The sequence below is a fragment of the Vibrio sp. 2CM40D genome, assembly GCF_023161825.1.
In the GTDB taxonomy this organism is placed as follows: Bacteria; Pseudomonadota; Gammaproteobacteria; order Enterobacterales; family Vibrionaceae; genus Vibrio; species Vibrio alginolyticus.
In genome coordinates, this window is record NZ_JALNTL010000012.1 from 1 (window position 1) to 57,671 (window position 57,671).

Consider the following 57,671-nt stretch of genomic DNA (forward strand, 5'->3'; position numbering starts at 1 on the left):
ACTCAGAAGTGAAACGAAATAGCGCCGATGGTAGTGTGGGGCTTCCCCATGTGAGAGTAGGACATCGCCAGGCTTTAGTTTTATTTTCACTTTTTCGAAAAGTGAAGACAAAAGCGGACGCTTGCTTATTAAAGCGAGTGATACCACTGCGGAGTGGTAGTTCAGTTGGTTAGAATACCGGCCTGTCACGCCGGGGGTCGCGGGTTCGAGTCCCGTCCACTCCGCCACTTATATTAAGCCTCAGTCGAAAGACTGAGGCTTTTTTCGTTTTGGTTACCTGACTTACCTTAAACCCACTTTCATATTGAAACCTTGCATCGAGAGGCAGGCTTCCCTCTGGCGATGCTTTCTAAGCCCTGTCATGAGTGAAGTGGAACGCAGTTTTGTGTGGTTTCTGCAGTCTCGAGCGCTAGTTTTGAGCCTCTTCATTCACCAAAGCTCCTTTTATTCGATATTAGAAAATCTAGTTATGTGACAGAGTTTAATTGTTTGAAGTGTCGCTTGTTTCTAATTTGAAAATAGGATGACTTTGAATACAAGTTTAGTCTCACTGAGATCAAGAGGGAGGGGGCTAAATTTCTGTTAAGGCTTTGATCTACTGAATGCTAGCTCAGTTTTATCTTGGTGAGGTTGCTAACCTGTTTGGGTTCTGAACGCAATCACCCTAAATGTCTCTTTCTCATAAAAATACAAACTCGCTCATTGCTAAGTATTGTGGAAGTTTAGCTTTGATGTTTGCGAGGAGCCTATATTGCCAAGGGAAGAGAAGTGATACAGATGAAAATGGGTAAATTAAAAGGCTCGTCTATGAATACTATCTATCGGCAATAGTTAGTATCTATGAAAATGTAGCGTAGCGATTCTTAGTATATTTGAGGGTATATCAAAGAATAAGGAGCATTCGTCCTTGAAGGGGAGTCTGAAAATTAGTTATGAAAAAAGCAGCTAGGTAGCTGCTTTTTATTTATTAAGTTACGTGTCTTTAAGAGTCCAATGGCTCCGTATGTTCCGGAGTGGTTATTGCTTGGTTATTCTCTTCCATCTTCTTCTCTTCTGCTTTTGCTTTTTCAATCATTGGAGTGATTGTTGAGCCTTGAATGAGGATAGAGAAAACAACGACGGAGTAGGTCATTACAAGAATAATCTCTTTTACATCGATTAACTTATCTTGAATCACCCAAATACCAGATGGAATGGAAAGTGCCATTGCCAATGCAAGGCCCCCGCGTAAGCCGCCCCACGTCAAAATACGCACTGACCATGGATTATATTTTCTGTAACGTTTAAAGCCTATGTAAGAAAGAAATACACTTAGATAGCGAGCTGCTAGTACAAGAGGGACCGAAATAGCCATCATGATCCAGTCTTCTTTGTGGAATTCAAATAGCAGCATCGACATACCGATCAGTAGGAATAACACACCATTCAAGAACTCATCAACAAGCTCCCAAAAATGGTCAAGGTGATCTTCACTCTCTTTTGAAAAGCCAATAAAGCGTGTCCAGTTGCCAATCATAATACCGGATACAACCATCGCGAGTGGGCCTGATACATGGATGTATTCAGCAAATGCGTAACCTGCTGTTGGGACACCAATGGTAAGTAACAATTCCATTGAGTGATCATCGGTGGCACTGATCAAGTAGTGGAATAGCAAACCGAGGACGAAACCATATGTGATACCACCGATAGCTTCTTGGATGAAGAGCAAGGTGACACTACCTACAGTTGGTGCCTCAGTGCCAAATGCAATCGTAAATAGAGTGACGAAGATAACCAAACCGAAGCCATCATTGAAGAGCGATTCTCCTTCAATCTGAGTGGAGATACGTTTAGGAGCATCTAGTTTTTTCACAATAGCCAATACAGCGATTGGGTCAGTTGGCGATATTAGAGCACCAAATAGTAAGCAGTAGACCAAATCAAATTGGATGCCAATTAACTGACAAAACCCATACAGTGCAAATCCAATAAAGAACGTGGAAAACAGTGTGGCTCCAAGGGCTAAAACAGTGATCTCCCACTTTTGATCTTTAAGGTTCGGGAGTTTGATGCCTAGTCCACCAGCAAATAGTAAGAAGCCAAGAATGCCTTTGAGCAAGAAATCTTCGAAGTTAATCCTTGTGACCGTCTCCGTCGCAATTTCGGTGAGATGGAACCAGTTGTTTTGACCCGCAATTAAGATTAGAAGTGAAAGCACCATTGAACCTGCAGTAATCGCAATGGTGGTTTGCATCTTTCCTATCTTGCTGTTTACAAAAGCAATTAGCATCGCAGCTGCGGATAGAAAACATAAAGTATGATAGACCGACATAGAGCTCTCTATTTGTAACATTTTATGAATGGAATTCTCGGCTGATGCTGCTTAAATAGCAAACATTTTTTCGTGATTATTTTGTAAGTTAAGAAGGATATAAAATAATCATTAATTCTACGTTTAGACGTCTAGACTCCTGAAGTTTGTGTGATAGGATGGAAAGATAACTAAAGGAATGAGGCTGTACTGTGGGAAGTAACGTAAGACAACAGATTGAAGCTCAATTGAAGCAACGTATTCTTTTGATTGATGGTGGTATGGGAACCATGATTCAAGGGTACAAACTTGAAGAGCAAGACTATCGAGGAACGCGCTTTGCGGATTGGCATTGTGATCTAAAAGGTAACAACGACCTGTTGGTTCTAAGTCAGCCTCAACTTATCAAGGAAATTCACGCTGCATATTTAGAAGCGGGTGCAGATATTCTTGAGACCAATACTTTTAACGCAACAACCATTGCGATGGCTGACTACGAGATGGAAAGCCTAAGTGAAGAAATTAACTTTGCAGCTGCCAAGCTTGCACGTGAAGTTGCAGACGAATGGACCGCAAAAACACCCGATAAACCACGTTATGTCGCAGGGGTTTTAGGGCCGACAAACCGAACTTGTTCTATTTCTCCTGATGTAAATGACCCCGGATATCGAAATGTTTCTTTCGACGAGTTAGTTGAGGCTTACTCTGAATCGACTCGAGCGCTTATTAAAGGTGGTTCAGACCTTATTCTTATCGAGACCATCTTCGATACGCTTAACGCTAAGGCTTGTTCATTTGCTGTTGAAAGTGTGTTTGAAGAGATGGGGATTGAGTTACCTGTGATGATCTCGGGGACTATTACTGATGCTTCCGGTCGGACATTATCCGGTCAAACCACAGAAGCGTTTTACAACTCATTACGTCATGTTAAACCTATTTCGTTTGGTTTGAACTGTGCACTTGGTCCAGATGAGCTGCGTCCTTATGTTGAAGAGCTCTCTCGTATATCAGAATCTTTTGTTTCCGCTCACCCAAATGCTGGGCTTCCGAATGCATTCGGCGAATACGATTTGTCGCCAGAAGATATGGCTAAGCATGTTAAAGAGTGGGCTCAAAGTGGCTTTTTAAACTTGATTGGTGGGTGTTGTGGTACAACTCCTGAGCACATTCGCCAAATGGCACTCGCGGTTGAAAATATCGCCCCTCGTCAATTACCTGAACTTCCCGTTGCTTGTCGCTTGTCTGGCCTAGAGCCACTCGCTATTGATAAAGACTCTTTATTTATCAATGTCGGTGAGCGTACGAATGTAACCGGTTCTGCGCGTTTTAAGCGCTTAATTAAAGAAGAGCTGTACGATGAAGCGCTCGATGTGGCTCGTCAACAAGTTGAAAATGGCGCTCAAATTATCGATATCAACATGGATGAAGGCATGTTGGATGCACAAGCTTGTATGGTTCGCTTTTTAAACCTTTGTGCGTCAGAACCTGAAATCTCAAAAGTACCAATCATGGTTGACTCTTCCAAGTGGGAGGTTATTGAAGCCGGTCTTAAGTGCATCCAAGGCAAAGGCATTGTTAACTCGATCTCTCTCAAAGAAGGCAAAGAGAAATTCGTTGAACAAGCTAAGTTGATCCGCCGTTACGGTGCGGCTGTGATTGTGATGGCGTTTGATGAGATTGGGCAAGCAGATACACGTGAGCGCAAAGTAGAAATTTGTACCAACGCTTACCGAATTCTTGTTGATGAAGTGGGCTTTCCACCAGAAGACATCATTTTTGACCCAAACATTTTTGCCATTGCTACGGGGATCGAGGAGCATAATAACTACGCGGTGGATTTCATTGAAGCCGTTGGCGATATCAAACGTGATTTACCACATGCGATGATCTCGGGTGGTGTTTCTAACGTCTCATTCTCTTTCCGTGGCAATAACTATGTACGTGAAGCGATTCACGCGGTGTTCCTCTACCACTGTTTTAAAAATGGTATGGATATGGGGATTGTGAATGCGGGTCAGTTAGAAATCTACGATAACGTGCCTGAAAAATTGCGTGAGGCTGTGGAAGATGTCGTTCTTAACCGTCGTGATGACGCCACTGAGAGATTGTTAGATATCGCGGCGGAATATGCAGGCAAAGGGGTAGGTAAAGAGGAGGATGCCTCTGCACTTGAGTGGAGAACTTGGCCTGTTGAAAAGCGCTTAGAGCACGCGTTAGTGAAAGGAATAACTGAGTTCATCGTTGATGATACCGAAGAGGCTCGTGTCAACGCTTCAAAGCCATTAGAGGTGATTGAAGGCCCATTAATGGATGGGATGAACGTCGTCGGAGACTTGTTTGGTGAAGGTAAAATGTTCCTTCCTCAGGTCGTAAAATCTGCACGAGTGATGAAGCAAGCAGTCGCGCATCTGGAGCCCTACATCAATGCAGAAAAGCAGGTGGGACAAACAAACGGTAAGATTTTGCTAGCGACGGTCAAAGGTGATGTACATGATATCGGGAAAAATATCGTTGGCGTTGTATTGCAGTGCAATAACTACGAAATTATCGATCTTGGTGTCATGGTTCCTTGCGAAAAGATCTTAAAAGTAGCGCAAGAAGAGAACGTCGATATTATTGGTTTATCAGGGTTGATCACACCTTCATTAGACGAAATGGTGCATGTTGCAAAAGAGATGGAGCGTCTCGACTTTAACTTACCTCTTCTCATCGGTGGCGCAACAACGTCAAAAGCCCATACAGCAGTTAAGATTGAGCAAAATTACAAGCATCCAGTGGTTTACGTGAACAACGCCTCACGTGCAGTGGGCGTATGTACTTCTCTTCTGTCAGATGAACGTCGCCCTGAATTTGTTGAAAAACTTGAAGCTGATTACGAACGAGTACGTGATCAACATAATCGAAAGAAACCGAGAACCAAACCAGTGACATTAGAAGCTGCTCGAGCGAATAAAGTTGCTATCGATTGGGAAGCTTACACCCCTCCAGTGCCTGTTAAGCCTGGCATTCATATCTTCGATGATTTTGATGTGGCTATATTACGTCAATACATCGATTGGACACCATTCTTTATGACTTGGTCACTTGTGGGTAAGTATCCAACAATTTTCCAACATGAAGAAGTTGGTGAAGAAGCAAAACGTTTATTCGAAGATGCCAACGAGTTACTTGATCGAGTTGAGCGAGAAGGCCTGTTAAAAGCGCGTGGAATGTGTGGCTTATTCCCTGCTGCGAGCGTGGGGGACGACATTGAAGTTTATGCTGATGAAACTCGTACCGACGTTGTGAAAGTATTACGTAACTTGCGACAACAGACCGAGAAACCAAAAGGATTCAACTATTGTTTATCCGACTACATCGCATCTAAAGAGTCGGGTAAACATGATTGGATAGGGGCATTTGCTGTCACTGGTGGTATTGGTGAACGAGAGCTTGCTGATGAATACAAAGCACAGGGAGATGATTACAACGCAATTATGATTCAAGCGGTGGCGGATCGCCTAGCCGAAGCGTTTGCTGAGTATTTGCATGAGCGTGTCCGTAAAGAAATTTGGGGTTATGCTGCGGATGAAGATTTATCTAACGATGATCTCATTCGTGAAAAATACCAAGGTATTCGCCCTGCACCAGGTTATCCAGCGTGCCCTGAGCATACTGAAAAAGGACCGCTTTGGGAGCTACTTAATGTGGAAGAGAATATTGGCATGACTCTAACCTCCAGCTATGCAATGTATCCGGGCGCGTCAGTCTCTGGTTGGTATTTCTCTCACCCTGACTCACGTTACTTTGCGATCGCACAGATCCAAGAAGATCAGCTAGAGAGTTACGCCGATCGTAAGGGGTGGGATAGGATCGAGGCTGAAAAATGGTTAGGGCCAAACATTAACGGTTAAATTGATGTTTACCTCGTCCAAATGTAACAACTAATGAAACAACAAAGGGCTGCAGATACGCAGCCCTTTGTTTTATTGAGTTGAACTTACTTCTCAAACAACTCGGTGTGGAGTTTTTGTATGGCTTGTTTCGATACCGATTCATGGAGCAAGAAGCATAAGTTGTGAGGGCTAGCGCCATAACAAATCATGCGTAGGTTAAAGTCTTCTAGCGTGCCAAAAACCTGTTTCGCGTAGCCTTTACTCTCACTCATGTTGTTACCAATGAGAGCAACGAGGCATAGGTCATGTTCAACTTCTACCTTACATAGCTCTTCTAACTCTTCTCGTACAGCTTGCGGCAGCTGCGGCGCGCCGCCGGATGTATCGGTTTGATCAAGTGTTAACGATACACTGATTTCAGATGTTGTGATCAAATCGACAGATATCTTATGCTTTGCAAGGATCTCAAAAACCTTCGCTAAGAATCCGTATGCGTGGAACATATTGGCGCTGCGTAGCGTTACCATGGTTTGGTTACAACGCAAAGCTAGCGCACGGAATAACGGTGAGCTTTCGACTTGGTGGCGAATCCAAGTTCCCCCTTTTTCAGGCTCTTTCGATGACCCTACAAATACCGGAATGTCGTGGCGTAATGCGGGTACTAGCGTAGAAGGGTGAAGGATTTTAGCGCCAAAGTTAGCCATTTCTGAAGCTTCACTAAAGCTGATCTCGGGAATTGGTGAGGCTTTTGGTGCAATTCGCGGGTCTGTTGTGTAGATACCCGGAACATCAGTCCAGATTTCTAGCCCTGCCGCTTTAACGCTCTCAGCAATTAAGGCGGCGCTGTAATCGCTGCCCCCTCGACCTAATGTTGTTGTATTACCGGCTTCGTCAGATCCTATGAAGCCTTGAGTAACAACAACGGATTGTTGGCAAAGTGGTACGAGTTTATCTTGCGCAAGCGTCGAAATTGCTTCAATGTTTGGCTCCGCGCGACCAAAGTTGTCATCAGTACGCAGCACATCGCGGATATCAAAGCGCACAGCTTGAATGCCTCGCTCACACATTAACTGAGTTAGAATATGCGTCGACATGAGTTCGCCACATGCGACTAAATGATCGGTTAACTTCGCACTAGCTTGGATAGATGCAGCCTCGGCCAGGCTGGTTACGGTATCTAATATGCCATACACCTCGGCAGCAGTTTTCGTGCTGTCTTCGAGCTGAGTTAAAATGGCGTCATGAATGTTGGCCAGATTTTGCAGCAGCTCAGTACGGTGCGTTTGATCCTGAACACCGTTGGCGAGTTCTACCAATAGGTTGGTGACGCCAGAGCAAGCGCTGCTCACGACCAGGCGAGTATTTGGATTGTTTTCGATAATGGTGGCGCAACGACTCATTGCCTCAAAGTTGGCAACACTGGTTCCACCGAATTTAGCTACGTTAAATGCGCTCACTGCGTTCTCCCACGACTTCCTAAAAAATTGTACATCCAATGTTTAGTGAGAAAAGGAACAGAGCAAAAAGAGAGGTATTTAGAATGCTATTTGAAAAATTTACCCTCAGAAGCCCTTCATCAGACTGCGCTGATGACAGTTGATGGGATTCAGCCCAATTCAACCGACAAGTCAAATCCTGCAACTTTGACTTACCTCGGCACTACTCCCCCTCAATGATTGGTGTTGGAATTGCGGTTCCACAAATCATCTACCTGGGTAGCGCTCCTCTTCTACATAAAGCTCAAACATTGAACGGTTTTGAGGCCTTAATGTCAATCAATATTTCAACCTTTATGGTGTTTTTTATTAACGATTTTGTGACACTGGTTTGACCTCTATACTTACGGCTAATTGCTGATAGAGGAAAAATCTATTAGGGTGAAGAACCCTACACCTGAGCCATGTTATTGAATAGAACTTTTAGAATGCTCAGGATAAAAGATAATCAAGGAGCTGACATGTCGATCCAAAGCTTTATTCCACCTCACCGTATTTTAATGGGACCTGGTCCTTCTGATATTTATCCTCAAGTGTTACAAGCACTAAGCCGTCCTACTGTAGGTCACCTTGATCCTCTGTTTATCGGTATGATGGATGAGCTCAAGCAGCTATTGAAGTATGTCTTTCAAACTGACAATGAGTTCACTATTGCGGTTTCAGCGCCAGGTAGTGCAGGGATGGAAACCTGCTTTGTAAACTTGATCGAGAAAGGCGATAAAGTGATCGTCTGCCGTAATGGTGTATTTGGTGAACGCATGCGCGAAAATGTCGTCCGTGCTGGTGGTGAAGTTGTTATCGTCGATGATGAATGGGGGACGCCTGTTTCCATTGATAAAGTCGAGCAAGCATTCGAACAGCACCCAGATACAAAAGTTCTTGCTTTTGTGCATGCGGAAACCTCAACTGGTGCAGTCAGTGATGCTCAAGCATTGGGTAAGCTGGCGAAACAGCATAATGCATTATCTATTGTTGATGCGGTGACATCGCTTGGTGGTGTGCCGTTAAAAGTGGATGAATGGCAACTGGATGCGGTTTACTCTGGTAGTCAAAAATGTTTGTCATGTGTACCTGGGCTCTCACCAGTGACGTTTTCTCCTGCCGCGATTGAAAAGATTCAAGCAAGAACAACACCAGTACAGAGTTGGTTCCTCGATCAGAGTTTAGTTTTGGGGTATTGGAGTGGAGAAGGCAAGCGTAGTTATCATCATACGGCGCCAGTTAATAGCTTGTATGCGCTTCATGAAGCTTTATTGATACTGAAAAATGAAGGATTAGAAAACGCTTGGGCTCGTCACCAACTGATGCATGAAAAACTCAAAAATGGCTTACAAAAGTTAGGCTTTGAATTTGTTGTGGACGAAGCCCATCGGTTGCCACAATTAAATGCGATTTACGTGCCTGAAGGAATTGATGAAGCAAAAGTTCGTGCTCACTTGCTAGAAACCTATAACCTAGAAATTGGTGCAGGCCTTGGGGCATTAGCTGGTAAAGCGTGGCGTATTGGCTTAATGGGTTACGGCGCTCGATCTGAAAACGTTGCGCTGTGCTTAAAAGCGTTAGAAGAGTCACTCACTGAATAAAATCATACAGCAATGAGATGAAGAAAAGCGAAGGTCATCCCTTCGCTTTTTTGTACTTATTACTCTTCACCTGAAGTGGGGGCTGGTGAGGCAGAGATTGCTTGAGAAGGTGGTTGGTAATTGACGTCACTGAAATCAATCTTCGGGAACAAAAACTGCGCTTCAGCTCTAATTTGCTCCGCTTTACTTGAGTCATCTAAGCCTTGGTAGGCCAAAATCAAATTATTATAAAATGCAGGGCGAGGCTTATCTTTGATGATTTTTAGCGACCAATCGATATAAGGCTGAATCAAGGTTGCGTCTTGTTGGTACAGCCCAATGTTTAAAAACGTGCTATAAACATCCCAATCAAATCTGTCTTTCCAAACCACAGGGTTACTGACTTGATTCAGAATATCAGGATTAGTTGGCCTAGTGGTCTCAAACTTCGTCAATACATAGTTCGTATGCAATGCGCTTACCATGTAAAACGTAAACGCAACGGGAAGTACCAAACTAAAAACACGCAGCAAGCTTTTGGTTACATTACTAAAGCCGACTTGTCGATAACGAGAGACGCGCTGATCGACCCAGTACAGCAGGATAACGAAGATCAACCAATGCACGAGAGAGTGGTAGAAAGGGTATTCCAGTTGCGAGTGCAATACGATAGGTATAAACAAGGCCAGCAACGCAAGACGAGTTCCGCGTTTGGCTTGATAGATTCGATACAGTACCAGTGCCATCGCTAAGAAGATGCCGAGTATTGGCAGCAAGCCACCTTCGACTCCCCAGTAAAGTAGCTCATTATGCGGATGATCCATGGCTGGCAAACCAGCTGGGTAATTCTCATTTAGGGCATGTTGACGAGCCGTATACAGCATGTACTCAGATTCAAACTTGCCATATCCATAACCAGTAAAAGGCTTTTCAATCACCATGTCTAATGTTTGCGGAAAAGTATACGCTCGAGGAGACTCCATATTTACTTTTTCTGCGGCTAACCCACCTCCATCAGGAAAGGCAAGATGCATGACAACGACTGAGAGTAAGAGCCCACTTACAAGTGACACAACCCAGCGGATAAAGCGCCCTTTGGTTGCAAAGCGGTACATGTATGGAATGACCAACAACACGGCGATGACCGAGGCTAACCAACCAGTGCGTGAAGCCAACGCCACAATTAGTGGTAAAGTTAAAACTGGTACGGCATAGAGAAGGTAAACATCGCTTAACTTACGATCGTATTTGTAGGGCTGACGTGCAAGTAAATAGCTGGCAATCACCAACCCTGTCGCAAGAAAACTGGCCATTACATTGGGCTGTTGGAAAATACCATAAGGACGATTGGCCACCGTGTCGTAACCAAACGGATTGCCTGGTTTGAGATACAGATATTGTGTCAGACCAAAAATGGCTTCGATAACAACCGCAAGGACAATGAACCATAATAGGCGTTGGCGATGTTTATTACTGAAATGAAATTGTTGTAAAACAATAAAGAACAGGACACCACACCACAGGCCAATGAGCTTATTGGCTGCCAAACTGCTATTCGCATTTGGGTACAGAATGGGCACCGTCATTATAAGAGCACTAATGAACAAGCCGATGGTTAGTTTTGAGTAACGTAGTACTCGATTATTCGCAAGTTGGTAACACCCAATGCCTAATGCAAAGCTAAAAGCAATCCAAGTTGTCGCATTGAACGAAAGTGAAAGCCCCGAACCGCCGGGGTTGGGCATGAAAAAGTGCATTGCCAACACAAATAGTGTTGCCAAGGCAATGAGAAACTTGCGATTGAGGGGAACCTGTACTTTTTCGGGAGAAAGCTTTGTTCCACTTACATGTATAGTAGCCATAGTTATTGCGTTGTTTTGAATGAAAAAAGACCAACACTTGCTGGTCTCGGTACTTTACCTGTTTTTTCTACTTCAACATAGGCTTAAGGAAGTGAGCTGTGTGCGATCCCTCGATTTGCGACACATCTTCCGGTGTGCCTTGAGCGATTATCTCGCCGCCACCCTGACCCCCTTCAGGACCAAGATCGATAATCCAGTCCGCAGTCTTAATGACGTCCAGGTTATGCTCGATCACCACGACAGTATTTCCGTGGTCGCGAAGTCTGTGCAGTACAGTGAGCAACTGCTGGATATCATGGAAGTGCAAGCCGGTTGTTGGTTCATCCAAAATGTACAAGGTTTTTCCTGTATCACGTTTGGATAGCTCTCGCGCCAGTTTCACACGCTGTGCTTCACCACCGGAGAGTGTTGTTGCCGCTTGACCCAATCGTATGTACGACAAACCGACATCCATCAGTGTTTGTAGTTTGCGAGCGATGGCAGGAACTGGATCGAAGAAGGTGCGTGCATCTTCGACCGTCATTTCTAGCACTTCATCAATAGTTTTACCTTTGTAACGTACTTCGAGCGTTTCACGGTTGTAGCGTTTACCTTTACACACATCACATGGCACATAAACATCTGGTAGGAAGTGCATTTCTACTTTGATAACACCGTCACCCTGACAGGCCTCACAACGACCACCGCGTACGTTAAAACTAAAACGGCCCGGCTTGTAACCGCGAGAACGCGACTCCTGTGTGCCTGCAAACAGTTCACGGATTGGTGTAAAGATCCCCGTATAGGTTGCAGGGTTAGAGCGAGGTGTACGGCCAATTGGGCTTTGATCGATATCGATGACTTTATCGAAGTGCTCTAGACCTTTAATCGATTTATAAGGTGAAGGCTGAGCCGTTGTCGCTCCGTTAAGTTGGGTATGCGCAATTTTAAAGAAAGTATCATTAATCAGCGTTGATTTACCTGAGCCAGATACCCCTGTAATACAGCTGAATAACCCAACAGGAATTGAAAGGTTAACGTTTTTAAGGTTATTACCTGTTGCGCCTAATAGCTCAACCGTTTTTTTCGGATCTCGCGGCGTGCGATCTTTCGGTACTGCGATTTCTTTAACACCACTTAAGTACTGACCTGTCAGAGAATTCGGATTTGCGATTATCTCTTCCATGGTGCCTTCCGCAACAACATTACCACCATGTACGCCAGCACCAGGACCAATATCTATGACATGATCTGCACAGCGAATCGCATCTTCATCGTGTTCTACCACAAGTACGGTATTACCTAAATCGCGCAAATGAGTGAGTGTTTTTAATAAGCGTTCATTATCACGCTGGTGGAGGCCAATCGACGGTTCATCCAGAACATACATCACACCAACAAGACCTGCACCAATTTGGCTTGCTAAACGAATACGTTGAGCTTCACCGCCTGATAAGGTTTCTGCACTGCGTGATAAGTTTAGGTAGTTCAAACCGACGTTAACTAAGAATTGCAGGCGGTCGTTGATTTCCTTCATCACTTTTTCAGCGATTTGGGCGCGTTGACCTTCCAGTTTCAAGGAATGGAAGAATTCCAATGCATCAGCAATGCTGAGTTCAACAATCTCAGGTAGTGTCGTATCAGCAATAAACACGTTACGTGCTTCAAGGCGTAGACGAGTACCGCCACAGCTTGAACAAGATTTAGTGGAGATGTATTTTGCAAGCTCTTCACGGACAGAGTTGGATTCTGTATCACGATAGCGACGTTCTAGGGTATTCAGAATACCTTCGAATGGATGGCGTTTAACGCGAATATCGCCACGATCGTTGATGTATTTAAACTCAATCTCAGTACGACCTGAGCCCTTTAGAATGACATCTTGCGTTTTCTTTGGCAGAGAATTAAAAGGGGCATGGAGGTCAAAACCATAATGATCGGCCAATGAGGTGAGCATTTGGAAGTAGTAGTAGTTCTTTTGATCCCAACCGCGAATCGCACCTTGTGCCAAGCTTAATGAATCATCTTGAATGACTCGGCTTGGATCGAAGTATTGTTGAACGCCCAAGCCATCACAAGTGCCACATGCACCAGCAGGATTGTTGAATGAGAAAAGTCGCGGCTCTAACTCTTGCATGCTGTAACCACATTGTGGACAAGCGAAGTTGGCGGAGAAAATAATCTCTTCACCGTCGCCATCCATTGGCGCGACAACCGCAATTCCGCCTGATAATTCGAGCGTGGTCTCGAAAGATTCGGCCAAGCGCTGTTGTAAGTCTGGACGAACTTTAAAGCGGTCTACCACGACTTCAATGGTGTGCTTTTTATGTAGCTCAAGGGTTGGAGGATCGGAAAGATCGCAAGTTTCTCCATCAATACGCGCACGAATAAAGCCTTGAGCCGCTAAGTTCTCAAGCGTTTTAACATGCTCACCTTTACGTTCTTTGACAATAGGCGCCAATAGCATCATTTTGCTGCCTTCCGGCATCTCTAGGACTTTGTCCACCATTTGGCTGATGGTTTGCGCAGCAAGAGGGGCATGGTGCGTTGGACAGCGGGGTTCGCCCACACGAGCATACAATAGACGTAAGTAGTCGTAGACTTCGGTAATTGTACCGACGGTTGAACGCGGGTTATGAGAAGTAGATTTCTGTTCAATAGAAATCGCAGGTGATAACCCTTCAATGTGGTCGACATCGGGTTTTTCCATCAGAGACAAAAACTGACGAGCGTAGGCAGAGAGAGACTCTACGTAGCGTCGTTGGCCTTCTGCATACAATGTATCGAAAGCTAGAGAGGATTTACCGGAGCCACTTAGTCCAGTAATGACAATCAGTTTATCGCGAGGGATTGTAAGATTAATGTCTTTAAGGTTATGGGTTCGGGCACCGCGAACTTCTATTTTATCCATCGTTTTTGCTCTATGTATAACCAAGTGGGGCAAGTATTACATAGTGTGAGAAATGTGCAAAGAAAATTACTGGATAAAAAAACAGTAAAGTAAAAAGCCCAGCGTTGTGCAGGGCTTTCGATACAGTAATTTCGTACTACGACGATGCTTTATACAGCTTTTTGTGTTGCGTGCTTACCTAGCTCAGAGGTTTTTTCATCTTTTAGATACAGGTTTTCAAAACAATAGTTAGTTGCTTCGATGTAACCTTCAACGCTACCACAGTCAAAGCGTTTGCCCTTGAATTTGTAAGCCAATACACAGCCCGCTTTTGCTTGTTTTAGCAGCGCGTCAGTGATTTGAATTTCACCACCTTTACCAGGTTCAGTGTTTTCAATCAGTTCAAAAATATCGGGAGTCAGGATGTAGCGGCCAATGATAGCAAGGTTGCTAGGCGCCGTGCCTTTCTCTGGTTTTTCTACCATGTCGTCTACGCGATAGATGTCGTCTTTGATCATTTCACCAGAGATAACGCCGTATTTGTGTGTTTCTTCGGCTGGTACTTCTTGCACTGCAACGATAGAACAGCGGAACTGCTTAAATAGTGCCACCATCTGAGCCAGTACGCCCTCTTGCTCGTTCACACAAAGGTCATCAGCAAGAACAACAGCAAATGGCTCATCACCTACCAATTCTCGTCCAGTTAGAATCGCGTGGCCCAAGCCTTTCATTTCGCGTTGACGTATATAAGTGAAGTTTGCAGATTCAATGATTTCACGGATATCTACCAACAGCTCTTCTTTGTTGGTACCGCTAATCTGATGTTCCAGTTCGTAGTTCTTATCAAAGTGGTCCATGATCGAGTGCTTGCCACGACCTGTCACAATACACATGCCGTTCATACCAGCTTGGATTGCTTCTTCGACACCGTATTCAATAAGCGGTTTGTTCACGACTGGCATCATCTCTTTTGGCATAGATTTCGTTGCCGGTAGGAAGCGTGTGCCATAGCCTGCAGCAGGGAACAGACATTTTTTTATCATTGGGGGAATATCCTATCTCGTTTTTATCAAGAATCTGCGCATAACTTTAACACGAGAGGTATCAATGAATCATGAATAAAGTAGGAAAAAATGTGAGACTCGGTGCGGAAAAAAGATGAGCGACTCGTCATTTCAGTTATCAGAGCCGCTCACATTGCATCATGACATTAAGTTTTGGTCTGCCCAGGCGATTGCCTGTACTCGGTTCTTTACGGATAGCTTTTTGAATATCTGATACAAGTGCGATTTGATGGTGAATTCACTGACGAATAACTCCTCGGCCATCTGACTGTTCGAGGCGCCAGCTTGTAGGCAACGCAGTACTTGTAGCTCACGAATGGTTAGGTCTACCGTAGCTGGTGCAGTATGAGTATTAATGACATTGCGGTAATAGTGTAAAAGTTGACTGGTTACATTACGCGGCAGCCAGTTTTGACCGTTAACAATGCCTTTTAACCCTTCTCCAATTTGCTCTAGCGTATCTTCAGAATAAAACACACCTTTTAATTGACCAAATGAAAGAAGTTCATCTGTGGTTAGTCTTTTAGGCACGTTGAAGACAACGGTTTCAAAGTTTTTCCATACAAGAGGCAAGTTTTTGATCGATTGAACAAGTGATTTATGTTCACTGAAGTCGATCAGTAGAATTTTATTACGGTGTTGTGGCTTGGCTTCCATGAGTGCTGCGGTTGAAATCACCGGGATGCTCATATCAACGTACTTTTCGAGTGCCGCCACTTTTTTTTGCGCATTATCTTCCATACTGATCAGAAATAGCTTTCTTGCGTAAGCCGACTTTCTCACGTGTTCCAATCTCCCTGGGTTCAATAGAAGCCATAAACTGGCATTAAAGAGAGGCCATAACCATCGCTTTACTGAATAAATGCGTTCGAATTCAAAGCTTCACGAAACGATGTCTGCAACGCGAATCAAAAATGCTACACACGTAAGTTGAAATACGATTTGGGTTCTAGAGGATGACTCAATAGATCACAATGGTATTAGACTTTAATCAAAACATTAAAGCGTGCTATTCTAATGCGCTAAAATTTTATATATCCAGAGTGAAACGGAGCACATCATGGCCAGCCGTGGAATTAACAAAGTTATTTTGGTGGGGAATCTAGGTAACGACCCTGAAATTCGTTACATGCCGAATGGCGGTGCAGTAGCAAACATTACTATTGCGACTTCTGATTCATGGCGTGATAAAGCGACTGGCGAACAGCGCGAAAAAACGGAATGGCACCGTGTTGTGTTGTTCGGCAAACTTGCGGAAGTAGCAGGTGAGTATTTGCGTAAAGGCTCTCAAGTTTACATTGAAGGGCAACTGCAAACTCGCAAATGGCAAGATCAAAGTGGTCAAGATCGCTACTCAACTGAAGTCGTTGTTCAAGGCTTCAATGGTGTGATGCAAATGCTTGGCGGTCGTGCTCAAGGTGGCGGCGCACCTATGGGCGGTCAACAGCAGCAGCAAGGTGGATGGGGTCAGCCTCAACAGCCAGCTCAGCAGCAGTACAATGCGCCTCAGCAACAGCAACCACAACAACAGGCTCCGCAGCAATCACAGCAGCAGTACAATGAGCCACCAATGGATTTTGACGACGATATCCCGTTCTAAATTCTGCTTATGCTTGAATCGAAAAGGCCGCGAATATCGCGGCCTTTTTTATTGTCGCAATCTAATGATCTCACAGGCTTATCTTGGCAAGGTTAGGCGTAACAATAAAACTTATCAATGAGTGTGATTTTCTTTATGCTCCAGCCTCTCACTATCAGACTAATCCGATTGTTTGATGAACTCTTATCAAGTATAAATATTTCAATAAGGTATATGATGAATAAAAAAGGAATTTGGTATTCATGAGGTATACCCCAACTCTTAAGTTAAGCACACGGCTGGTGGCCTTTGTCACCATGATCGTTATCTGCGCCATGTTTATCTTGTTTGTCGGTGGCACCCTCTCTTTTAAACGTCTTGGGCAGGAATATCTCACCCATTATTTAGAAGGGATCGTAGAGGTGGTCGACAAGGAGATGGAAGATCCTGACGCTGCTTATTCTATGCAGCGCTGGATGCCGAAGATGCTGCAGGCTTCCAATATTGTCGAAATGACGTTGTCGACCAACAACGCCGTTGTTTATCGCTTCAAAGATACTTCTCATCAAATGGAAGCGTCAGTCTTGTTTGAGGCTGAGTACCAGTTGACTCACAATCAAGATTACACGATTCACTTTAAAGCAATTCCCCCTTACTTAGGTTACAGCTACTCAATGCAGGCGCTTTGGTCGATCACGCTTGCCGTTATATTGATCATCTTCTGCTTAATGCGCGGCGTAGCATGGCTTAAGGAACAATTAGAAGGCTCCGAAATGCTCGAAGAGCGAGGCAGAATGATCCTGGCTGGTAGGGTGGAGCAGTATGCCAAAGGTGACAAAAAAGAATGGCCTTACACCGCCAGTGAAGCGCTCGATGTATTAATCGAAGAGTTACAAGATGCGCGTCAAGAGCGAAGCCGATTTGATACCTTTATTCGAACTCAAACCTTCCTTGATAAGCTAACCGGTACCGCTAACCGAGTGTTATTTGATAGCAAGTTGGAATCGGCGTTACTAGAAAGTGGGGCTCGCGGCGCCGTGTTGCTAGTGCGTATTCAAGACTGGAAACTGGTTGAAGAAGAGCAAGATAAGCAAATTACGGATGAGTTTATTGTTGAAGTTGGGAGTTTATTGTCCAATTTAGTTCAACGATACCCAGATGTTGTATTTTCCCGTTATTACGATGCTGATTTTGCGCTTTTTCTACCGCACCAAAGTGCGAAAGATGTGGCTAACCTTGCCTCGCAATGCATTCGCCAGTTAGAAAAGTTAATGCCGCCAGAGCCACTTGATCCAGACAACTGGTGCCATATTGGCATCACCACTTATAAAGAAGGTGAGCGACACAGCCAAATCATTGATGAAGCCGAGACTGCTTTGCGTAGTGCGCAACTACAAAATAACAATAATTGGAGTCGCTTCAAAAAATGGAACCACGATGAAGAAGCTCGCGGAAGTGTGAGATGGAGAACGTTATTTGACACAGCACTTACACCAGAAAGTGTGATACTCTACGCACAATCTGTGCATCCAATAAGTGACGCGACGCATAAAAAATCATTATATGAAGAGTTAACATGTCGGATTCGCGATCCTGAGAATGGGATTGTTAAAGCGTCTCGGTTCATTTCTGCGATCAGACAGGTTGGTTATGAAGCGCAAATGGATAAGTCAGTTATTAATAAATTCTTAAGAGAGTTTAAGGATAATTTTGATAACTCAAGATCGTATGCGCTCAATTTGAATGTAACGCCATTTTCTAACCGAGAGTACTTTAAATGGTTTCGTGATGAACTCTTACAGTTGTCACGTGAGCAGAGAAAGTGTCTCAGTTTTGAGTTTGTTGAAGCACAATTTGTAAGACACTTAGACTTTATGCGACCAGTCGCTAAAATGCTGGCCGGTTTAGGGTGCCACTTAATGGTTGGGCAGGCTGGGCGTACCATCGTCAGCACTCACTATTTAAAAGAAGTGGACATTCGTTACCTTAAACTTCATCGCAGTTTAGTAGCAAAAATCGACCAACGACATGAAAACCAGCTATTTGTCCGCAGTATGCTAGGTGCGGCGGCAAACAGTAAAACTAAAATTATAGCAGTGGGAATTGAGAATCAGAACGAGCTCAACACATTAATTGAGCTCGGGGTTTATGGTGGGCAAGGGCGTTACTTTTCTGCGGAGCAGCAGTTTCTTCCTCGTCCCCAAGCGTTGCCGAATTCTCAATCAGAATCCCAAGTTAAATTGGGAAGACGAAATCGCTGGCGGAAAAAATAAAGATAATAATCATGGATTTCAAAGCACTATTCGACAAGCTTAAGCGATCATCTAGTGGTGATCGCTCCTGCTTTTTGGTTATTCAGCCAGACGCCGTTTATTTATCATCTTCAATCAAAAGTAGTCGTCCATACCAATTTGATATTTCTGAGTCCAATTGGGAAAAAGCCGTTGAGCAAGCATTGAGCGTTGCAGCGAGTGCGTATGATTCATTAACGGTTGTTCTTTCTCATAACTATTACCAGATGTACCAAATCGACAAACCGGTCATGCCGCGTCAAGAATGGCCAGCCGCATTACCGTTTTTGTTGAAAGAACTGATCTCTGAGCGTGCCATCGACATTATTGCCGATGCGGTCGAGTTACCGAATTCAACCAAAGTGCAAGCATACGTCTTATCGCGAAAAATATTGGATAAGATTGTGTTACTGGCCAGTCGAGCCCAGTTACCATTAGAAGCCATTCTTCCTGAAGACGATATTTGGGGAGAGACTGCGGGTGAACTAGGAAACTTCCTATTATTACAACGCAGTGTGCGTGGTCATTTCCGTATAAGCGCTTTTGTCGAAAATACTATTGCGTTCCACCGCTCTATTCGCAGTGTGACGCCACCGTTAACGGGGGTTCCGTCTAGCGATTTACAGATGGACAGTCTGTCGTTAGAACTGCAACGTTCGATTGACTATCTTTCATCTCAGTTACGCCACGTGCAATTACATCAATTGAAAGTGTGCTGTGATGAAGAGGATGAGAGCGAGCTTGTTCAGGCTCTGAACTACCGTTTAAGTACTAAGGTTTCACCGTTATTACCACCAGAACATGAGCTATCAGGACATGTTTTGGCTGACACTGCGGCTACTTCAAATACTCGACGCGTCAACTTATATCCCGATTACTTAAAGCCGAAAAAAGAGCTCCTGACGCTAAAAAATATCGCGTTATCTTGGGGCGTTGCGGCGGCTGCAATTCTATTTTCTTACGGTTATGTCACTTGGCAGAGCAGCGGTTTGGAAGATGAGATTGCTATTGTAAAAAGTAAAGGCGATATCATGAAGTCAGAGCTTGAACGTTATCAAGTCAAGCTACGTAAACATCAACCTGACAATAATAAGCTGGCAGCTAAAGCCCGCTTAGAGCGTGAAGTCAAGGCGAAGCGAGACTCGCTTAAAGCTGTCGGGAAATACGATGACTCGCAACGCACGGGTTACTCTGGCGTGATGCAATCATTAGCGAAGCTAGGAAACCAAGAAATTTCTTTGTCCGAAATTCGAATCAATACCCATACCTTAGACCTGAAGGGACTAGCGAAAAAACCGAGCTCAGTGCCAAATTGGGTCAGCCAATTTAAAAATGAAATTAGCTTGGTTGGCCGAACGTTTGACGACGTCAAAATAGGTCGAAATGATAAGGATATTGTGACGTTTGAACTAAAAACGCGCGAGGATAAAGAGAAATGAACGAATTCTGGCTCTCATTAGAAGGGCGCTTTGGCGAAATGAGTACGCGTGAAAAAGTGCTCACTGCATTGTGCGGTTTAGTTGTCGTGATCATGTTGCTCTTTACGCTGGTATTGGAACCAAAGCTTAACGAGATCATCAGTAATGAGAGGCAACTAAGTAATTTAAAGCAAGCAAATCAAAAGATTGAAATCGATACGCTACGTATTCAGGCGCAACTTAAGAAAGATCCAAATGCTGAGATTGATCGCGCGATATCTAATCTGTTAGCTGAGAGTCAGCATCTTTCGATGCAATTAGCGGAGATCATCGAGCATCTTATTACACCTTCGCAAATGGCTGAGCTGCTTGAAAATGTGTTGGAGCAGCAAAGTGGCATTCACCTTTTATCTCTGCAAACCTTGCCATCTGAGCCAATAACGGAAGATAAAGAAGCATCGCAATACTCTGGTTACTACGTGCATCCTGTTCGTATGGAACTGACTGGTGACTATTTTTCTATTGCTAATTATCTGAATAAATTGGAGAGCCTTCCTGCGAGTTATTACTGGCGCAGCTTTAGTTATAAAGTCGAAGAGTACCCGAAAGCGAAGCTTGTGTTAGAAGTCTACACACTAGGATCTAGAGAGGAGTTTATTGGTGGTTAACAAACTCATCATCTCATTGCTTGTTATGGCAGCGGCAGGAACCGCTTGGGCAAACCAAGACCCAACGGCCCCACTTGGTTGGGAAAAACCAGCGGTTGAAACGTCAGCGAAACCAAAAGTTAAACGGTATCGACTGCCTAAGCTCAACAGTATTGTGTGTAAGCCAAGTACTGATTGTATCGCGATTATGGATAACAAACTTGTCGAAAAAGGCGAGCTATTTAAGGGTTATCGCGTCGCGAGCATTAATAGTGAATTTGTAACTTTAAAGCGTGGTAACCGTCAGTGGGACCTAGAGCTTTTTGATTTAAACGTAAAACAATAAACAATAATAACCAGAGCCCGATCAGATATGCGCAAATTAGTTGTAGGAATAGCGATTGCTTCTTTAATGGGATGTTCAATGGGTCATCGGAATCCAGTGGAAGTTAAAGAAGCGCTCAATGAATCGATCAATCAAGCGAACAGCCGCACATTGGAAGAAATCCCTTCTTCTGTTGAGGCAGACTTGATGCCAAATTTAGACTCGAACGTTGCATCAGAGCAAGGCACCTCGAAGCGTTTTCGTATTCAAGCGAATGCGGTCGATGCAAGAAGTTTTTTCGCCTCATTAGTGAAAGGCACAGAGTACAGTGTGGCGATTCACCCATCGGTACAAGGTAATATCACCGTCAACTTGTCAGATGTGACATTGGATGAAGTTCTGAATGTCGTACAGAATATGTATGGCTATGACGTGGTGAAGTCTGGCAAAGTTATTCAAATCTACCCAGCAGGTATGCGTACGGTGACCATTCCAGTCGATTACCTGCAGTTCAAGCGTTCTGGTCGCTCATTAACCAGCATTGTTACGGGCTCTGTAACCTCGGCTGGTACGTCTAATTCTGGTAGTAGCTCAGACAGTTCTGACTCGTCAGACTCTAACAATGGAAACAACAACGATAGCTCGACCACATCTACGGGCGGTACACGCATCGAAACCATCACTGAAAGTGACTTCTGGCCGATGCTGCAGCAAGCCGTTGCGAATCTAATTGGTTCAGGCAAAGGGCAAAGTGTGGTTGTAACGCCACAAGCGGGAGTTATTACGGTTCGAGCATTTCCAGATGATATTCGCGAAGTACGCGAGTTCTTAGGTGTATCGCAGGAGCGCATGCAGCGCCAGGTCATTCTTGAAGCTAAAATCCTAGAAGTGACGTTGAATGATGGCTACCAACAAGGCATCAACTGGTCAAACTTATCGGCGTCAATTGGTAACTCGGGTAGTATCGTAGTCAACCGCCCTGCGTCGACATTACCACCATTGGATGCGATTGGCACGCTATTGGGCGGTCAAACTAACGTGACTATTTCGGATGGTAACTTCAATGCTGTATTGAGCTTCATGTCTACGCAAGGTGACTTGAACGTCCTTTCGAGCCCTCGTATTACCGCTGCCAACAACCAAAAATCTGTCATCAAAGTGGGTACCGATGAGTACTTTGTTACCGAGCTATCGAGCAATGCAGGCAACGGTGAAAACTCAAATGCAGTTCCTGAAGTGGAACTGACGCCATTCTTCTCGGGTATTTCCCTCGATGTGACTCCGCAAATTGATAACAAAGGCAATGTGTTCCTGCATGTTCACCCCGCAGTTATTGAAGTCACGGAAGAAGTGAAGCAATTGAACTTGGGCGGAGATTTCCAAAACATCCAACTGCCATTAGCGAAAAGCTCTATTCGTGAATCAGACTCGGTTATTCGTGCTAAAGATGGCGATGTTGTGGTTATCGGCGGGTTGATGAAACAGCAAAATCGTGAGCTTGTTTCTAAAGTCCCATTTTTGGGCGATGTACCAGCACTGGGGCATTTGTTCCGCAACGTGAATAACGTAACTGAGAAAACAGAATTGGTCATCTTGCTAAAACCGACCGTAGTTGGCGTGAACTCTTGGCAGAAAGAGCTAGAGCGCTCTCGTGATCTGCTGCAAGAGTGGTTCCCAGATGCGCAATAAGCGCTGGGAAAGGTTCTGTTTTTCAATAGGTTTGTGATTCGAGTATGTACTTGTCACACTTTGGGTTCCGAGTTCCGCCTTTTTCGTTAACCCCAAATACAGAAATGTTCTTGGGGTTAGTCCCTCACTATGAGGCGATCCAAACCATCCTAGCTGCCGTGCAAATGGGAGAAGGGGTGATTAAGGTGACGGGAGAAGTCGGCACTGGAAAAACCATGGTATGCCGTAAGCTGATCGAGCAGATTGAATCTGAAGTTGAGCTTATTTACTTACCCAATCCAGTGTTGAATGGGGAACAGTTGCAGTTTGCTGTCGCCAGAGAGTTGGGTATCGAGAACGATGATCCGCTGCGTATCGTTTCCCTCATTCAAGAGCACTTGATTCAAGTACATGCCTTGGGAAAGAAAACCGTCTTGATCGTTGATGAAGCGCAAGCTCTTTCCCCACAAGCTTTAGAAACATTACGTCTATTTGGCAACTTAGAAACGGAACAAGATAAGCTCATTCAATTGGTGTTATTCGGACAACCTGAGTTGGATGAAAGATTGGCTAACCATGAGCTAAGGCAATTTCGTCAACGCATTACGTTTAGTTGCCAGTTACGTCCTCTCTCTATCGATGAAGGCGTGGCTTACATCAATAATCGTTTAGATAAAGCAGGCAATGGGGCGCACATTTTTTCTATTGAACAGAAAAAAGCGATTTGGCGTTCATCCATGGGGATTCCGCGCTTGATAAACCAAATTAGTCACAAGTCGTTGCTTGCTGCATTTAATGATCGTTGCACACTATTGAAAAATCATCACGTTTACGCCGCTATGCACGATACGTTTGATGCCCGTAAACCTAAGTTTAAAACACCCGTATTTTGGGGATGGAGTCAACCTTGAGTGCCATCAATAAAGCATTATCAGAACTTGCTGAAAAAACATCGCCGTCAGAGCTTACTCGTGCGGAGATTCCAAGTGTCTCACGCAGTAAACCTTGGCTTTGGCTTGTCGCCGGTTTTTCGTTAAGCCTTGCGGTTGGTAGCTGGGCGGTCTCTCGCGGTCCTGTCCCTTCAGGCGAGCTATCACAATTTCAAACCGACGCTATGCCATTGTCGTCTGTGAATGTCTCACCAATTGTTTCATCGGAGCGCACTCACTCGCCAACGAGTAAAATGACGCCCGATACAACTCAAGTGGTTTACACTAAACCAGCCACACAGCAGGTAGCGCAACAGCCTCACATACAAGAGACTGATAGGTTCACGCCAAGATCTGAGATAAATATCGCCTCTGAAGATGCAGTTTTACTCGCACAGTTAGCAACGATGCCGAGCGAGGAGCAATACGATCACGTAACCCACACGACATCAGAAAACAGCTCAATGCGTATTGAGCAGGTTGAGCTTACTCACCGCCAATTATCTCTTAAAGCGGTTAGCCGAGCGGAAAAGGCACTCGATGCTAACGATATGCAAACGGCGTTATCGGCTTATGCCGAGGCGTTGCGTTATGAGCCAATGAATGCAGACACGCGTCAAAAGTTATCAGCGTTGTACTTTGGTAAAGGTGACACGCGTAAAGCATATGAGATTATTCAAGAAGGCATCAACCTAGATACGAACAACCAAGTACTTCGCTTGGCCTTGTCTAAGTTGTTAGTGAAAGCTAATCAACCTGAAGCGGCGCTGAGCCCGCTTGTTCATTTGCCTCCAGTACCAAGTCGAGATTACTTGGCGATGCGTGCGGCATTGGCACAAAAACACAAGCAAAATGACATTGCGCTTGAGAGCTATCAACTCCTCACTCAGCGTGAACCGGAAAACGCGCGCTGGTGGTTAGGTTTGGCTATTCAACAAGAGCGCGCCCTGGCTTTTACTACCGCGATCAATTCTTACAACCAAGCTCTGGGTAAAGTTGGCATTTCGAATCAATCGCAAGCATTTATCCGTGACCGTTTGAGCATCTTGAAAGAGTTGGAGAGCGCACAATGAAAATTCAGTTGAGAAAACGCTTGGGCGATCTTCTGGTTGAGGAAGGTATCGTCTCTGAAGAACAAATCCAGCAAGCACTAAACGCACAACGCAGTACCGGGCAGAAGCTAGGGGATGCGTTAATTGACCTTGGCTTTATTACCGAAAAGCAAATGTTGGACTTCTTGTCTCAGCAGCTTGGTTTGCCACTGATCGATCTTGGTCGTGCACCTGTGGATGCCGAAGCCGTGCAGATTCTACCTGAGGTACACGCACGTCGCTTACGTGCGATGGTCGTTGCTCGAAATGGGGACACACTGCGCGTTGCTATGAGCGACCCAGCGGATTTGTTCATCCAAGAATCATTGATGAACTTGTTGGGCCAATACAACCTTGAGTTCATTGTGGCTTCAGAGCGTCAGCTCATTTCAAGCTTTGACCGCTATTACCGCCGTACTAAAGAGATCGCCTCCTTTGCTGAGCAGCTGCATGAAGAGCATAAAGATGTACAAAGCTTTGATTACGGTATTGATGAAGCCGATAGTGAAGAGGTTACCGTTGTAAAGCTGGTTAATTCCATGTTTGAAGATGCGGTACAGGTTGGAGCTTCGGATATTCATATTGAGCCAGACGATCAAGTATTGCGTTTGCGCCAGCGTATTGATGGCGTATTGCATGAAACGCTCTTAAATGAAGTGAACATTGCATCGGCTTTGGTTCTTCGACTGAAGTTGATGGCACACCTAGATATTTCTGAAAAGCGCTTGCCACAAGATGGCCGATTCAATATCAAAGTTCGTGGCCAATCAATTGATATTCGTATGTCGACGTTACCAACGCAGTACGGAGAATCTGTGGTAATGCGTCTGCTTAACCAGTCCGCTGGTTTGCGTCCGTTAGAAGAGTCGGGCTTGCCGCCAGACTTGCTTGCTCGCTTACGTCGACAGTTGGCGCGTCCGCACGGCATGATTTTGGTTACCGGGCCGACAGGTTCAGGTAAAACCACCACGCTTTACGGCGCATTGAGTGAGCTCAACGAACCTGGGAAAAAGATCATTACAGCAGAGGACCCGGTTGAATATCGTCTGCCTCGCATCACTCAGGTACAGGTTAACAGTAAGATCGATCTAACTTTCTCGCGTGTTCTTAGAACCTTTTTACGTCAAGACCCAGACATAATTCTTGTTGGTGAGATGCGTGATCAAGAGACGGTAGAAATTGGTCTGCGAGCTGCACTAACGGGGCATTTAGTATTGAGCACTCTCCACACCAACGATGCTGTCGACAGTGCGTTACGCATGATCGATATGGGGGCGCCGGGTTACTTGGTTGCTAGTGCGGTCAGAGCCGTGGTGGCGCAGCGTCTTGTGCGCCGAGTTTGCCCAGATTGTAAAACAGAAGACCACTTAGATGAGTCTCGCCAGCAGTGGTTAGCTGGGCGTTTCCCAAATCAAGTTAGCACCATTTTTTATAAAGGCGCAGGTTGCCAAAACTGTAACTTGACTGGTTATCGAGGCCGAATCGGTGTGTTTGAAATGCTCGAACTTGAGCAAGAGATGATGGATAAATTGCGCGCTAATGATGCGGTTGGCTTTGCGCAAGCCGCGCGCCGCTCAGAAAACTATAAGCCACTGCTTGCTTCTGCAATGGAACTGGCGCTACAAGGCACCGTCAGTTTGGACGAAGTGATGACCCTAGGTGAGGGTGATGCTTCTGGTAAGACTGATCCCATTTTCATATAGGTAAGTGAATGCCAACTTTTCGTTATCAAGGCCGCACGCTAGACGGCTCACCCACTAACGGCAAAATCGAAGCAGTGAACTCAGAAGCTGCGGCGGAAGCATTGATGAACAAAGGGGTCATCCCGCTCAATGTACGGTTAGAGAAAGAGTCGGCAAAAAGCCAAGTGAGCTTGTCTAAGCTGTTTGTGCCTGCTATTCCGTTGGAAGTAATTATTCTTTTCTCTCGTCAGTTGTTTAGTTTGACTAAAGCTGGCGTACCTTTGCTGCGCTCTATGCGTGGCTTGTTGCAAAATTGCGAAAACAAACAGCTCAAAGAGGCGCTAGAAGATGTCGTTTCTGAACTGAGTAATGGCCGAGGTTTGTCTTCTGCGATGCAGCAACACAGTAAAGTATTCAGCCCACTGTTCGTTTCTATGATCAACGTCGGTGAGAATACGGGTCGGCTTGACCAAGCGCTATTGCAACTGGCGAATTACTACGAACAGGAACTTGAGACTCGCAAACGCATTAAAGCGGCGATGCGTTATCCAACGTTTGTCATTATCTTTATCACCATCGCCATGTTTGTATTGAATATCTTGGTGATCCCTGAGTTTGCATCGATGTTCACGCGCTTTGGGGTTGAGCTACCATTGCCGACGCGTATTTTGATCGCGACTTCTAATTTCTTTGTTAATTATTGGGTGTTGCTGGTTGTAGCAATGATTGGCGCGTTTACGGTGTTCAGAGCGTGGGTGGCGACGGCTGATGGTCGGGAGAAGTTCGATAAGTTTCGGCTTCGGCTGCCAATTGTAGGCGATATCGTTAATCGTGCGCAGCTTTCTCGTTTTGCTAGAACCTTCTCGTTGATGCTGAAATCAGGCGTTCCACTTAACCAGTCTTTAGCTTTAGCCGGGGAAGCCCTGGGGAACCGCTTTTTAGAAAATCGAATTCTTGAGATGAAATCCGCGATTGAAGCGGGTAGCACCATCTCAGTGACTGCTATCAACAGTAAAATCTTTACCCCTTTGGTGATTCAGATGATTGCAGTAGGGGAAGAAACCGGTCGTATTGATGAGCTGCTGCTAGAAGTGTCGGATTTTTACGATCGAGAAGTCGATTACGATCTAAAAACACTAACCGCAAGAATAGAACCGCTACTTTTGGTGATTGTCGCCGGCATGGTCATGGTGCTAGCACTGGGTATCTTCCTGCCAATGTGGGGAATGCTAGACATCATCAAAGGCGGCTAATAGGTGGTTGAAAATCAAAGTCGGGCGACGCTAATCGTTTTTGGGGTAATTGCTACCATCATTGCTGTTGGCTTGGCGGTCAAATTACGTCCTGTTACCGAGCAGGCGCAAGTGACCGGAGCGAAGTTGGCGAGAGTTTGGATGCAAGATAGTGTTCAGCGTTATCGTCAAGCTTGGTTAGTACAAGGCGAGCCAAAACATATGCTGATGGATGGTTTTAACCTTACCATGACTGAGGGCGGGCTAGTGTCTCCCTTTACTCAACAAGGTGTTTTAGATTGTGGTTATTGGCTAGCGGTGCATTACCCCCAACGTAAAATAATGACCAACAAGTTAATAGATATCAGTGGAGCCATCAAAACTGATCGTTATGTCTGTCAATACACTTATGAAAATGGTCGGTCGATTGTAGTTATCTCAACTGCTAATCAACTGAAAATAGACGTCGAAATGTCGGCAGAGTGAATTTTTTGACACCTAATCACTATAATTGGTAATGAAAGTCGGTATAATGCAATCATTACCATAAGTAACAGGCTGTAATAGTGGGTAAACAATAATGTGTTTTTCTCATTGCAGCATGAACTGAATAATGGCGAATCGTCATTCTGCTCAAGCGGTAGATACAGTATCCACTTCACGGTCAGTTTTAGTGAACGTTGCTGCCCCAAACCGTTTTGACAATATCCAAAATGGTCGCGTGACCTAAACAAAACTTTGCAGTTGTACTGCATGCTTACATAGAGAGAGTAAACAATGAAAAGACAAGGTGGTTTCACCCTTATCGAATTGGTAGTGGTAATTGTAATCCTAGGTATTCTAGCGGTAACTGCAGCACCACGTTTCCTTAACCTACAAGATGATGCTCGTAACTCTGCGCTTGAAGGTCTAAAAGGCGCGATGGCTGGGGCTGCTGGCATTACTTACGGTAAAGCTGCAATTGATGGTAAAGAAGCTCTATCTTCTGCTGCTCTTACAATTAAGTCGACTGACGATCTAGCAATCGCATACGGCTACCCTAAAGCAACTTCTTCAGCTCTATCTCTAGTTGTAGAAGGCTTGGCTGATGATTGGAAAGTGATTAGTGGTGGTACAGGCTCATCAATCACATACGGTTACGAAGGCTACACCAAGTGTTACGTAACTTACACCCAAGCAGATGCTGACGATGCAGCTAAAGCTGAAGTTGTTGGCTCATGTAAAAACTGATAGTTCGACAACAAAGGCCAGCTAGTCTGGCCTTTATCTCTTTATTTTGATTAATTTCGGAATAGTTCATATGCGTAAATCATCAGGTCTTAGTGCAATTGAGTTTGTGGTTGTACTGATTATCTTAGGTGTGATCGGTTATGTGGTATTACCAAGATTTATCAGCTTTGAACCAGAAACTTACGAAGCGAAGTGGGAGCAAACCAAGCAGACCGCTGAGCACGTTTCTGAGACGCTAAGCAACAAAGAAACTTACGATCGAATTGAAGAAGAGATTAGTCGTTCAAAAAGGCAAAATAACTAGATATTGGTTATTTGTTCGTCTGTTCACACTTCGAATCGAAAAATTATAAACCTATCATTAATCTCATAATTTCATCGTATACTTATCTCGCTTGTTCTAAGCCTAAGGTTGGGGTATGAAAATTCGCAGCTCTGCATTAGGGGTCACGTTAATGGAGTTAATCCTAGTGATTGTTCTCCTCTCCATCCTTTCACTTTTTGCAGCCAGCCGTTTTATGGGCTCTGGCAGTTTTTCTGCATATGCATTACAAGAACGTGTGATTTCTGTGATTCGCCAAGTGCAGGTGAATCGTATGCAGTCGAATGTTGAGAAAACTGATGATAACTTTCGTTTGCAAGTTTCTAGCTCATGTGTTGGTTCAGTTGCTGCCTGCGCATTAATAGGTAGTGCACAAGATGCCCGTAGTGACGTGGTTATCGATAAGTCCGCAAAGTTTTCCGTTATCAGCGGTGCCGCAAATACAATTAATTTTAACCTTCTCGGCAATCCTGTAAGTGGTGCTGTAAACATCTTAATTGAAGATAAACATGGTCGAAGCCGCTGCCAAGTTGAAATTAATACTCAAGGCTATGTTTCTAAAGGTACATGCTCATGAAGAAATCTAGTGGCATGACGTTAATAGAAATGATCATCGCGATTGTTTTAATGGGCATTGCGATGGTGGCGTTTACTTCTTTTCTTGTCCCTCAAATTCGAGATTCCGCCATCCCTCATTATCAAACCCGCGCTGCCGCATTAGGCCAAGGTTTTATGTCTCAGATATTGGCGCGAGGCTTCGATGAAAACAGCGACTTTGATGGTGGCACCGTTCGGTGTGGTGAGAATGGAGTGAGCTGCACTGACGTAAATAAATTAGGTGCGGATAAAAAACTAGACGGTTCCTTGGAAACAACGCCTAGTGATTTCAATGATGTCGATGACTATATCGGGTGTTGGAGCACATCTACAACGGCTTCTCAGTGTGATGGTATCCCTAGAGGGAATATTAGTGATGTACTTGGTGCGGACAGTACTGAGCAGTACAAAAACTTTAGATTAGAAATTAGCGTTGCCTATGATGATCTGACGGATAAAGCTCCCGATGAAATAACCGAATACAAAAAAGTAACATTAAGGATTTTTGCGGGGAACACGCAGCCCCTTACTTTAACAGCTATTAAGGGGAACTACTGATGAAAGATCGTGGTTTCACCTTAATGGAAATGATAGTTACGATTGTGGTCGGCAGCTTCATCATGTTGGGGATAGCTGGGTATGTCCAGTTAGGAATGAAAGGTTACGCTGATACTATCGATCGCCAACGAATACAAACGCAGGCTCAGTTTGTTTTAGAAAAGATGACGCGTGAAATCCGCCATGCTGTACCTAATAGTTTCCATATACCAAAGGATGCTTCCCATTGCTTAGAATTTGTTCCGATTGAGTATTCTGGTTTTTACACTTTTAAGAATAATGATTTAGAGTTTTTGCTAGGTAATGACTCAACGCTTAATCCTATTCCTACGAATCGCAGGATGGTGATAAATCCGAGCCGATATGAAGATTTACAATCAACTTCTTCGCGAAATATAGCCATTGGTGGTTTAGCTAAAACAGGTAAGGTTTTTGTTGTTAGTGGGGGGGCAAGTACGATTACGGGATCCTCTGTTTCTAGCCGTCTTTATATTTATCAAGAGAAGTCGGAGGTTCGCTACTGTTTTGATACCAAGCGAGTTACGCGAAATGGTATTACAGTTGCGGATAGTGTCGATACGTCCGTAAGTGGTATGCGTTATCTAGAGTCTACTCTGCAACGAGGTGGTTTAGTTCATATTAATCTAGAGTTTGAGCAGGATGGTGAACGTAGTGTGTATCAACAAGATGTGCAGGTGCTCAATGTCCCGTAAAAGAAACTCCAGCGGAAATGTACTAATCATCGTGTTATTCGTCATTATTGTAATGGGATATTTGGCTTCCTCTTTAATGAAAGTTACATGGTCGAATCAAAGCGGATTAACAAGAGAGTTTTTGGGAACAAAAGCTTGGTTTGTTGCTCAGTCCGCCAATGAGTGGGCACTGACCAAGATGTATCCGTTAGATACAAGTACAACAGATATCGAGACCGTATGCAGTGGGGAGGTTAGCGGTGCCGTTCCGCCGGTAGCTGTGGGAAGTGGGTGCAAGGTTAATGCGATGGCATGTACAAATATAGGTACTTTCAATGAGGGTACCCCTGACGCTGAATCTCTTTTTAAGGTGCAGGCCACGGCAACGTGTGGTTCTGGGGTTATACAGGTACAGCGTCAGCAAGAAGTTTGGGTTAGGGATTAGGATAATGAAAAGAATAATAATTACTGCTTTATTCGTCAGTTTGTTTTCTTCTGAAAGTTTTTCTGCTGTTCCAAATGATATGACTCCATATTGGTCGATTAGTCAGGGGAAAATGAAAGCCAGAGGGAGCTTCTGTGGTGGGTATTATTATGATTTTGGCAACTATATTTGTCCCAATGGTCTTACAATGAATGTAGGCCAGTCAGTCAACGCTTACCGTGATATCAACATTCATGTTTATGGTGGTGTTGAACTTAAAGGAAAAAATACTTTAGGAAGCAGTGAACATTCGATCAATATCCTATCCAAGAACAGCGATTTCAAAGGTAAAAATGACATTGAAATTTTTGGGCGTGTGGAGTCTTTCGGTGCAGTTGAACTCAAGAACGATATTAAGGTTCACGGTTTAATCTACGTATCCCACGGAAAGGTGCTTCTTGAAGATGCAGAAGTACAAGGCAATGTTACCAGTTACTCTGATGGTATTGAGATAAAAGGTAAAAGGAATGTCATTAATGGCAGTGTTGAGGGGGCTAAAGACGTAACTCTCTCGAAAGTAACAGTGAATGGCAATGTTACGAGTACGGGTGGACAAATTAAAACGGAGAGCAATGGTAACAGGATTCATGGTGATGTTATAGCGCATGGTGATATAACGTTGAAGAAGACGGTTGTCGAGGGGAAAGTTACAAGTCAAGGCGGTGAAGTAAAGACAGAATCAAATGAAAATGAAATTCAAGGTGATGTTTGGGCACGAAGCAAAGTTACTTTAAAACAAACGAAAGTTACTGGGGATGTAACTAGTGGAGGTCACGAGGTGATCCTAGAGAGCCATAACCAAGTACACGGAAATATTCTCGCTCTACATAAAGTCGATATTAAAAACTCATTGGTTTGTGGCCGGGTAGAATCAACAGGTAGCGAAGTATCGTTGACTAACTCTAAACTCGATCAAAATCGAGGTGTTTATACTCTTAGTGAAGCGATTCAGTCCCACGGGAAAGCCACAGTAAAAAGCTCGACCGTCTGTGGTTCTGTTAACTCAAAATCACATTCTTACGAGTACAATGATAGTGACATTTATTGTGGTGTAGATGATCCCAACTGTCAGCCCCCCCAGACCGGAGAGTGCCCAATAGAGGCTGTAGCCTCACTTTGTCCTGAATTAGTTCCTGTTATTCCTCCAACACAGCAATGTTCACTATTACCAGAAGAAAACTTCAATTCAGGTTCATTGTCAAACTGGTCGGTGATGGGCTTTGGTACCAGTGACGAGCCCCATATCTCTGATGGACGTTTCATCTTAAACTCAAATAAACCAGAGCAGGCAACAGCCTCTGCATATAACTATATTTTTCCGTCAGATCAGAACTATTTAGAGATTGAGTTTGATCACAATGCATATGGTGGGAATGGTGCTGACGGTGTTGCGCTGGTGATTTCTGATGCGAGTGTCCCTCCTCAAACCGGGGCATTTGGTGGTCCGCTTGGTTACGGGATGAAGCTTCTAAAGAATCACTACCCTGAAGTCTCCAAAGATGTAGAAGGCTTTGCTGGTGGTTGGCTAGGTATTGGTATTGATGAGTTTGGTAACTACATTCGTGAAGGGAGCGAGAAAATCGTTTCAAATAGTGTTGCTGATAATGTTGGGGTGCGTGGACAGGGCGTCCAAGATGCGAATGGTAAGTGGTTGAAAGGTTATCCGTATATCACTGGCAAAAAATACAGCAGCTCGTTGGATAATCGAAAAGGTAAAGAGAAACTGCATCGTTATAAAGTAGTTTTAAATTCGCGTAACACCGATACGATAACGCTGGCTGTATTTCGAAAAGTCGGAAAAAATGGCGGATGGGATCCTGTTATCGAAGAGTTTAACGTTTTGAAAAAAGGTGGTTTTAACTATATTCCAGATAACTTCCGTCTGTCGGTAACGGCATCCACAGGTATGCTTACCAATACGCATGATATTGATAACTTCCGAGTCTGTGCGGACAAGTACTCGCGATTAACAGATGGTATTCATCATTTCGAGTTTGACTACTCAGGCTCAGGCAGTACGTGTCAGGCTTCTGATGTGACACTTAGAGCTTGTATGAATGAAAGTTGTTCTGAGCAATATCCTAGAGATGCATACGATGATGGCAGCTTAACGCCTCTCTCTGTCACTTTACTTCCATCTACTGGCAATAATGTTGCCAACTGGGTTGGTGGTACAAATGTACAGTTTGAGAATGAAACTCAGCTTGAGCTGCAAGGTTCAAGAGCTGGCGATATTACTTTGGGTATCGATCAAAGTTCCGTACCACAGTTTGGCTTTGAAGGGGCACGATGTCGAATTAATGGCGGGCCACTATCTGCTAACAACTGTAATGTAACCTTCGCTTCAAATGTGCTTGCGGTGAATGTTAATGATGTAGTTGCTAGTCGCGAAACTACGGGGGAGGACTACCTATCGTTTTGTTCAACTCGAACTGAAGACGGCGGTGAATCTCGCGGTGTTAATATGTCGATTGATTATGAAGTGGCACCGATCGATAGCTCTCAACCTGTCGTGATTTCTTACAAGAAAAAAGTGAAAGATCAGGCTGTGGAATGGAGTTCAAATGTCGAGCTAACCAGAGCTAATAAATACCTGCCTAATGTTTATTTTGATGATGAAGGCAAGGCATTCTTTAAGTTGAGATACTCTGAAGCTGGAAAGGTCAAACTTAAAGCCAGTGTTGAAGGGGTTGATGACTCGGATGGATTCGGCAGCTTCGTTAGTTTTCCTTCAAAACTGAAAGTTACTGCAAAGAGTGGTGATAAGAGCGGAGAGTGCACCAACAGTGAAAATGGCTGTTCTTCGGGGTTTGTTGCTGCTGGTGAAGTTTTTGAGTTAACCATCTCGGCATTGCAAGATGATGATACGGTTGCTGAGAACTATCAAGAGAAGACTATTACGGTTAGTAATAAAGTGAAGTACCCGTCTAATGGTTCATTAGCCAAACTTCTAAATGAGAAGCTACCAGAATCAAGTAAATGGTCTCGTGGCAGTGTGACGTTTGATCAATCGGTTTCAGAAGTCGGTGTTTTCGAGCTTATTGCTGAGGCACCAGTTGCTAAAGATGAAAATGGCGATGATATTGGCACATCTCTATATCTTGGTAGTAATGCATTTAAAATAGCCGATGGTAAGTCAACCATTGGGCGCTTCTATCCGGATTACTTTAAAGTCACCGGGACAGAGTGGACCTACCCTGATAATCAGAATCAATCTGTATATATGGGACAGAATTTTGAATCGGTTAAGTTTGAAGTCACAGCATATAACGCTAACGGTTACGCAACTCAAAATTATGGTGGTTTTGCCAATTCTTTAAAAGCAGATTTGTATTTGGCTGGTGGTTACTCAGATAGACTTAGCATTTTGGATTCCGATTTGACTAGTGATAACTGGTCGGGAGCTGTGTGGAGCAAAACTTGGGATAACTCAGTTTATTGGCGTAAAGATTTATCTTTGCCGAGTCCCGATGGTCCATTTAATTCAAAACTACCGGCAGACAAGGATAGTTCCATCGAAACGTCTATTTCGCTTTCACTTAATAATAATGGAACTAAAGTATCTGGCTATGTTGATCCTACGATGTTCTTAAAAGAAGGGCAAAATAGCACTGAAGATAGAATGGTTTCGCAACAGCTACTATCGCAACCTGATGTCAGGTTTGGTCGCATAGCTCTGGATGATGTGGGAGTGAATCAGGGTAAATCTGTTAATATCCCCCTTAGAGTGGAGTATTGGAGAGATACCCGATTCGTTTTAAACAGTAAGGATAACGGGACAACAGTGTCCCCAACTCTAAAAAGCCAGGAGCCAGTTTGGCCTGATGATGGCTCCGACTGCGACATTTTACTTGAAGGCGTCAGAACGACGGTTAACGATGGTGCCATGCGTGAACTTATTGCTAAGCAAGAGCGCGCAGACTGTGGACGTCAACAAGCTGAAGTTTGGCTTAATCTCGATCCTAGTGGTAACAACCTCCCTTGGCTCAAATACGACTGGGACAATGATGGCTCCGAAGAAAACCCATCCTCCGTCGTCACCTTTGGTATTCATCGTGGTAATGACCGTGTGATTTACCGTGGTGAGCCAGGGTTAACCGGACAGTAACAACTTAGGTTTTTGCCCTTAAGTTAGGAAACTGCAAGAAATTGAGGCTTTCTGCTCATGTTTGTGTACCAATACCTTGCTGTGACAGCGAGGCATTGGTACATTTAGAGCAATTTTTGTCTTCTATATTTTTGCAGGATGAGCGAAGAGTATGTTTAAGAAACTTCGTGGCATGTTTTCTAACGATCTATCTATCGATTTAGGTACAGCCAACACTCTAATTTACGTAAAAGGGCAAGGTATTGTCCTTGATGAACCTTCTGTAGTTGCTATTCGTCAAGATCGTGTAGGTTCTGCAAAAAGCGTTGCTGCAGTCGGTCACGCAGCAAAACAGATGCTTGGTCGTACACCTGGCAACATTTCCGCTATTCGCCCAATGAAAGACGGCGTAATTGCTGACTTCTACGTAACCGAAAAAATGCTTCAGCACTTTATCAAGCAAGTGCACGATAACAGCATCCTAAAGCCAAGCCCACGTGTTCTTGTTTGTGTTCCTTGTGGTTCTACCCAAGTTGAGCGTCGCGCAATTCGTGAATCAGCACTTGGTGCTGGTGCGCGTGAAGTTTACCTAATCGACGAGCCAATGGCGGCGGCAATTGGTGCTGGTTTACGCGTATCTGAGCCGACAGGTTCAATGGTGGTCGATATCGGTGGTGGTACAACTGAAGTTGCCGTTATCTCTCTAAACGGTGTGGTTTACTCATCGTCTGTACGTATCGGTGGTGACCGCTTTGATGAAGCTGTGATCAACTACGTACGTCGTAACTACGGCAGCTTGATTGGTGAAGCAACGGCTGAAAAGATCAAACACGAAATCGGTTCTGCTTACCCTGGCGATGAAGTTCAAGAGATTGAAGTTCGCGGTCGTAACCTTGCAGAGGGTGTGCCACGCAGCTTTAGCTTGAACTCAAACGAGATCCTAGAAGCGCTTCAAGAGCCGCTATCTGGCATCGTCTCAGCAGTCATGGTTGCACTAGAGCAGTGTCCACCAGAGCTTGCTTCAGACATTTCTGAAAACGGTATGGTACTAACCGGTGGTGGTGCACTACTTAAAGACCTAGACCGTCTACTAATGGAAGAAACTGGTATTCCTGTTGTTATCGCGGAAGATCCACTAACGTGTGTTGCGCGTGGTGGCGGTAAAGCTCTAGAAATGATCGACATGCACGGTGGCGATCTGTTCTCTGAAGAATAAAGGTTTAGGTGAAGCTCATGTCGGGCTTCACCTTCATTTCTGCTCTCTCTGTAATTCAAACATGCTCCATACCTAAAAGTATTTAGTTAAGTATTTTTAGGTTGCCAAGTAAGGCTCAATAATCATGGAAGCAATCAGGTCAAAAACAAGATGAAACCGATTTTCGGCAGAGGTCCGTCTCTGCAATTACGTCTGTTTTTTGCTGTCATCGTGTCGGCGAGCTTAATGCTGGCCGATAGTCGTCTAGATACGTTTTCCAACGTTCGATACCTACTAAACAGTATGGTTGCACCGATTCAGTACGCAGCGAATTTGCCTCGTAGTATGTTCGATGGCGTATTTGAACGTTTTAATTCTCATCAGGCATTAGTTGAAGGCAATCGCAGCTTAAAGCGAGAAGTGTTACGCCTGAAAAGCGAGCTTATCTTGCTCGACCAATATAAAGAAGAAAACCAACGCCTACGTAAGTTGTTAGGATCTTCATTTGTCCGTGATGAAAAGAAAGTCGTGACAGAAGTAATGGCGGTTGATACTTCACCTTATCGTCATCAAGTGGTGATCGATAAAGGCCGTATTGATGGTGTTTACGTTGGTCAGCCTGTTATCAACGAGAAAGGCATCGTTGGTCAGGTTACGTTTGTCGCAGCGCACAACGCACGTGTTCTGCTGCTAACGGACGCGAAAAATGCAATTCCTGTCCAGGTGATCCGCAATGATATCCGAGTGATCGCATCGGGCAATGGTGAAATGGATGAAATCCAACTGGAGCACATTCCAACCAGCACAGATATTCAGGTTGGTGATTTATTGGTGACATCCGGTTTAGGTGGTATTTACCCTGAGGGATACCCAGTCGCGACGGTTACCAATGTGGATCACGATACGCGTCAAGAGTTCGCTTCAATCAAGGCTGAGCCGGTTGTGGAGTTTGATCGCTTACGCTACCTACTGCTGATTTGGCCGAATGAAGACCGTCAACACAAAGTACTGCGGTCCAATGTAGATGAAGGGTTAGAGCAAGAACAAGAGGTAACCGATGGCCAATAATGTATTGAGTAGCCGAATGGTGATTGGCGTCAGTTTCTTCGTTGCGCTGGTACTGCAAACCATTCCATGGCCAGGTGTGTTAGATGTGTTACGCCCTTCATGGTTGTTCCTTGTTACGTGTTATTGGGTGTTGGCACTACCGCACCGAGTGAACGTCGGAACTGCGCTAGTGTTGGGCTTATTATGGGACATTTTGATCGGCTCAACGCTTGGAATTCGTGGCATGATGATGTCGATCGTTATCTACCTCGTGGCGCTGAATTTCCTGTTGATTCGCAACATGGCTTTGTGGCAACAGTCGATTTTAATTGCCTTTTTTACTGCGTTATTGGAAGTTCTGATATTCTGTGGGGAATATTTGAACCAAGACGTAGTATTTAATCCATTATCTCTGTGGACGGCGGCAATAAACTGTATACTTTGGCCATGGATGTTTTTATTAATGCGACGAGTTCGTCGTGCATGGCACGTAAGGTAAAGCGGTGAAGAAAAGCTTATCTCTCGTTCTCGCATCGGGTTCTCCGAGAAGAAAAGAGCTGCTTGCTCAACTGGGTTATGATTTTGAGATCGTATTGCCTGATGTTGAGGAAGCCAAACAGGCTCATGAGCAAGCACGAGATTACGTGTTGCGTCTTTCTTTGGAAAAAGCTCAGGCAGGCTTAGCGTTGGCTAAGCCTGATTCCGTTGTATTGGGCTCTGATACGGTCGTAGTATGCGATGACCGTGTGCTAGAAAAACCAAAAAGTTTTGAAGATTCAAAGCGTATGCTTACTGACTTATCGGGTCGTCGTCATCAAGTGATGACTGCGGTGAGCGTTGTATCATCGGAACAACAACATTCAGTGGTCGTTACCACTGACGTGTGGTTCAAACCACTGACTCACGAAGAAATCGAACAATATTGGCAGTCAGGAGAGCCATGCGATAAAGCTGGAAGTTATGGTATTCAGGGACTCGGAGGGCGATTTGTCACCCGAATCGAAGGCAGTTATCACGCTGTAGTAGGCTTACCTTTGTTCGAAACCGATCAGCTAATTCAAGAATTTTTATAATTGTTTTGAGGTGTGCACATGAGTGCAGAATTGCTGCTTAACGTGACCCCGAGTGAAACTCGTGTGGCCATGATTGAAGGTGGAGTACTACAAGAAATACATATCGAGCGCGAATCGCGTCGCGGTATTGTGGGCAATATATACAAAGGCAAAGTAAGCCGAGTGTTACCAGGCATGCAGGCGGCTTTCGTCGACATTGGTTTAGATAAAGCGGCGTTTTTACATGCGTCAGATATTGTTCCTCATACCGAATGTGTGGCAGAAAACGAAAAACAGCAGTTTCAAGTCCGTGATATCTCTGAGCTGGTACGCCAGGGACAAGACATTGTTGTGCAAGTGGTCAAAGATCCGCTCGGCACAAAAGGTGCGCGTTTAACGACGGATATCACCTTACCTTCGCGTTATCTTGTTTTTATGCCGGGGGCCAGCCATGTCGGTGTTTCGCAGCGTATTGAAAGTGAAAAAGAGCGCGAGCGTTTGAAAAAGGTGGTGAACCATTACTGCGATGAGCACGGTGGTTTTATCATTCGTACCGCGGCAGAAGGCGCTGATGAAAAAGAGCTCTCTCAAGATGCGGCATTTCTAAAGCGTTTGTGGCTAAAAGTCATGGAGCGTCGCTCAAAATACAAAACGCGTTCAACACTTTACGGTGAACTCGGCTTAGCTCAACGCATTCTGCGTGACTTTGTTGGCACAGAGCTCGATAAGATCATGGTCGACTCCCGCCTTGAATATGAAAACCTGAAAGAATTCACTTCTGAGTATGTACCGGAGTTAACAGATAAGCTTGAGCTTTACGAAGGTGACAAGCCAATCTTTGACATGTACGACACCGAAAACGAAATTCAGCGTTCTTTAGAGCGCAAGGTCGAGCTAAAATCGGGCGGCTATTTGATCATCGATCAAACCGAAGCCATGACCACCATCGACATCAACACGGGTGCATTTGTTGGTCGTCGTAATCTCGAAGAGACTATCTTCAATACCAATATAGAGGCAACGCAAGCTATTGCGCGTCAGCTACGTTTACGTAACCTCGGCGGTATCATCATTATTGATTTTATCGATATGGCATCCGAAGAGCATCGTCAGCGAGTACTTACCTCACTGGAAACGGCGCTGGCGAAAGACCGAGTAAAAACCAACATCAACGGCTTTACCCAGCTTGGCTTAGTTGAAATGACACGTAAGCGCACACGAGAAAGTATTGAACATATCTTGTGTTCTGGCTGTCCTACTTGTGAAGGCCGTGGCAGCGTGAAAACGGTCGAAACTGTATGCTTTGAGATATTACGCGAGATTACTCGTGTGAACCGTGCTTACGACGCCGATAATTTTGTCGTGTACGCATCGCCGTTTGTTGCTGAAGCGCTATTGGGCGATGAGTCTCATGCGTTGGCTGAGCTCGAAGTATTTATTGGCAAGCAAGTGCGAGTTCAGGCTGAACCCCTGTACATTCAGGAACAGTTTGACGTCGTAATGATGTAATTTGGAACATTTGTGAATTCTGGTGTTAACCGTTTTGGGCGTTTTTGTGCGTGGAGTTTAGTTACTGTATTGGTGTTATTAGCCATATTAGTAACCACGCTTCGCGTCACACTGCCGCAACTTAACCATTTCCAAGATGAGATCAAAACCTGGGTCAAACAAGGCACAGGTTTTGACGTTTCTATTGCCAATGTCGCAGGGACGTGGCGCAATAATCATCCCTCAATTGCGTTACTGGGTTTAGAGGCAAATCTACCAAACGTGCAAGATGCACGCTTCGCTGTTGAAGAAGTCCAAATTGAGTTCGACCTTATTCAATCTCTTTTTCAACTTAAACCTGTAGTTGCAGACCTTACCATTCATAACCTCGCTTTAGACATTCACACGGTAGACATTCTGCCAACTTCTCATCGTCAAGATCCGAAGCCTGAAGTGGATAAGAGCGAAGTGAAACTCATTGACCAACTCGACTCACTTCTTTTACGTCAGTTCGAAGACTTCACTATTAGCGATTCACGGATTTGGTATAAGTCTGTGTCAGGTGAAACTCGCCGTTTAGATATTGAGCAGCTTCGTTGGAGTAATCAAGGGAAGCGTCACGTAGCCGAAGGCACGGTTAGCATTGCCGATGTTCGCCTGAACTCATTGTTAGTAAGCGCTAACTTTAAAGATCATGGCTCGTTGCGCGATGTATCTGGTGAGTTTTACGTGAGTGCTCAAGATGTCTCGGTCACACCTTGGCTGACCACTTACATGCAAGAAGAGTCAGGAGCAGAGTCGGGTAAAGTCAGCTTAAATACTTGGCTAACGCTCAAGCATAGCCAACCGCATGATGCTTATGTTGAATTACTGCCTTCCGAGTTGGTGTGGAATGAAGATGGACATCATGAGCTGTTTATTGAGTCTGGAATTTTCAATCTTCGACCAGATAAACAAGGCTGGAAAGTAAATGGCCACTCACTTCAGATCAGAACCGACAACACCCCTTGGCCAGAGCTAGACGTCGCGTTTGATTGGCAACCAAACGGCTGGATGCTCAATCTCTCTCAAATCGACATCGAAGCACTCATTCCGCTCATCAAGTTGGCTCCAGAGTCAGAGTCGACCAGTGACCTTATTAACAAACTAGCACCGAAAGGTCGGGTCGAAGATGTCCGATTGTCAATGAGCGGCGGTTTAGACACCTTACGCTACTCGGCTGAACTGGATGAACTCGCGATGACACAATGGGAGCTCCTACCCGGGTTTCATCACGTACAGGGCAGCGTATCGGGGGATGTGAATCAAGCTAAAGCAAAAGTCACCGTCATTGATGATGTCTTTCCGTACGGCGATGTATTCCAAGCTCCGCTGAATATCAAACAAGGTGAAGTCGATATTATCTGGCAGCAAGATGAGAGCGGCTGGCGCTTGTGGTCGGATAAAGTGACGGCAGCAACGCCTGATCTTCAAGTCTTGGGGGCATTCCGTCTTGATTTTCCAAAAGAACAAAGCCCATTTTTATCGTTCTATGCTGAAGCGGATCTCTACAACGCGGGTGAAACATGGCGCTATCTACCGACTCTGGCACTTGGACAAGACTTGACCGACTATCTTTCGACCGCGATTCAGGGTGGTAAAGTGAACACAGCAAAATTGTTGTGGTATGGCGAGTTAGGGGATTTTCCTTACAAAGAACATAATGGCATGTTCCAAGCTTGGGTTGGATTAAAAGACGCGAAATTTAGCTTTGATACGGCATGGCCAACCATCACGGATTTGCAGCTAGACTTGCTGTTTGAAAATGATGCCATGTATTTGGATTCAAAATCAGCCACACTAAATGGCGTTCATGCTAAGCGTATCACTGGGCGAATCCCTGAGTTGGCAGAAGGTGGACACATCGAGATTGAAGCGAAAGCAAGCGCGCCGGGTAATGAAGTCCGTGACTACATGATGGCGACGCCATTAGTGGATTCAGTCGGTGCCGCATTGACTGCGCTGCAAGTGAGTGGTCCCGTTTACTCTGAGTTTCAACTCAATATACCGTTTGATTTTGAGAAAGAGTCTCGCGCTTGGGGTTATGCCGATTTAACAGAAAATCGTGTTGATATTGAAGCGCCGCCAATGACGCTTGAAAACGCCACAGGGCGTATCACCTTCGACAATGATGTGGTTACCACATCGGGTTTGTCGGCCGAATTATTACAACAGCCTATCTCTCTTGATTTCCATGGAGAGAGTGCGGAGCAAGGCTACAACGTGACAATTAATACATTAGGAGATTGGGATGTCGAGCCTCTCAAACCCTATGTCGGTGAGCGTTGGTTAAACCTTGTTTCTGGCCATGCGCCGTGGCAAATGGACATTGACTTGCAACTCAATGATGTTGGTTTCACTTATCAGCTTGAAGTGCTGGCGCAGCTAAATCGTCTGGCTAGTCAATATCCTTATCCTTTAGCGAAACAAATTGGCGAGCCTGGGCAAGCGAAACTGCAAGCATCCGGCAACCAAGAGAGTATTTCAGCAAGACTACAGATCCCAAATGTGAAGTATCAAACTGAGATAGATATCGCTGGCGATGTCCCGGTTCTGACTGCGACTCATTTAATGGTTGGCAAAGGTGGCTTCCGGATTAGTCCTATTGTCGGGCACGATGCTTCGGTGCGTGTCGAAGAACTGAATTTAGACCAATGGGCTGAGCTTGCGCAGGTCTCTGAGAGCAAGCCTTCATCGTCTGTTTTGGCAAGCATGAAAACGCCGACCATTCCATTGCCGACACGCATTGAAGTTGAAACGCCAAACTTACAGTTCGGTGGGATTGAGTTTCATGATGTGGATTTTTCAGCAAGCAAGAAAAACTTGAGTTGGCAGCTCGATGTGGACAGTCAAGAGGTTAAAGGGAAAGCTAACTATCTGAAACCCTATGATCTATCGGTCTCTTTAGAGCACTTGCATCTGTACATCCCAGGGTTTGAAGAGATGACCAAAGAGCGCAGTTCAATCTTTGCGAGTGAAGATCAAAACGCACCTTTGATTACCAATTTTGACCGCAAGTTTCACGCAGAGATGCCAAACTTAACTTTGAACATTGATGATTTTTGGCTGCAAGGCTACAAAGTGGGCAAAGTGAATGTTGATTTGCAGCGTCGCGAGAACCGCTTGGAGTGGAAAAATATCACCTTTAGTAGCGGCAAAAACCGCATTGATATGAGTGGTTGGTGGGACCTGACGAAAGAGAGTAGTCATTCCAAATTAACCATGAAAATGAAAGGTGATAACAACACCGATCTTATGGAGCGCTTTGGTATTACATCAGGCATTCAACAAGCACCATTTGAGATCAATGCCAATATGGAATGGGACGGCGCACCTTGGTCAATGAAGACACAAACCTTGCAAGGAAACGTCTCAACGGAATTTGGTAAAGGCGTGATCAGTGAAGTTAGTGGTGCGGCACGCTTGTTAGGCTTGTTCAGCTTGGATTCTATCATCCGTAAGATGCAGCTCGACTTTACCGACGTATTCGATAAAGGCATGGCATTCAACTCGATCACGGGAACGGGCAAAATCCAAGACGGTGTGTTTATCACCAATGATATCGTAATGGATGCGTTAGCAGGGGAAATGCAAATCCGCGGCATCGCTAATATGAACAGCAGAATGGTTGATGCGGAAGTGAAATTCACACCAGACATCACATCAGGCCTACCAATGCTGACCGCGTTTGCCGTTGCGCCTCAAACTGCTTTGTATGTCTTGGCCATCTCTACGGTGATATCTCCGGTGGTTGAGGTCTTCACTCAAGTCAATTATGAAGTGAAAGGCCCACTAGATTCACCAACGGTGAAAGAAATTTCGCGAAGTAAAGGTGAATATAAGCTGCCAGAAAAACTGCGTGAACAGGCCAAATAACTCACCGAATATAATGGAATAGGGAGGAAACACATGGAGCGTGTTGGCATTATTCAAATGACTTCGGGTCCGGATATTAACGCGAATTTGGACTTCATTGAAAAACAGTGTGCTTTAGCGAGCAAGCAAGGTGCCAAACTTGTTCTTACTCCTGAAAATACAGTGCTATTTTCCAGTCGCGAAGCTTATCATCAACATGCAGAGCCACTTGGCAGTGGCATGATTCAACAGCGGCTCTGTGAAATCGCTAGAAAGAACCAGTTAACGCTAATTGTCGGAAGCATGCCCATTCAAACCGCAAAAGGTGTCACCACCACAACACTTGTATTTCCGCCGCACGGTAAATGCATTGCTCACTATGACAAACTGCATATGTTTGATGTCGACGTAGCCGATGGTTATGGTAGTTATCGTGAGTCGGATACGTTTATGGCGGGTAATCAAATAGTCGTTGCGGAAACTGATATCGGCAGTGTTGGATTGAGTATTTGTTATGATTTACGTTTCCCAGAACTTTATAAAGTATTGCGTCAAGAAGGGGCGGATATCATTGTGGTGCCCGCTGCGTTTACCGCTGTGACGGGGCAAGCTCACTGGGAAGTATTATTGCGAGCTAGAGCGATTGAGACACAATGTTGGATTTTGGCAAGCGGACAAACTGGAACGCATCCATGTGGACGAAAAACATGGGGACACTCAATGTTCGTTGACCCTTGGGGACGTATCCATAAACAGCTTCAGGATGAAGTAGGTTTATTGGTGACTGAGATAGATTTGTCACAAAGCCAACAAGTAAGGCAGAATATGCCGCTGACTCAACACAGTCGCTTTCAAAATGAATTGAGACGGAAATAAAAGAGCTAACTATGAGCACAAACCAAATAGAACAGGCACTCCTTGCCCCAAATGGTCTGACAGAACAAGACATTGCTGACACGCTTGCCAGCATTGCGACGCGCCAGATCGATTATGCGGACATTTACTTTCAGTCCAGCTGGCATGAGTCTCTGGTTCTAGAAGACAGCATCATCAAAGATGGCTCTTTTAACATTGATTGTGGTGTTGGTGTCCGTGCAGTAACTGGCGAGAAAACCGGCTTTGCCTACTCTGATCAAATCCAGCCTGAAGGCCTGAAGCAGAGTGCAATGGCGGCGCGCGGTATTGCTCAGCAAGGGCAGAATGGTAAAGTCCAAGCGTTTAAACGCACCGAAAACCAAGCGTACTACGCCGCTGTGAATCCACTAGCTGAATGGGAAAAGCAGCAAAAAACAGAATTGCTCAAATCTCTAGATGCTTACATCCGCACTAAAGAACCATTGATTAAAGAGGTCTCGATCAGCATCAGCGGTGTGCATGAGCAGATGCTCGTTGCGGCAACAGACGGTACTTATGCAGGCGATATTCGTCCTTTGGTGCGTTTGTCTATTAGCGTGCTCGCACAAAAAGGTGAACGACGTGAACGCGGTAGCGCTGGTGGCGGCGGCCGTTTCGGTTACGATTTCTTTTTAACGGAAAGCAATGGTGTGAAACAAGCTTTTCATTACGCAGACGAAGCGATTCGCATGGCGTTAATCAACCTTGAAGCAGAAGCAGCACCAGCTGGCATGATGCCAGTGGTATTGGGTTCTGGCTGGCCTGGCGTGTTGCTACACGAAGCGGTAGGTCATGGCCTAGAAGGTGATTTTAACCGGAAGGAATCTTCGGTTTTCTCTGGCAAAATGGGTCAACAAGTGACGTCTTCGCTGTGTACCATCGTCGATGATGGCACGTTAAAAGACCTTCGTGGTTCACTGAATGTGGATGATGAAGGGGTAAACGGCCAGTACAACACGCTTATCGAAAATGGTGTGCTGAAAGGTTACATGCAAGACAAGCTAAACGCGCGGTTAATGGGTGTGAACCCAACAGGTAACGGTCGTCGTGAGTCTTATGCACATTTACCAATGCCGCGTATGACCAACACCTACATGCTACCAGGTGAACATACGCCAGAAGAAATAATCTCGACGGTCGAGAAAGGGTTGTATGCGCCAAACTTTGGTGGCGGTCAGGTGGACATTACTTCGGGTAAGTTTGTGTTCTCTGCATCCGAAGCATACTTGATTGAAAACGGTAAAATTACGCGCCCTGTTAAAGGTGCGACGTTGATTGGATCAGGTATCGAAGCAATGCAGCAAGTCTCTATGGTCGGTAACGACCTAAGTATCGACAAGGGCGTTGGCGTATGTGGTAAAGCAGGTCAAAGTGTGCCAGTTGGGGTTGGTCAGCCGACCTTGAAACTGGACTCACTGACAGTAGGTGGCACTGAGTAACTCAGTCGAATCGTTATAAAAAGAGCGCTCATTAGAGCGCTCTTTTGCTTTGTGAGTCGGTGTCAATTACAGGTTTTCTTCAGCAAATTCCGCCAAGCGGCTACGAACCACACCGTTGAGGTGAATATTTGCGCTGCCTTCAAAGTTCTTGAAGCGCTCAACCATGTACGTCAATCCTGATGTCACTGGGGTGAGGTAATGAGAGTCAATCTGCGCCAAGTTACCGGAGCAGACGATTTTGGTTCCTTCGCCACAGCGGGTAATGATGGTTTTGATTTGTGATGCAGTGAGGTTTTGACACTCATCAAGCAGTACAAACGCATTTTGAATCGAACGGCCACGCATAAAGTTGATCGATTTAAATTGAATGTTGGCTTTATCGCAGATGTACTTCAATGAGCCTTCAGTGCAGTGATCGTGTTTATGTAGTGCTTCCAAGGTATCGGTCACCGCCGCTAACCACGGCATCATTTTCTCCTCTTCGGAGCCGGGTAAGAAGCCGATGGATTCACCGATATCTGGCGTGTTACGTGTTACGATAATTTTATCGAACATGCTTTTTTCAATGGTTTGCTCCAATGCTGCTGCCATTGCCAGTAATGTCTTACCACTACCCGCTGCACCCGTTAGAATCACCAAGTCAATTTCTGGATCGAGTAAGGCATCTAACGCCATTCCCTGGTAGATATTTTTAGGTGTGATGTCCCAAGCCTTACGATGCATTAGACGTTCGCGGCTCAGGTCGAGAAGCGTTAGCTTGTCTTCATTGATGGTTTCTACGCGACCAGCAAAGTCACTGTCTTCATCAATAACGTATTGGTTGATAAAGGTTGGGTCGAAGGGTTCGCGACTGAGTTTGTGGTAAGTTTTTCCGCCCAGTGCATAGCTTTCTACTTCCTCAATACCGCTCCAGAAATCACCTTCACGCAATTGAAAGCCTTTGGTTAGGTATTGAATGTCGTCAATCAATTGGTCGGTTCTATAGTCCTCAACAAAGCGTACACCAGCCCCTTTGGCTCGCAGACGCATGTTGATGTCTTTCGTGATCAGTACCACTTCACGTGGTGCTCGTTTATTTTGCAGATAAAGCACCGCGTTGAGAATACGGTTGTCACCGGCCTTGTCGGCGAAGGCTTTGACGGTTTCCTGCAGTTCAAAATCCGCCAAAATGGAAATGGTACCTTGGTCGGGGTTGTCTTTAGAAACAGGAATACCTTCAGAGATTTCATCTGGCGTTGCTTCTTTAAACAAATCTTCCAAGGTGCGAATAGCTACGCGCGCATCTCTTGCAACGTCGCGCTTGCTGTCTTTGATTCGGTCGAGTTCTTCCAACACGGTCATGGGGATAACGACATCGTGTTCTTGGAAAGAGAAGATGGCAAAGGGTTCATGAAGAAGAATGTTGGTATCGAGTACAAACAGTTTCCGATCGGTATCGCCCATAGCGTCTCCTTGCCGTAGTACGGCTCTGCATGCGAGTTGTTAGGTCGTTTCCAAATAGGTGTGAAGTGACCTAACTCTGATTGCTTGCAATAGAGGTTGTCGGGCTGATGTCGGCTAGTGTGCAACCGAGTAGCAAGACAACTTACTGCAAACCCGTGTTGATCCTAATCGTGTACTAACGCGCTTAAATCATATGCAATGGTTTTAAACGCCCCTCATTAGAAGTATACGTAATATTTACGTTCTACAACTTAATAATTGGCATGAGTATTTTACAATTTGATTGCATTTAGAGTTTGGGAAAAAAAGTTTCTGCTTGGTGCGGTTTCGGCGTGACCTAAATCACAGCTTCAAGTAAGATTAGCGACCTTTTTCTGCGTATAGGCTACGTCCGATTTATCATGTTGAGCTGGCTTAAAAAATACTCAGTTCATACTGGAATGACGAATGCTATCGGCATAGCAGAAGCCAGAATCAGATCTAAACTATTATCCGTGCCTACGGGCATGAGTAGACCAACAAGAAATACGAATCAAGAACTAATAACGAGGTAGTCAATTCATGACATTTGCTTTGGGGCAGCGCTGGATTAGCGATACGGAAAGCGATTTAGGTTTAGGTACCGTTGTAGCAATGGATGCTCGTACTGTGACATTGATGTTTGCAGCGTCAGAGGAAAACCGAGTTTACGCACGTAACGATGCACCTGTTACCCGAGTCACCTTTAATGTTGGGGATGTCATCGATTGCCAAGAAGGTTGGTCTCTAAAAGTAGAAGAAGTACTGGAAGATGAAGGTCTTTACACCTATTTCGGTACTCGTGAAGACACGCAAGAAACCGCTGTTGTTCTGCGTGAGATTTTCCTTAGCAACCAAATTCGTTTTAACAAACCTCAAGATAAGTTGTACGCCGGTCAAATCGACCGTATGGACAACTTTGTTCTGCGTTACCGTGCGCTAACCAACCAGTTTGAGCAGCATAAGAGCCCAATGCGTGGCCTATGCGGTATGCGTGCAGGTTTGATCCCTCATCAGCTTTACATCGCGCACGAAGTTGGCCGTCGTCACGCGCCACGCGTCTTGTTGGCGGATGAGGTAGGTTTGGGTAAAACCATTGAAGCGGGTATGATCATCCACCAACAAGTTCTGTCTGGTCGTGCCGAACGCATTTTGATTGTGGTGCCTGAAACACTGCAGCATCAATGGCTGGTTGAGATGATGCGTCGTTTCAATCTGCATTTCTCTATCTTTGACGAAGAGCGCTGTATCGAAGCGTTTGCGGATGCAGAAAACCCATTTGATACTCAGCAATATGTGCTGTGTTCTTTGGATTTCCTACGCAAGAGCCGCAAGCGTTTTGAACAAGCACTGGAAGGTGAATGGGACCTACTGGTTGTTGATGAAGCGCATCACCTTGAATGGAGCCAAGATAAACCGAGCCGTGAATACCAAGTGGTAGAAGGCTTGGCTGAACGTACTCCAGGTGTGTTGCTACTGACTGCAACGCCAGAGCAGCTTGGTCGTGAGAGTCACTTTGCTCGTCTGCGTTTGTTGGATCCAGACCGCTTCTATGATTACGAAGCATTCGTTGAGGAAGAAGAGCAATACGCGCCCGTAGCTGATGCGATTACTTCACTCTTTTCCGGTGAAAAGCTACCTAATGAAGCAAAAAACCAGATCACTGAGTTATTGTCTGAACAAGACGTAGAACCACTTTTCCGCATTATCGAAAGTGAAGCGGACGAAGAAGCTAAAGCGTCGGCACGCCAAGAGCTGATCGATAACTTGATGGATCGCCATGGTACAGGGCGTGTTCTGTTCCGTAACACGCGCGCGGCCATCAAAGGCTTCCCTACGCGTAACGTGCATCTGATGCCAATGGATATTCCACCGCAATACACTACATCAATGCGTGTTGCTGGGATGATTGGCGGTAAGATGAGTTCTGAAGCACGTGCGATGAAGAACCTTTACCCGGAAGAAATTTTCCAAGAATTTGAAGGCGATGACGCGAGCTGGTGGCAGTTTGACTCGCGTGTGAATTGGTTGCTTGAAAAAGTAAAAGAGAAGCGCAGCGAGAAAATCCTCGTGATTGCTTCTCGTGCGAGTACCGCGCTGCAATTGGAGCAAGCACTGCGTGAGCGTGAAGGTATCCGCGCCACTGTTTTCCACGAAGGTATGTCGATTCTTGAACGTGATAAAGCGGCGGCTTACTTTGCGCAAGAAGAAGGTGGAGCACAAGTTCTTATCTGTAGCGAAATCGGCTCTGAAGGTCGTAACTTCCAGTTTGCCAACCAACTTGTCATGTTCGACTTGCCATTTAACCCAGACTTGCTTGAGCAACGTATTGGTCGTTTGGACCGTATCGGTCAAAATCGCGATATCGACATTCATGTTCCTTACCTGAAAGGCACATCGCAAGCGATCCTAGCACGTTGGTTCGATGAAGGCCTGAACGCTTTTTCGGAAACCTGCCCAACAGGCCGTGCTGTTTACGATAAGTACTCCGATGATCTGATTGAAATTCTTGCCTCTGGTGATACCAGCACGCTAGATGAGATCATTGAAGCGTCAGCAAAAATGAATAAAGAGCTGAAATCCCAATTGGAGCAAGGCCGTGATCGCCTATTAGAAATGCATTCGAATGGCGGAGAAAAAGCACAACAAATCGTTGAGAAAATTGAATCAACTGACGGCGATACCAATCTGGTCACCTTCGCACTTTCTCTTTTTGACACGATTGGCTTGAATCAAGACGATAAAGGTGAAAACGCCCTGATTGTGACCCCATCTGAGCACATGATGGTGCCAAGCTACCCAGGTCTGCCATACGAAGGAGCGACGATCACGTTTGATCGTGATACAGCGTTATCTCGTGAAGATATGCACTTTATCAGTTGGGAACACCCAATGATCCAGGGTGGTATCGATCTTCTTATGAGTGAAGGGGTGGGGACGTCTGCGGTATCTCTATTGAAAAACAAAGCGTTACCAGTCGGGACTATTCTTCTTGAGTTGATTTACGCGGTAGATGCGCAAGCGCCAAAACGCAGTGGTATCGCGCGCTTCTTACCGAAAACGCCAATCCGTTTAATGATGGACTCGCGTGGTAATGATTTGTCTGCTCAAGTGGAGTTTGAAAGCTTTAACCGCCAGCTCAGCCCTGTAAACCGTCACTTAGGTAGCAAGTTGGTTACGTCGGTACAGAAAGACGTACACCGCTTAATTGAAGCCGGTGATGTTCTTATTGAAGAGAAGGTTGAAGAAGTACGCAAACAAGCTCATCAAGATATGCAGCACAGTTTGAATGCAGAGCTTGAGCGTTTGCAAGCACTGAAAGCGGTGAACCCAAATATTCGTGACGAAGAAATTGAAGCTATCGACGCACAAATTAAAGAGCTCACTGGTTACATCAACCAAGCTCAGGTTCAGCTCGACTCGCTGCGTTTGATTGTGGTGAGCCACAACTAAGTAAGTATTTATTGCTCATTAAAAAGGTCTTCAGTTGAAGACCTTTTTCTTTATTTACGGTTTAGTTTCTTTATGCGGAATGCATTAATCACTGATAGCTACCTCATTTACATCAACCACTTCCACCAGATAAACACAGCCAAGAAGCCAAACAAGTAAATCAGGCCCGCAATCGATAACCACTTTAGTTTAGGTCCAACAGCCAAAGGCTCCGGTAACTCAGTTTTGCTCACTAAGGTGTAATTTAGCAGAGCAAAGAATGGCGTGGTCATAAAGGCGAGGATCATCGCAAAGTTCAGCATAGGCAATAACGCAGAAGCCCAGAAAACCACAATACCCAATGCAAGTAAGGAGACTACCAGCATGATCGCTGAAGTGGTTTGAGGGTTAGTGTCTGGTTGCGAGCGCAGTAGGCGTTGAGAATCCGAAATAACGCGCGAATAGCCATCAATAACGGTAATCGTGCTGCCAAAGATACAGAAAAACGCAATTACCGCGATCAAGTAACGAGACCATTCGCCAATCGTTGCCGCATATAAGCCAACCAATTGGTGGGAGAAGCCAACACCAGAACTTTCAAGCGCAACGCCAGATCCATAAAGCATCAAAGAGCCTAGCGATACAAAGATAATGGCAAGAAACGCCGTGCCAATATAACCGACATTAAAGTCAAATAGAGCAGAGCGGTATGTTACTTCTTGCTGGCTTGATTGGCGTTTTAGCCACGCTGAGGTTAAACAGGAGATCTCAATCGGTGCAGGCATCCACCCCATTGTCACGACGATAAAACCAATAGCCGCAATAGACCAAGGTGATGGCGGCTCGAAGTTGGCTACTTGCTCAACAGGGTTACCAACGGCGATAGAAACAGCGAGTAAAGTCGCGATGGTTAACACCGACATGATCACCTTAGATAGCGTATCGAGCGCTTTGTAATGGCCAGCAAATAATATAATCAGGCAGGTGACAATCACAATGATACTGAGTGATGCCATTGATAGTGAAAACGGAATGAAGTAGCCCAGCAAGCTAGCGCTAAACATCAACAAAGCGGCGGTATTGATGACGGCCGATACCACGCTCAGAAATAGAAATAGCCATAGATAAGGCCGACCTAATTTCGCGTAGCCCTCAACCAAGGTCAGCCCTGTCCCCATGGTGTACTGTACGCCCGCTCGGAAAAAAGGGTATTTAAACAGGTTTACGAGCAGAATCAGTGCAGCCAATTGCCAACCATAAATCGCACCAGCCTTGGTTGATGCCACGAGGTGAGAGCCACCGACCGCAGCAGATGCCATTAATATGCCGGGGCCTAGCGAACGAAAAAATAAGGAAAGTTTGGATTGGGGTTTATCTATAACGGCGGAGTCCATTGCTTATTGTCCTTTTTATCTTATGTATCTTTCTAAAGAGATACATACCGCAGTACATGACAAGCTGAGCGATCGCCCTATACTGCGCAACGGTAATGTCTTTTAAATGCTGTGTTTTGGTGTATTTATTTTAAGTATTCTTTGCGAATACCATGCTGTGTGCATCTAGCACTCTATTCAGTTATGCGTCTTGTTGTCAAACTAAATTTACAACGTGCTATTTTTAGTTTTTATGCTAAAGGATTGACTTTGTTTTATTGGGTTGAACTTTTCTTCAGAATCCTGCATCTGGGTGCTATTTGGGTATATAATCGCGGCGTTTTTATTTTGTAGAGATCTCCCATGGCAATGCTTGAATATACCCCTCCCACCGACCCTTGGGTTGATATCGTTTTTGAGGATGACGACATTCTGGCAGTGAATAAGCCATCAGGGCTGCTGTCTGTCCCTGGTCGCCTTGCAGAGCATTACGACAGCATGTGGAGCCGCCTCAAAGAGTTGCATCCAGAAATTCAAGTTGTGCATCGCTTGGATATGTCGACATCAGGGTTGATGTTGCTGGCGAAAAACAAACCCGCGGAGCGAGCATTAAAAAAGCAGTTCCAATATCGCCTCACTCACAAGGTGTATTACGCACGTGTGTGGGGGCATGTTGAGCCGCAAGAAGGGAATATTGATCTTCCATTAATTTGTGATTGGCCAAATCGTCCACGACAAAAAGTATGTTTTGACGACGGCAAACCATCTCAAACTTTATTCCAAGTAGTGAAGCGTGAAGTGCACCCTGATGGCACCCATACGACCGTTGTGCGACTACTGCCCATTACTGGTCGATCGCATCAGTTACGCGTGCATTTGATGGCGATTGGTCATGCGATTGTGGGTGATGAGTTTTATGCAAGCGAAGAGGCGTATCAGTTTTCAGAACGTTTAGAGTTGCACGCTGCGGAGCTAAGTTTTTATCATCCAGCTACGGGTCAGCTGAGCAGTATTTTTGTACCCTGTGACTTTTATTCTGAAGCCGAGGCGATGATCTTTAACTATTTTTCGCCAGAGCGTACATTGCCTGATTATAAAACGTTGCCACACCCTTAATGCCAATTGCACTCAACAACGGTTCTTTCTAGTTCGCTATTTTTGGCTATTTCGTTACTGTGGTTGATGTATCCTGTCTTTCAGCCGTGAACAAGGAGTTGTTATGTCTTTGCCAAGCATCGTATTTTTAGACCGAGCGACCATCCCAGAACATATTGAGATCCCACGACCTGGCTTTCCGCACCACTGGCGTGAGTACGACCTAACTGCGCCTGGGCAGGTAATAGAAAGGTTAGCAGATGCCGATATCGTGATTAGCAATAAAGTCGTGCTTGACCAACATGTATTAGAGCAACTACCAAAATTACGGATGATCGCGGTTGCCGCAACTGGTTTTAACAACGTCGATGTGAACTACTGTGCTAATAATGGTATTGCGGTTGCTAATGTACGTGGTTACGCGACGCGTTCGGTGCCCGAGCACGTGATGGCAATGTTATTCGCTTTAAGACGAAATTTATTTGGGTACCACCAAGATATTGCCGCAGGTGAGTGGCAGCGTAACCAGCAGTTTTGTTTTTTTACTCACCCAATCGGGGATATTGGTGGTAGCACGTTAGGTGTTGTTGGTAGTGGGGCACTAGGGCAAGCGACGGCGAATCTGGCTCAAGCGTTAGGAATGACCGTGTTGTTTTCTGAGCGTAAAGGGGCGGCAGAATGTAGACCAGGTTATGTGTCGTTTGAGGAAGTATTAAAACGCTCCGATGCGCTGACTTTGCATTGCCCGCTCAACGATCATACTCAGAATTTAATTGGTCAAGCAGAGTTGAAACAAATGAAGTCCAACGCCATTTTGATTAATACAGGGCGTGGAGGTTTGGTGGATGAGAGCGCACTGGTGGATGCCTTAAAACAGCAAGAAATTGCAGCGGCTGGTTTTGATGTTTTTACACAAGAACCGGCTGATGAGAGCAATCCGCTGATTGCCAATATGAGTTTACCTAATTTGTTACTGACACCGCATGTTGCATGGGGCAGCGACTCATCTATCCAACGTTTAGCGGAAATCCTGATTGATAACATTAACGCTTTCGATCGCGGAGACCGCGTTAATCGCTTAGTGTAACGCTGACTGTAAAACCAAAGATAAAAAAAGCAGACATTGACGTCTGCTTTTTGCGTTTAAATCGAATGCTCATTGCGTGAGCCCTCGAATTAAAACTCTTCTTCGTTTAGACCTTTAAGGATCTGAAAGATTTCGCGGTACGCTTTTGCTGGTTTCCCAGCTTTTCTCTCTTTCGCTGCTTGGCGAGCAAGTTGGCGTAGACGCTGACGATCCGCTTCTGGGTACATTTCCATTACGTCATCAATGGCTTTGTCACCTTCTTCCACTACGCGATCACGCAACGCTTCAAGTTTGTGGAATACCGCCGTTAATTGAGAGTGCTTATTACGAATTTTATCCAGTGCGGCTTGGATTGGCTCTGGATCTTCGTAACGCATCAATTTACCAATACGTTGTAATTGGCGACGACGCGCTTCATTTTTAAAGCGTTGCGCGTCAGCAATTGCTTCTCGCAAATCTTCGCTCAATGGAAACTTTTCTAGAACTGAAGGTTTGAGGCCGACAAGCTCCTCACCTAGCTTTTGCAGTTCTTCCATGTCTCGCTTCATCTCGGATTTACTTACCCAGATGATCTCTTCTTCTGGTTCCCATGGCGCTTTTTGATTCTTACGTGCCATTTCAGTTGCCTGTGTTTTGATTAATATTATGACTATTTTAACAAGAATCATGGGGAGAAAGCGAAATTCTTGTTATCCTATTGTTCATCAAAGACAAGATGTGAAAGACAATGGATATTAAACAGCAGGTTGCTGAGCAACGTACCGAGCTAGAGCAAGCCGTCGCAAGAGCCTTAAAGCTTGCATCGGCAAAATCTGACGCCGCCGAAGTCGCAATTACTAAAAGCACTGGTTTAAGTGTTTCAACTCGTATGGGTGAAGTAGAGAATGTCGAGTTCAACAGCGATGGTGCGCTGGGCATTACCGTTTACCGAGGTCAACGCAAAGGCAGTGCTTCCACGTCTGATTTAAGTGAAGCGGCAATCGAGCAAACCGTTATTGCGGCGCTAGATATTGCACATTACACATCTGAAGACCCATTTGCAGGCCCTGCAGCAAAAGAATACATGGTGCAAGATATCCCTGAGCTTGATCTTTTCCACCCTGACGCACCCGATCCAGACTATGCTGCCAATGTGGCGATTGCAGCAGAAAAAGAGGCGCTAAGTTATAACAGTGCAATCAAACAAAGTGATGGCGCGAGTTATGATAGTCATTACGGCGTGAAAGTGTATGGCAATAGCCATGGCTTATTAGCTAGTTATGCGTCTAGCCGCCATAGTACTAGCTGTTGTGTAATTGGCGTTGGTCAAAACGGCGAGATGGAACGTGATTACAGCTACACCGTGGCACGTCATCGTGATGACTTATGGACCCCAGAAACGGTGGGTCGTAAGGCGGCAGAGAATACGGTTAACCGCTTAGATGCGCAGCGTCTAAAAACAGGTCAATACCCAATCATGTTTGCGGCTGATGTTGCGACAGGCTTGATTGGCCATCTCGTTATGGCGATCAGCGGTGGTAACCTGTACCGAAAATCTTCTTTCTTACTTGACCATCTAGGCAAACAAGTGCTTCCTGAATGGTTCAATATCTCAGAACGTCCGCATGTATTGCGTGGTTTGGCATCAAGTCCATTCGATAGTGAAGGTGTGTACACTCAAGACCGTGAGATCATTACCGACGGTGTGCTAGCAACTTATCTGTTAACCAGTTATGCCGCACGTAAAATGAAGATGACGCCGACAGGTCACGCTGGTGGGATTCATAACTGGTACGTGAAGTCGACAGGCCAAAACTTCGAACAAATGCTTAAAGAGCTCGGTACTGGTCTTCTAGTGACAGAAGTCATGGGACAAGGTGTGAACGTGGTAACGGGGGATTACTCTCGCGGTGCCGCAGGCTTCTGGGTTGAGAATGGCGAAATCCAATACCCAGTATCAGAAATTACCATCGCAGGTAATCTAAAAGACATGTTCACCAAGATTGTGGCGGTTGGTAGTGATATTGAAACGCGCTCACAAATCCAAACGGGCTCTATCCTACTGGATACCATGAAAGTGGCGGGTGAATAAGCTTTTCTAGCAATTCAGAATCAAAAAAGCCTGATGTGTTCATCAGGCTTTTTCGTTTTTTCTGTTAGGTAATCAGTATTGTGGCAAGCCCTAAGAAGACAGATAAACCAATCACATCCGTCACCGTTGTTAATGCCATACCACCAGCTAAAGCAGGATCGATGTTCATTTTTTTCAATAGGATTGGAATCGTTACTCCTGCAATACCTGCGACCAATAAGTTGGTCAGCATGGCGGCGGAAATGATTCCTCCGAGCATCCAGTTACCTTTCCAAGCAACAACAATACCA

At 45.1% G+C, this 57,671-nt stretch carries 42 protein-coding genes, 1 tRNA gene and 1 riboswitch (1 of these 44 running past the window's edge); of the genes, 33 read left to right on the top strand and 10 right to left on the bottom strand.

The features are described from left to right. Window positions 1-150: 150 nt before the first annotated feature. A tRNA-Asp gene (locus MTF70_RS20975) sits at window positions 151-227 on the top strand. A gap of 755 nt (window positions 228-982) precedes the next feature. Here the strand turns inward: MTF70_RS20975 and MTF70_RS20980 are convergent. After that, entirely contained in the window at window positions 983-2,314 is a 1,332-nt protein-coding gene (locus MTF70_RS20980) for a sodium:proton antiporter (protein WP_031781147.1), read from the bottom strand. A gap of 191 nt (window positions 2,315-2,505) precedes the next feature. Here MTF70_RS20980 and metH point away from each other — a divergent pair, with 191 nt between their 5' ends. Beyond that, window positions 2,506-6,186 (top strand): methionine synthase, encoded by a 3,681-nt coding sequence (gene metH, locus MTF70_RS20985; RefSeq protein ID WP_205461589.1) that lies wholly within the window; start codon window positions 2,506-2,508, stop codon window positions 6,184-6,186. A gap of 86 nt (window positions 6,187-6,272) precedes the next feature. Here metH and lysC read toward each other — a convergent pair whose 3' ends face one another. Further along, window positions 6,273-7,625, bottom strand: coding sequence for a lysine-sensitive aspartokinase 3 (gene lysC, locus MTF70_RS20990; protein ID WP_042523508.1), 1,353 nt, complete (start codon window positions 7,623-7,625; stop codon window positions 6,273-6,275). Window positions 7,626-7,726: 101 nt separating this feature from the next. Continuing rightward, window positions 7,727-7,905: riboswitch (Lysine riboswitch) on the bottom strand. Between the two features lie 220 nt (window positions 7,906-8,125). On the opposite strand from lysC, the gene MTF70_RS20995 reads away from it, so the two are divergent. Then, the gene (locus MTF70_RS20995) at window positions 8,126-9,247 is read left to right on the top strand and encodes an alanine--glyoxylate aminotransferase family protein (RefSeq protein ID WP_054575331.1); all 1,122 of its coding nucleotides are present in this window, start codon (window positions 8,126-8,128) and stop codon (window positions 9,245-9,247) included. 59 nt (window positions 9,248-9,306) lie between these two features. Here the strand turns inward: MTF70_RS20995 and MTF70_RS21000 are convergent, their stop codons facing one another. The 4 genes from MTF70_RS21000 to MTF70_RS21015 form a co-directional block, all read right to left on the bottom strand. Continuing rightward, window positions 9,307-11,088 (bottom strand): PglL family O-oligosaccharyltransferase, encoded by a 1,782-nt coding sequence (locus MTF70_RS21000; protein WP_054575330.1) that lies wholly within the window; start codon window positions 11,086-11,088, stop codon window positions 9,307-9,309. A gap of 67 nt (window positions 11,089-11,155) precedes the next feature. After that, window positions 11,156-13,978 carry an excinuclease ABC subunit UvrA gene (uvrA, locus tag MTF70_RS21005; RefSeq protein ID WP_033907424.1) on the bottom strand — a complete coding sequence of 941 codons (2,823 nt, stop codon included), beginning with the start codon at window positions 13,976-13,978 and terminating at the stop codon, window positions 11,156-11,158. A 149-nt stretch (window positions 13,979-14,127) separates the two neighbouring features. Continuing rightward, entirely contained in the window at window positions 14,128-15,000 is an 873-nt protein-coding gene (galU, locus tag MTF70_RS21010; protein WP_005381239.1) for a UTP--glucose-1-phosphate uridylyltransferase GalU, read from the bottom strand. 159 nt (window positions 15,001-15,159) lie between these two features. Next, a complete protein-coding gene (locus tag MTF70_RS21015; RefSeq protein WP_005381237.1) occupies window positions 15,160-15,804 on the bottom strand; it encodes a LuxR C-terminal-related transcriptional regulator in 645 nt (214 codons plus the stop codon). A gap of 277 nt (window positions 15,805-16,081) precedes the next feature. Here MTF70_RS21015 and MTF70_RS21020 point away from each other — a divergent pair, with 277 nt between their 5' ends. From MTF70_RS21020 to tldD, 26 genes are all read left to right on the top strand, one after another. Beyond that, window positions 16,082-16,621 (top strand): single-stranded DNA-binding protein, encoded by a 540-nt coding sequence (locus tag MTF70_RS21020; protein ID WP_005381235.1) that lies wholly within the window; start codon window positions 16,082-16,084, stop codon window positions 16,619-16,621. 242 nt (window positions 16,622-16,863) lie between these two features. Beyond that, window positions 16,864-18,873 (top strand): RNase E specificity factor CsrD, encoded by a 2,010-nt coding sequence (gene csrD / locus MTF70_RS21025; RefSeq protein ID WP_005381201.1) that lies wholly within the window; start codon window positions 16,864-16,866, stop codon window positions 18,871-18,873. Window positions 18,874-18,884: 11 nt separating this feature from the next. Then, window positions 18,885-20,330, top strand: coding sequence for a hypothetical protein (locus MTF70_RS21030; protein WP_025767597.1), 1,446 nt, complete (start codon window positions 18,885-18,887; stop codon window positions 20,328-20,330). After that, window positions 20,327-20,977 (top strand): type II secretion system protein GspM, encoded by a 651-nt coding sequence (gene gspM / locus MTF70_RS21035; protein ID WP_005381197.1) that lies wholly within the window; start codon window positions 20,327-20,329, stop codon window positions 20,975-20,977. The genes MTF70_RS21030 and gspM overlap by 4 nt, the downstream gene beginning before the upstream one ends. Beyond that, the gene (locus MTF70_RS21040; RefSeq protein ID WP_005381196.1) at window positions 20,970-21,302 is read left to right on the top strand and encodes a hypothetical protein; all 333 of its coding nucleotides are present in this window, start codon (window positions 20,970-20,972) and stop codon (window positions 21,300-21,302) included. Before gspM ends, MTF70_RS21040 begins: the two co-directional genes overlap by 8 nt. Window positions 21,303-21,329: 27 nt before the next feature. Next, window positions 21,330-22,970 (top strand): pilus (MSHA type) biogenesis protein MshL, encoded by a 1,641-nt coding sequence (gene mshL / locus MTF70_RS21045; protein ID WP_205461588.1) that lies wholly within the window; start codon window positions 21,330-21,332, stop codon window positions 22,968-22,970. Window positions 22,971-23,014: 44 nt separating this feature from the next. Next, window positions 23,015-23,860, top strand: a complete 846-nt coding sequence (locus tag MTF70_RS21050) for an AAA family ATPase (protein WP_205461587.1) — start codon at window positions 23,015-23,017, stop codon at window positions 23,858-23,860. Next, window positions 23,857-24,951 carry a tetratricopeptide repeat protein gene (locus tag MTF70_RS21055; RefSeq protein ID WP_213916141.1) on the top strand — a complete coding sequence of 365 codons (1,095 nt, stop codon included), beginning with the start codon at window positions 23,857-23,859 and terminating at the stop codon, window positions 24,949-24,951. Before MTF70_RS21050 ends, MTF70_RS21055 begins: the two co-directional genes overlap by 4 nt. Next, a complete protein-coding gene (locus MTF70_RS21060) occupies window positions 24,948-26,672 on the top strand; it encodes a GspE/PulE family protein (RefSeq protein ID WP_005381188.1) in 1,725 nt (574 codons plus the stop codon). Before MTF70_RS21055 ends, MTF70_RS21060 begins: the two co-directional genes overlap by 4 nt. An 8-nt stretch (window positions 26,673-26,680) precedes the next feature. After that, entirely contained in the window at window positions 26,681-27,904 is a 1,224-nt protein-coding gene (locus tag MTF70_RS21065; protein ID WP_136977037.1) for a type II secretion system F family protein, read from the top strand. Window positions 27,905-27,907: 3 nt separating this feature from the next. Beyond that, window positions 27,908-28,369, top strand: a complete 462-nt coding sequence (locus MTF70_RS21070) for an MSHA biogenesis protein MshF (protein ID WP_205461585.1) — start codon at window positions 27,908-27,910, stop codon at window positions 28,367-28,369. 291 nt (window positions 28,370-28,660) lie between these two features. After that, a complete protein-coding gene (locus MTF70_RS21075) occupies window positions 28,661-29,113 on the top strand; it encodes a type II secretion system protein (protein ID WP_205461584.1) in 453 nt (150 codons plus the stop codon). Window positions 29,114-29,183: 70 nt separating this feature from the next. Then, window positions 29,184-29,417, top strand: a complete 234-nt coding sequence (locus MTF70_RS21080) for an MSHA biogenesis protein MshA (protein ID WP_205461583.1) — start codon at window positions 29,184-29,186, stop codon at window positions 29,415-29,417. A gap of 115 nt (window positions 29,418-29,532) precedes the next feature. Then, complete coding sequence (locus MTF70_RS21085) at window positions 29,533-30,012, top strand: MSHA biogenesis protein MshC (protein ID WP_205461582.1); 480 nt, start codon at window positions 29,533-29,535, stop codon at window positions 30,010-30,012. Beyond that, complete coding sequence (locus MTF70_RS21090; protein ID WP_025767603.1) at window positions 30,009-30,590, top strand: type II secretion system protein; 582 nt, start codon at window positions 30,009-30,011, stop codon at window positions 30,588-30,590. The genes MTF70_RS21085 and MTF70_RS21090 overlap by 4 nt, the downstream gene beginning before the upstream one ends. Beyond that, window positions 30,590-31,303: a prepilin-type N-terminal cleavage/methylation domain-containing protein gene (locus MTF70_RS21095; protein WP_205461581.1), complete on the top strand. Its 714-nt coding sequence runs from the start codon at window positions 30,590-30,592 to the stop codon at window positions 31,301-31,303. The genes MTF70_RS21090 and MTF70_RS21095 overlap by 1 nt, the downstream gene beginning before the upstream one ends. After that, a complete protein-coding gene (locus MTF70_RS21100; RefSeq protein ID WP_025767605.1) occupies window positions 31,293-31,727 on the top strand; it encodes a hypothetical protein in 435 nt (144 codons plus the stop codon). Before MTF70_RS21095 ends, MTF70_RS21100 begins: the two co-directional genes overlap by 11 nt. A 4-nt stretch (window positions 31,728-31,731) precedes the next feature. Further along, window positions 31,732-35,874 (top strand): DUF6701 domain-containing protein, encoded by a 4,143-nt coding sequence (locus tag MTF70_RS21105; RefSeq protein ID WP_205461580.1) that lies wholly within the window; start codon window positions 31,732-31,734, stop codon window positions 35,872-35,874. 151 nt (window positions 35,875-36,025) lie between these two features. Continuing rightward, window positions 36,026-37,069 (top strand): rod shape-determining protein, encoded by a 1,044-nt coding sequence (locus tag MTF70_RS21110; protein WP_005381144.1) that lies wholly within the window; start codon window positions 36,026-36,028, stop codon window positions 37,067-37,069. 150 nt (window positions 37,070-37,219) lie between these two features. Beyond that, entirely contained in the window at window positions 37,220-38,116 is an 897-nt protein-coding gene (mreC, locus tag MTF70_RS21115) for a rod shape-determining protein MreC (RefSeq protein WP_005381142.1), read from the top strand. After that, complete coding sequence (mreD, locus tag MTF70_RS21120; RefSeq protein ID WP_005381141.1) at window positions 38,106-38,594, top strand: rod shape-determining protein MreD; 489 nt, start codon at window positions 38,106-38,108, stop codon at window positions 38,592-38,594. Before mreC ends, mreD begins: the two co-directional genes overlap by 11 nt. A 4-nt stretch (window positions 38,595-38,598) precedes the next feature. Continuing rightward, the gene (locus MTF70_RS21125; protein ID WP_017821310.1) at window positions 38,599-39,168 is read left to right on the top strand and encodes a Maf family protein; all 570 of its coding nucleotides are present in this window, start codon (window positions 38,599-38,601) and stop codon (window positions 39,166-39,168) included. An 18-nt stretch (window positions 39,169-39,186) separates the two neighbouring features. After that, the gene (gene rng / locus MTF70_RS21130; RefSeq protein ID WP_005381138.1) at window positions 39,187-40,656 is read left to right on the top strand and encodes a ribonuclease G; all 1,470 of its coding nucleotides are present in this window, start codon (window positions 39,187-39,189) and stop codon (window positions 40,654-40,656) included. 12 nt (window positions 40,657-40,668) lie between these two features. Further along, window positions 40,669-44,550 (top strand): YhdP family protein, encoded by a 3,882-nt coding sequence (locus MTF70_RS21135; protein ID WP_042523488.1) that lies wholly within the window; start codon window positions 40,669-40,671, stop codon window positions 44,548-44,550. 33 nt (window positions 44,551-44,583) lie between these two features. Continuing rightward, window positions 44,584-45,405, top strand: a complete 822-nt coding sequence (locus MTF70_RS21140; RefSeq protein ID WP_205461579.1) for a carbon-nitrogen hydrolase family protein — start codon at window positions 44,584-44,586, stop codon at window positions 45,403-45,405. An 11-nt stretch (window positions 45,406-45,416) separates the two neighbouring features. Continuing rightward, window positions 45,417-46,862, top strand: a complete 1,446-nt coding sequence (tldD, locus tag MTF70_RS21145; protein WP_005381134.1) for a metalloprotease TldD — start codon at window positions 45,417-45,419, stop codon at window positions 46,860-46,862. 66 nt (window positions 46,863-46,928) lie between these two features. Here the strand turns inward: tldD and MTF70_RS21150 are convergent, their stop codons facing one another. After that, the gene (locus MTF70_RS21150) at window positions 46,929-48,305 is read right to left on the bottom strand and encodes a PhoH family protein (RefSeq protein WP_005381133.1); all 1,377 of its coding nucleotides are present in this window, start codon (window positions 48,303-48,305) and stop codon (window positions 46,929-46,931) included. Between the two features lie 561 nt (window positions 48,306-48,866). Between MTF70_RS21150 and rapA the strand changes: the two genes are divergently transcribed. Beyond that, window positions 48,867-51,776, top strand: coding sequence for an RNA polymerase-associated protein RapA (gene rapA / locus MTF70_RS21155; RefSeq protein ID WP_025767610.1), 2,910 nt, complete (start codon window positions 48,867-48,869; stop codon window positions 51,774-51,776). A 107-nt stretch (window positions 51,777-51,883) separates the two neighbouring features. Here rapA and MTF70_RS21160 read toward each other — a convergent pair whose 3' ends face one another. Further along, the gene (locus MTF70_RS21160; RefSeq protein WP_025767611.1) at window positions 51,884-53,149 is read right to left on the bottom strand and encodes a divalent metal cation transporter; all 1,266 of its coding nucleotides are present in this window, start codon (window positions 53,147-53,149) and stop codon (window positions 51,884-51,886) included. A 342-nt stretch (window positions 53,150-53,491) separates the two neighbouring features. Between MTF70_RS21160 and rluA the strand changes: the two genes are divergently transcribed. Together rluA and MTF70_RS21170 are read left to right on the top strand one after the other, a co-directional pair. Beyond that, entirely contained in the window at window positions 53,492-54,244 is a 753-nt protein-coding gene (rluA, locus tag MTF70_RS21165) for a bifunctional tRNA pseudouridine(32) synthase/23S rRNA pseudouridine(746) synthase RluA (RefSeq protein ID WP_054575320.1), read from the top strand. Between the two features lie 103 nt (window positions 54,245-54,347). Next, a complete protein-coding gene (locus MTF70_RS21170) occupies window positions 54,348-55,310 on the top strand; it encodes a D-2-hydroxyacid dehydrogenase (RefSeq protein ID WP_025767613.1) in 963 nt (320 codons plus the stop codon). Window positions 55,311-55,399: 89 nt separating this feature from the next. Here MTF70_RS21170 and yjgA read toward each other — a convergent pair whose 3' ends face one another. After that, window positions 55,400-55,927 carry a ribosome biogenesis factor YjgA gene (yjgA, locus tag MTF70_RS21175; protein WP_025767614.1) on the bottom strand — a complete coding sequence of 176 codons (528 nt, stop codon included), beginning with the start codon at window positions 55,925-55,927 and terminating at the stop codon, window positions 55,400-55,402. 110 nt (window positions 55,928-56,037) lie between these two features. Here yjgA and pmbA point away from each other — a divergent pair, with 110 nt between their 5' ends. Beyond that, the gene (pmbA, locus tag MTF70_RS21180) at window positions 56,038-57,381 is read left to right on the top strand and encodes a metalloprotease PmbA (RefSeq protein WP_005381122.1); all 1,344 of its coding nucleotides are present in this window, start codon (window positions 56,038-56,040) and stop codon (window positions 57,379-57,381) included. 64 nt (window positions 57,382-57,445) lie between these two features. Here the strand turns inward: pmbA and mgtE are convergent, their stop codons facing one another. After that, on the bottom strand, window positions 57,446-57,671 hold the 3' portion of the coding sequence (gene mgtE / locus MTF70_RS21185; protein ID WP_005381121.1) for a magnesium transporter. It continues 1,133 nt past the right edge of the window; 226 of the gene's 1,359 nt are visible here — the last part of the coding sequence; its start codon lies off the right edge, out of view; it ends in the stop codon at window positions 57,446-57,448.

Bases quoted from the DNA above. Each gene is read 5' to 3' on its own strand.
- MTF70_RS21000 (WP_054575330.1), bottom strand. From the start codon at position 11,088: ATGGCTACTATACATGTAAGTGGAACAAAGCTTTCTCCCGAAAAAGTA.
- MTF70_RS20995 (WP_054575331.1), top strand. From the start codon at position 8,126: ATGTCGATCCAAAGCTTTATTCCACCTCACCGTATTTTAATGGGACCT.
- tldD (WP_005381134.1), top strand. From the start codon at position 45,417: ATGAGCACAAACCAAATAGAACAGGCACTCCTTGCCCCAAATGGTCTG.
- MTF70_RS21060 (WP_005381188.1), top strand. From the start codon at position 24,948: ATGAAAATTCAGTTGAGAAAACGCTTGGGCGATCTTCTGGTTGAGGAA.
- galU (WP_005381239.1), bottom strand. From the start codon at position 15,000: ATGATAAAAAAATGTCTGTTCCCTGCTGCAGGCTATGGCACACGCTTC.
- MTF70_RS21100 (WP_025767605.1), top strand. From the start codon at position 31,293: ATGTCCCGTAAAAGAAACTCCAGCGGAAATGTACTAATCATCGTGTTA.
- MTF70_RS21110 (WP_005381144.1), top strand. From the start codon at position 36,026: ATGTTTAAGAAACTTCGTGGCATGTTTTCTAACGATCTATCTATCGAT.
- MTF70_RS21020 (WP_005381235.1), top strand. From the start codon at position 16,082: ATGGCCAGCCGTGGAATTAACAAAGTTATTTTGGTGGGGAATCTAGGT.
- MTF70_RS21050 (WP_205461587.1), top strand. From the start codon at position 23,015: ATGTACTTGTCACACTTTGGGTTCCGAGTTCCGCCTTTTTCGTTAACC.
- MTF70_RS20980 (WP_031781147.1), bottom strand. From the start codon at position 2,314: ATGTCGGTCTATCATACTTTATGTTTTCTATCCGCAGCTGCGATGCTA.
- MTF70_RS21160 (WP_025767611.1), bottom strand. From the start codon at position 53,149: ATGGACTCCGCCGTTATAGATAAACCCCAATCCAAACTTTCCTTATTT.
- MTF70_RS21095 (WP_205461581.1), top strand. From the start codon at position 30,590: ATGAAAGATCGTGGTTTCACCTTAATGGAAATGATAGTTACGATTGTG.
- MTF70_RS21140 (WP_205461579.1), top strand. From the start codon at position 44,584: ATGGAGCGTGTTGGCATTATTCAAATGACTTCGGGTCCGGATATTAAC.
- MTF70_RS21105 (WP_205461580.1), top strand. From the start codon at position 31,732: ATGAAAAGAATAATAATTACTGCTTTATTCGTCAGTTTGTTTTCTTCT.
- MTF70_RS21150 (WP_005381133.1), bottom strand. From the start codon at position 48,305: ATGGGCGATACCGATCGGAAACTGTTTGTACTCGATACCAACATTCTT.
- mshL (WP_205461588.1), top strand. From the start codon at position 21,330: ATGCGCAAATTAGTTGTAGGAATAGCGATTGCTTCTTTAATGGGATGT.
- csrD (WP_005381201.1), top strand. From the start codon at position 16,864: ATGAGGTATACCCCAACTCTTAAGTTAAGCACACGGCTGGTGGCCTTT.
- rluA (WP_054575320.1), top strand. From the start codon at position 53,492: ATGGCAATGCTTGAATATACCCCTCCCACCGACCCTTGGGTTGATATC.
- MTF70_RS21075 (WP_205461584.1), top strand. From the start codon at position 28,661: ATGAAAAGACAAGGTGGTTTCACCCTTATCGAATTGGTAGTGGTAATT.
- MTF70_RS21090 (WP_025767603.1), top strand. From the start codon at position 30,009: ATGAAGAAATCTAGTGGCATGACGTTAATAGAAATGATCATCGCGATT.
- uvrA (WP_033907424.1), bottom strand. From the start codon at position 13,978: ATGGATAAAATAGAAGTTCGCGGTGCCCGAACCCATAACCTTAAAGAC.
- mreC (WP_005381142.1), top strand. From the start codon at position 37,220: ATGAAACCGATTTTCGGCAGAGGTCCGTCTCTGCAATTACGTCTGTTT.
- MTF70_RS21065 (WP_136977037.1), top strand. From the start codon at position 26,681: ATGCCAACTTTTCGTTATCAAGGCCGCACGCTAGACGGCTCACCCACT.
- MTF70_RS21030 (WP_025767597.1), top strand. From the start codon at position 18,885: ATGGATTTCAAAGCACTATTCGACAAGCTTAAGCGATCATCTAGTGGT.
- gspM (WP_005381197.1), top strand. From the start codon at position 20,327: ATGAACGAATTCTGGCTCTCATTAGAAGGGCGCTTTGGCGAAATGAGT.
- MTF70_RS21170 (WP_025767613.1), top strand. From the start codon at position 54,348: ATGTCTTTGCCAAGCATCGTATTTTTAGACCGAGCGACCATCCCAGAA.
- rng (WP_005381138.1), top strand. From the start codon at position 39,187: ATGAGTGCAGAATTGCTGCTTAACGTGACCCCGAGTGAAACTCGTGTG.
- rapA (WP_025767610.1), top strand. From the start codon at position 48,867: ATGACATTTGCTTTGGGGCAGCGCTGGATTAGCGATACGGAAAGCGAT.
- mreD (WP_005381141.1), top strand. From the start codon at position 38,106: ATGGCCAATAATGTATTGAGTAGCCGAATGGTGATTGGCGTCAGTTTC.
- pmbA (WP_005381122.1), top strand. From the start codon at position 56,038: ATGGATATTAAACAGCAGGTTGCTGAGCAACGTACCGAGCTAGAGCAA.
- yjgA (WP_025767614.1), bottom strand. From the start codon at position 55,927: ATGGCACGTAAGAATCAAAAAGCGCCATGGGAACCAGAAGAAGAGATC.
- MTF70_RS21085 (WP_205461582.1), top strand. From the start codon at position 29,533: ATGAAAATTCGCAGCTCTGCATTAGGGGTCACGTTAATGGAGTTAATC.
- MTF70_RS21080 (WP_205461583.1), top strand. From the start codon at position 29,184: ATGCGTAAATCATCAGGTCTTAGTGCAATTGAGTTTGTGGTTGTACTG.